The following is a 57,397-nucleotide window of genomic DNA, read 5'->3' as shown; positions in this document are numbered from 1 at the left end:
TTCGGCCCGGACGGGAATGTGTAATCAACGGATGCGTCAAAGGCGCTTCCGAGCATCCCGACTTAAGGAGCCGGCATGGAGAGCAACACAGTCGTCTGGATCGTCGTTGCCATCGTCGCCGTACTGGTGATCGTGGGCTTGGCGTTCGCGGCCCGCAGTAGGCGCAACCAGCATCGGCACGTGGAGGCCGAGCGGATCCGCGAAGAGGTCGACGCGCACAGCGCGAAGGTGGACAAGCGTGAGGCCCTCGCCGAGGAAACCGCCGCGAAGGCGCGTGCCGCAGAAGCCGAAGCGCAGGCCAAGGCCGCCGAGGCCGCGCGCCTCAAGGGTCAGGCAGCGTCCCATCAGGACGCCGTCGCCATGTCGCGCGAAGAGCTCGAGGATCGCAGGCAGCACGCCGACGACCTCGACCCGAGGACGCCCAAGGTCGACGATCGTGATGTCGACAATCGCGATGACGTTGCGCGCGACCAAGCGGTTCGCGACCAGGCCGTGCGTGGAAACAACACCGACACCGGACAATACGAGCGCCGGTAACCAGCGCCGCTGATGTGAGTTGAGCCCGTGTCGCGCTCAGGGTAGGCGTATCCCTATGAGCGCGGCACTGCCTCAGCGGTGCTTACAGGTTGATCATCTTCGCCCGCCAGTCTGCCCGTCGATACGGCTGGGGTTGTGCAGGCACCCACCAGAATTACGTCCGGTCAGCCTGGCGACCGCCGGGAAATGACGATACGGACCACAAAGAATGTCGATGAGCAGACCGATCCCGACGGTGGTGCAAGCGTCCCCGCTTTGGTCCCTTCGTGCACAGTCGTCTGGATCTCGGCCGTCAGGTTCGCAGCGTCGCCGCTCCGACCCGGCGTTTCGCCGTACACCTGAAGGCGGGTGGCGTGTCCATCGAGGCGCTATGAACTGGCGGCTCAGCTGTTCGATGGCGATCAGACCGGCAGGGTTCCGCATGTCGTGGTCGGTTTCGACGAGAATGTATGGGGCAGCATGGTATTGGCCGCAAAGTGGAGTGGCTGGCCTGGCATTGTCGGCCGCCACTCGCTCTAGCTGCGGGATGGTGAGATTGCCGTGCCAACCAGCACAACCGGCAAGCCGATGACGATTATCGGGTGGCGCCGGATCTAGGCTGCGACCGCGCTCAGGCAATGCCGATGTGATAATAGGGTACGGCGCAACTTTCAATGCTCCTAGCGGAAAATGTTGTGGCTCTGCCGATTTCCCGACATATGCCCGCGGCGCCATGAAGCGTATCAGGACGTCAGGACGGTCCCGTTATCGTGAAACTGTGAGGGGTCGCATCTTTTCAGCTGTCTTCCAGGGTGATTCGCATCACCCATCTGCGTTTTGACATGGCTCCGCGGTCATTGACATCGCCGGCTGTCGTTCCGCCCGCATTGCACGTCTCGTGCAGCGCACGCGTTAGTCCAGATGTCGAGGCAAACGTGGCTGTGAGATATCGGAGTACCGACAGTGCATATCGCGATAATTGGAATAGGCTGCCGCTTTCCAGGTGGAGTTCAGGACGCGACGAGTTTCTGGGACTTTGTCATTGACGGGGGCTCGGGCATCGTGGATGTTCCACCCGATCGGTGGAGTCTTGCCAAGTACTACGACCCAGACCCGGACGCCCCTGGGCGGATGTATACCAAGTCGGCGGGCTTTCTGACTCAGTCGTTGCGACACTTTGATGCTGACTTCTTCGGGATCTCGCCACGTGAGGCCGAGGTACTCGATCCGCAGCAGCGGATGCTTCTCGAGGTGTCCTGGGAGGCACTCGATGATGCGGGGGTGGCCGGCCGAGTCGCCGGTCGCGACGTCGGGACGTTCATCGGCGGGTTCACCAATGACAGCATCGTCGGCCGCGTTGGGCCCCAGGTGCGAACTGAGATCAACAACCACACTGCAATGTCGTCGAGCCAGACTCTGCTGTCGAATCGACTGGCCTTCACGCTCGATCTGCATGGGGCAAGCCTGACGATCGACACCGCCTGCTCGTCGTCGTTGGTCGCAACGCATCTCGGCGTCCAGGCCGTCGCTGCCGGCGAGTGCGAAATGGCCTTGGTGGGTGGCGTCAGCGTGATGACACAGCCGGAAACGTTCATCTCGATGTGCAAGGGCCGCTTCCTCGCTGTGGACGGTCGTTGCAAGTCGTTCGATGCCGCCGCCGACGGCTACGGACGCGGCGAAGGCGTCGGGATCCTGGTGCTGAAAACACTCGACAGTGCCCACACCGACCGCGACCGGATCTATGGGGTGATCCGCGGCTCGGGGGTCAACCAGGACGGCCGAACGATGGCGTTGCCGGTGCCCAGCGCGCAGGCCCAGCGTCGCCTCGCCGAGCAGGTGTGCTTGACCGCCGGCATCGACCCGGGCCGCGTCGGCTATGTGGAGGCACACGGTACAGGCACGGCGATCGGCGATCCGATCGAGGCCGAAGCACTGGGCCAGGTTTACGGAGTTGGTTGCGACCGAACCGATTCCGTGGCGGTGGGGTCGGTGAAGAACAACTTCGGGCACACCGAGGCGGCGGCCGGCGTCGCGGGTATGATCAAGGCCGCGCTGACGGTGTATCACCGGCGGATCGCACCTCAGGCACATTTGAACCGACTCAATCCCCGCATTCCCTTCTCGGAGCTGCGGCTGCGGGTGCCGCTAGATGCCGAGCCCCTCCCAATCGCGCTTGGGCACCGGGGATTGGTTGCGGTGAATGGATTCGGATACGGCGGTACCAACGCACACGTCCTCATCGAGCAGCCGCCCGATCCTCGGGACGACTGCACGCCGAGGCGGGACCACCACGGCCCACTGCGAATTCCGATCTCAGCGCGAAACGATGACGCGCTGCGCGCACTGGCAGGTCGGTACGCTGACCTCCTGGCCGGCGACTCCGAGCGGTCCGAACTCATCACCGACGCAGCCTGGTCGCGTCGAGCGCATCACAAGCTGCGCACCATCGCCATCGGCGCAACGGTCGGCGAAGCAATCAACGAGCTGCGAGCCGTTGCCGACGGCACCGCTGCCCGTCGTGCCGAACGGGTCCTCACCGAAGGCAACCTCGACCCGGTGTTTGTGTTCAGCGGTATGGGCCCACAGTGGTGGGGTATGGCGCGCGAACTTCTTGCCGGCGAGCCAAATGTATTCGCACGCACCGCGCGCGAGATCGATGAGCGCTACGTGGCCGAATCCGGGCGGTCGATCATCGCCGAACTCCTCAGAAGCGAAGACGATTCCCGGATGGGTAGCACGGAGGTCGCTCAACCCGCGACTTTTCTGGTGCAATCGGCTCTGGTGTCCCACCTCGCCCAGTTCGGCGTCCGACCCGCCGCCGTCATCGGTCATAGTGTCGGCGAGGTCGCGGCGGCGTACGTCAGCGGCGCGGTGGATCTCGACGACGCAGTTCGGATCAGCCTGCACCGGTCGCGACTGCAAGCCACCACCGCAGGAACGGGAGGTATGGTCGCCATCGAGCGCTCGGCGCACCAAGCGCGTGAGTTGCTACGCGACTTCCCCCAGCTCGATATGGCCGCCGTCAATGGGCCATCAGCAGTAACCATCGCCGGGCCCAACAATGCGCTGAAGGATCTGTGCGAGCACCTTCAGGCCGCCGATGTACCCGCACGAATGTTGCGAGTCGAGGTGCCATATCACAGTCGGTTGATGGATCCGATTCTCGAGGACCTGCGCTTTGATCTGCGCACGATACAGGCAAAGCCCGCGACAACGCCGCTGTACTCGACGGTCACCGGCGCCCTGATGACGGGTCGGGTTGATGCCGCTTACTGGGCTGACAACGTCCGGAGGCCAGTGCAATTCGCCGATGGCGTCGCCGCTCTTCTGGACGCGGACTATCGCGTGTTCGTCGAAATAGGCCCACATCCTGTGCTCGGCGCGAATATTCAGCAGTGCATGGCCTCTGCCGGCGTCAGCGGAGCCGTCGTCGCGACGCTTACCCGCGACGGTGCTGATCAGCGGAACCTCGACGCTGCGCTCAGCCTGCTCTACGGCCACGGCAGCATCGAGACCATCTCGCCGGACACCGTCGTCGCGTCGCACGTGCAGTTGCCGGCCTATCCGTGGCAACGGAAAGAGCACTGGCACAACGAGCGGGGAACTACTGGCCTTCGTCCCGGCGCCCGGCCCGTCCCTGTGCTGCTCGGGGAGCGGACGGCCGCGACAGGCGACGAATGGGAAGTCGAACTGTCCGTGAGTGCGCTGCCGTGGCTGCACGACCACTCGGTATCGGGTTTGCGCGTGCTCCCGGGTGCGGCCTATCTCGACGCCGCCGTTAGTGCTGCGGTAACCCGCAGCGGCAGGGCCGCTGTGGCGCTGGAAGATGTGGTGTTCGTTGCGCCGCTTATCATCGGTGATCACGAGGTTCCGGTGCTGCGGGTATCAGTCGAGCCAAGTACTCGCCGATTCAGCATCCAATCCAAGGCGACAACGCGGACCGAGGACTGGACGGTGCATGCACGGGGACGTCTCGTCGAGGCCGACCTCACCCCCGAGACCGTCGATGTCACCGCTCCCGGTGCGGCAGTGATCATCGGTAGCGAGCTGTATGAGGAAATGCGTACCCGCCGCCTGGTGTACGGCACGTCTTTCCAACGCATCCGGCAGGTCGATGTCGCCCTCGCGGTGGCACAACCCGATACGGGAGCGCAATCGACACCGGATGTCGCCATCGCGACGCTGTCGACCGAACCCACACCGGAGGTCGACTTCGGGGACTCTTCGGGTCACACCATTCACCCGGCGGTCGTCGATGCGGCGCTGCACTGCGTCGCGGCGCTACCGCTCGCTGACCTGGCCTATGTACGTGCGACTTCTCCCGAAGACAGGCATGGCGCCGCGGTTCCCGTTGAGATAGGGGCGCTGCGGTATCACGGCTCGATTCCCGACGACCCGGTTGTGAAAGTGGTGGTACCACCGACTCGGCCGCTGGCAGCCGACATCTTCATCACCGATCAGCTCGGCGAGGTCGCGGTGTCGATGACGTCGGTGCGATTCCAACAAGTCGGCGTCGCCGAACGCATCGACAGCCGACTCGATGCGTGCTACTACGAGCCGCAATGGCACATTGTTGAGAGCGAACCGACGGCGACCGGGCTTGGCGCGATGACCAGAGCAGTGATCGTCATCGGCGATTCCGGGATCCGTCCCGACGTGGTCGGGCATCTGGCCGCGGGCGTAACCGACGGATCAGTGATCACCGTCGCCGACCCGACGGACGGGGACGCCTACCGGCTCGTCACCGCCCGGCTCCGTGAGCTTGCCGACAGTGCCGCCGGGCACATCCAGATAATCATCGTGTTTGGCTCCTCCGTCTCCGGCCCGCATAACGTGTTCGCGGCCAATCAGATTGCCCGACGTATGGCCGAGACCCTGTTTCGTCGACAGCATGTCCATCTCGAGGGAGGTCAACACGGTTGTGGTCACGTGCGAGGCGCTGTCAGTCCCCGGTGACAGCGCTGTGAACCTGGCCCACTCCGCCGTCGTCGGTGCGCGCCGCACCTTGCGTAATGAGCAGGATCTGGCGAGGTGGTCCTTGGTGGACCTGGATCGCCTGACGACGTTGGAGCGCGCCGTCGAGATCATCAATGCTCCACTCTGGCCAGCTGACGAGATCGCGGTCCGCAACGGCCAACCGTGGTCGATGAGGATTCGGCGGAGCCTACAGGAGCGACTCGCAGAGCTGGAAGTCGCGACACCACTGCACAATCCGGAGGCCAACTTCGGCGTCGAGGTATCACGGTATACGGGTTTTCCGAGCCTGTCGCTCCGTGAAGTGACGCGGGCGCAGCCCGGGGTCGGTGAGGTCGAGGTTCGGCTTGACGCCGTGGGGCTCAACTTCAAAGACAGTATGAAGGCGCTGGGGATCCTGGGCGAGCGTCAACTCAGCGAGACGTATTTCGGTACCACGCTGGGCATGGAGGGGTTGGGTTATGTCACCCGTGTCGGCGCAGGGGTCGCCGACGTCGTACCCGGCGAGCCGGTCGCCGTCGGAACCCGCGACATGCTGCGCCGGTATGTGAACATCAGGCTGGGCGAGGGCGCGAACATGGCCACCGGTGTGCTGGCTGACACCCCGGAGATTCTTGCGAATCTAGATCCGCTGCAATGTGGTTCGACCTTGCCCTATCTGACTGCGATCTATGGATTGCGGACGCTGGCGAAGGTGCAACCGCGGGAGGTCATCCTCATCCACGGGGCGGCGGGCGGGATGGGCTTGGCGGCGGTCCAGGTCGCCCGCAGCCTGGACGCCACGATCATCGCCACCGCCAGCACACCGGAACGGCGGGCGACAGCCATGGCGTTCGGTGCTCACCATGTGCTGGACTCACGGTCGATCGACTTTGTCCGTGAGGTCCGCGCGCTCACCGGCGGTGCCGGTGCCGATGTGGTGTACAACTCGGCACCGGGTGAGATTGCCCGCCAGAATCTGGTGGCAGCAGCGGAATTCGGTCGAATTGTTGAATTGGGCAAGGCGGATGTCTACTTCGGCGGCGTGTTGGACCTTACGTTGTTCGATAAAAATCTGGCGCTGTTCGCCGTCGACATGGACCGGATGCTCAAACACCGTCCAGAGGAGATGCGGGCATTGACCCGGGAAGCGATCATGGGCCTGGCGACGGGAACGTATCGGTACCTTCCGTACCAAGCGTTTCCCATCTCGGCGGTGAGCACCGCCTTCGAGACCGTCGCTCGCTCCACCCACATCGGTCGTGTCGTACTCGATATGCGGGAGGCGCGGCCACCGGTCAAACCACGGATGCGAACCGTCGCTGTCGATCCCGCTGCCATGTATCTGGTTACCGGGGGTTTCGGCGCATTCGGGATGGCCACGGCCCGCTGGCTGGTAGGCGAGGGAGCGCGGCACCTCACTCTTGTCGGCCGCACCGGTGCGGCCGAGGCGGTACGGCGAGAGCTCGTCGAATTCAGCGAGGCCGGCGTCGAGGTCATCGAAGAATGTGTCGACGTTGCGAACGGTGATGCGGTCGACAATCTTGTCTCGCGCATTCATTCGACGTCGTGCCCCCTCAAGGGAATCTTCCATGCCGCTGGTGTCGTCATCAATCATTCCATCCACGAGGTCACCCTGGAATCGCTGCTGGCCACCTTTGCGCCCAAAGTCGACGGAGTCCTGAACCTGCACAGCGCAACTCTGCGAAGCGGTGCACGCCTCGACCTCTTTGTCATCTATTCGTCGATCTCCGGCCTGGCTGGAACCGGCCGGCAGGTGGGGTATGCGGCGGCCAACGCCACGCTCGACACGATCGCCACCCACCTGCGTATGCAGGGCACCCCGACCACCGTCATCGATTGGGGTGGCATGGCGGGTGGAATGGCGGAGCCGGACGCGGCCGGTGGCCGCCTCCTCGAGCTGTTTGGCTATCAACTGATCGATATGGACCAAGGACTTCGGCTGATGAAACGAGTGATCGAACTGGACATTCCACAGGCCGTGATCGCCGACGTGAACTGGGCGCAATGGGCAGCCGTCCACGCCCCATCCACCCGTACTCCGCGTTTCGCCGAAATCGTTGCCAGTCCGGACACCAATCCGCCGGGCAGCGCCATCAAGGCTGAAATCTTGGCACTGCCAGCGGAGCAGCGCCCGCCGGTCATCACGATGCTGCTCGCAGAGGAGCTCTCAGCGGTTCTCCGCCTGCCGACCGAGGAGCTCGATTTGTACGCGCCGGTTACGGATCTCGGGCTGGACTCGTTGACGGCGATGGAACTCGGGGCCCGCGCTTCCAGAGCGTTGGGTGGAATGCAGTTGTCGGTGCTGGAGTTCAGCGGCGGACACAGTCTGAACAGCATTGGGGCGAAACTGGCGAATCGGCTGGCGCGAGAGTCCGGCAGTGACGCGGCGGCGAACCAAGAATCTGAACAGGCGAATGCGCAGTGAGTGACGAGCCCTGGAACGTCGCGAGGGACATGATTCGCCGATATCGCGGTCAGCTGGAGGGTTCCGCGGATACCGACGCCATACCCGATCTGGACGGCCAGCTTGCGAACTCGGTACCTGCTGCCACGGACTTCACCGATCACCCCGGCGTGGCGGTACCGGTGGCGGCATATCGAGAAGCGACGCAGCGGCTCGCCGAAATTGGCCTGACACACCCTTACCATCTCGCCCGGACCGGCCGAACAGCTACCACCGTTACCTATCCGGGACACGCACCCGCGATCAACTATGCACATTTCAACTACCTGGACCTGGCGGGCGATCCGCGGGTGCGCGACGCCGCGAAGCACGCGATCGACGAGTACGGAACCTCGGTGTCCGCCAGCCGAATGGTGTCGGGTGAGATTCCGCTGTACCAGGAGTTGGAACGACTCCTCGCAGGCACCTACGGTGTCGACACTGCGTTCATCACACCGTCCGGCTATCTCACCAATGCGGCTGTCATCGCATATCTGCTTGGCCCGGCGGACATCGCAGTGTGCGATTCGTATGTGCACAACAGCATCGTCGGTGGCACTCAGTGGGCGGGCTGTCGGCGCATCAACTTCAAACACAACAATCCCGAATCTCTCGAGACGACGCTGAGGATGTCCCGCCGCAGCGCCAAACGCGCGCTGGTGATCGTCGAAGGGCACTACAGCATGGACGGTGATACGCCCTGCCTGCCCGACATCATCTCGATCGCACGGCGGTACGACTGTTCGATCATGATCGACGAAGCACACTCGTTCGGCGTCCTGGGCGCGACCGGTCGTGGCGTCCGCGAATTGTTCGACCTGTCAGCCGACGATATCGACATCTGGATGGGCACCCTGTCCAAGGCGCTCGGCAGTGTAGGTGGATTCGTGGCCGGTAACCAGCTGCTTATCGACGGACTACGTTATGCCGCACCGGGATTGAGTCTGTACTCTACTGGGCCCGCTCCACCCGTGGTTGGCGCCGCGTTGCAAGCCCTGAAGGTAATGCTTGCCGAACCGGACCGCGTAGCGCGCCTGCAGGCCAACGCGGGGTATTTTCACCGGAAGGCCACCGAATGCGGATTTGATCTGGGACTCTCGGAGGGGACGCCCATCGTGCCCGTCGTCGTAGGCGACGACCTGCGTGCGGCATCCGTGTCCGTCGCCCTTTTCTATGCCGGTGTCAACGCCAACGCGCTCGCGCATCCGATCGTGCCGAAAGGTGCTGCCCGGATCCGGTTTTTTCTGAACTCCGAACACACACGTGAGCAGATCGACTCGACTATCACCACGTTACAAAATGCTTTTGCACTTCACGACCTCGGATCGTGAGTCGACTTTGCTTCTGCGCGCGCGAAAGTATTGAGTTCGGGTCTGCCGGCCCGTTAGCTGGCAACTCGTGTCCGTCTTTGTCGATATCGCACCGGACGAGCCGCAACTCGGCTCGCCGGCCTCCGTCACGCCCTCGGGTAGGTGGCGCGGACGGCTGACCCGCGCAGCGCTGCCGCTGTTGTCCCTCGTCGTCTTCTTCACCGTCTGGCAGCTGGTTGCCGCCAGCGGCATCTGGAACCAGACCTTCGTGCCCTACCCGAGCACGGTGTGGAGCGCCTTCCTCGATGTGTCAACCACCCACGACGGGGTCCGCGGCTACGCGGGTTACCTGCTCGCCGAACACCTCTACATGACGCTGCGCCGCGTGTTCGCGGGCGTGATCATCGGGGTGGCGTTCGGGGTCCTGTTGGGGCTGGTGATGGGATCCGTCGGCTGGGTGCGCAGCGTACTCGAACCATGGCTGACGTTCCTGCGCGCTTTACCGCCGCTCGCGTACTTCTTCCTGCTGGTGATCTGGCTGGGCATCGACGAGGCCCCGAAGATCACGCTTCTGGCGCTGGCCGCGTTGCCTCCCGCCGCGGTCGCCACCACCGCCGCCGTGGTCGCCGCTCCGGTCGGGCTGCAGGAGGCCGCACGCGCGCTGGGTGCGTCGCGCCGTGAGGTGATCCGCGACGTGGTGGTTCCGTCGGCTCTGCCTGAGACCTTCACCGGCATCCGGCTCGCGGTGGGAATGGCGTACTCGTCGGTGGTCGCCGCCGAACTGTTCAACGGGCTGCCGGGGATCGGTGGTCTGGTCAAGGATGCCAGCAACTACAACAACACCCCTGTCGTCCTGGTCGGGATCTTCGCCATCGGGATCTCCGGCCTGATCATCGACGGTCTGCTTCGCGCCGTGGAACGGCGCGCTGTCCCTTGGAGAGGAAAGATATGAAGCTCAAGGCGTTCATCGAAACTGTAGCGGTGGTTTCAGTGGTCTCGTCGGCAGCGCTGGCATTCGCGGGTTGCTCCGTCGACCGGTCGGCGAGTCAGGGCGACAAGCCGACCATTCGTATTGGCTACCAGAGCTTTCCGAGCGGTGATCTGATCGTGAAGAACAGCCGGTGGCTGGAGGACGCGCTGCCGGACTACAACATCAAGTGGACGAAGTTCGACTCGGGCGCCGATGTCAACACCGCGTTCATCGCCAAGGAGCTGGACTTCGGTGCGCTCGGTTCCAGCCCGGTCGCGCGCGGACTGTCCGCGCCGCTGAACATCCCCTACAAGGTCGCCTTCGTCCTCGACGTCGCGGGTGACAACGAAGCGCTGGTGGCGCGCGACGGCAGTGGCGTCAACACGATCGCCGATCTGAGAGGCAAGCGGGTCGGCACACCGTTCGCGTCAACCGCGCACTACAGCCTGCTGGCCGCGCTGTCCCAGAACGGCTTGTCCGCCAACGATGTTCGACTGGTCGACCTGCAGCCGCAGGCCATCCTGGCGGCGTGGGACCGTGGCGACATCGACGCCGCCTACAGCTGGCTGCCCAGCCTCGACGACCTGCGCAAGACGGGTAAGGACCTGATCACCAGCAGGCAGCTGGCCGAGGACGGCAAGCCGACCCTGGACCTGGGGGCGGTGTCTGACGATTTCGCCAACGCGCATCCCGGCGTCGTCGACACCTGGCGCCAGCAGGAAGCGCGCGCCTTGTCGCTGATCCACGAGGATCCAGCGGCGGCGGCGAAGGCCATCGGCGCCGAGATCGGACTGTCGCCGGATGATGTGACCGGGCAACTGAAGCAGGGCGCGTACTTGACTCCCGAACAGGTCGCGTCGCCGGAATGGCTTGGCTCCGACGGCAAGCCGGGCAACATCGCGACCAACCTGCAGAGCGCATCGGAGTTCCTCGCTGAGCAGAAGCAGATCCCGTCGGCGGCGCCGTTGCAGACGCTCCAGGATGCGATCTACACCAAGGGGTTGCCCAGTGTCCTCTCCCAATGACGTCAAAGATGCGACCGCACAAGACAACAGCGGCGCCATCCGGATCAGCGGGGTATCCCACCGGTACGGCCGCGGCAACAGTGAGGTCACCGCGCTCGGGCCCGTCGACCTGACCGTCGACCCCGGGTCGTTTCTGGTGCTGGTCGGCGCATCCGGGTGCGGCAAGAGCACTCTGCTGCGCCTGCTGGCCGGTTTCGAAGCCCCGAGCGAGGGCTCGGTCGACGTGGCGGGCGGACGCCCGCAACCGGGGGTGACGGCGGGTGTGGTGTTCCAGCAACCGCGGCTGTTCCCGTGGCGCACGGTCGGCGGCAACGTCGACCTCGCGCTGAAGTATGCCGAGGTGCCGCGCGAGCGGCGTGCGGCACGCAAGGAGCAGTTGCTGCAGCGGGTCGGCCTCGAGGGGACGGCCGACCGCAAGATCTGGGAGATCAGCGGTGGCCAGCAGCAGCGGGTGGCGATCGCCAGGGCGCTGGCCGCCGAGACGCCGCTGTTCCTGCTCGACGAACCGTTCGCGGCGCTCGACGCGCTCACCCGCGAGCGACTTCAGGAAGACGTCCATCAGGTCAGCGCGGAATCGGGTCGGACGACGGTGTTCGTCACCCATAGCGCCGACGAGGCGGCCTTCCTCGGCTCGCGGATCGTGGTGCTGACCCGGCGCCCGGGCCAGGTCGCGCTGGACCTGCCGGTCGATATGCCCCGGACAGGCATCGACCCCGACCAACTGCGTCGCTCACCGGAGTACACCGAATTACGGGCGGAAGTAGGCCGGGCCGTCAAGGCCGCGGCGGCATGAGGTCGCGCCCCAGGCGCACAAGGGATTTAGACCGGCGGATAGGCGGGCGGCGGGTAGACGCCACGCAGGATCCATGCGAACCAGTTCACGCCGTACTCGAGTTCGTCGCTCGCGTCATAGTCCGGATTCGGATCCATGTCTCCACCTCTCGGGTACGGCCGCTCTCGCGTGAAGTCTAGACCCGGCGTGGCTGCGGCGACAGTGCGACAGCCTAAACTGTCCAACCAGTTGATTGATGCCCCGGCGGGTGCCCGGGCCTGCCTATAGTGAGTCGCCATGCCAACATCGGAAGCCCTCGGTTCGAACGGGATGTCCCGTCGCGAGGAGTTGTTGGCCGTCGCCACCAAGTTGTTTGCCGCGCGCGGTTACCACGGCACCCGGATGGACGACGTCGCCGACGCCGTCGGTCTGAACAAGGCGACGGTCTACCACTATTACGCCAGCAAGTCGTTGATCCTCTACGACATCTACAAGGGCGCCGCGGACTTCACCGTCGACGCGCTGCACGACGACCCGTCGGCGTCCGCGCGCGAGACCATCTACCACTTCACCCGGCGCCTGCTCGTCGGCATCGCCAGCGATATCGAGCGGGCCGCGGTGTATTTCCAGGAGGGCCCCTACATCTCGGAGTGGTTCACCGAGGACCAGGTCGCCTACATCCGGGAAAAGGAGACCCAGGTCTATGAGCACGTCCGCGATGTCATCGACCGGGGCATCGCCAGCGGCGAGTTCTACGAGTGCGATTCCCACGTGCTGGCGCTGGGCTACATCGGGATGACGCTCGGCTCCTACCGGTGGCTGCGCCCGCACGGCCGGCGCACCGCGCAGGAGATCGCGGTCGAGTTCAGCACCGCGCTGCTGCGTGGCCTGATCCGCGACGAAACGGTGCGCGTGGCGTCTCCACTCGGCGTCGACATGGAGCACGACGCGAACGCGGCACCGTCGGGCTAGAAGCCGAAACGGTAGAGACGGTCGTAGTCACGGACGACGACCCCTCCGACCCCGCCGAAACTGCGGCCAGATCGCCGCAACGGCGGATTTCGCGATCTCACAGCAGTCTCGGCGAAGATGGGGGTGTGAAATCCACCCTGCTGTCGAGACGCGACCTCGACTTTCTGCTCTACGAATGGCTGCGGGTCGAGGAGTTGACCAAGCGGCAACGATTCGCCGAGCACTCGCGTGACACCTTCGACGGCCTACTCGATCTGTGCGAGCACCTGGCCACGCAGTACTTTGCGCCCCACAACAAGAAGAGCGATGCGAACGAGCCGACCTTCGACGGGCAGACGGTGACCGTCATCCCCGAGGTGAAGGCGGCGCTCGACGCGTTCGCACAGGCCGATCTCGTGGGCATGGTGATGGAGTCAGCGGTCGGCGGTGCCCAATTGCCGATGACGGTGGCCCAGGCCGGCTTCGCCTGGTTCTCGGCGGCCAATGTCAGCACCGCGGGCTACCTGATGCTGACCATTGCCAACGCCAACCTGCTGGCCAAGTTCGGAACCCAGGAGCAGGTGGACGCCTTCGTCAAGCCGATGCTGGCGGGCCGGTTCTCCGGGACCATGGCGCTTTCCGAGACGGGGGCAGGTTCGTCGCTGGCCGACATCACCACCCGCGCCGAGCCGCAGGACGACGGCAGCTACCGGCTGTTCGGATCAAAGATGTGGATCTCCGGTGCGGAGCACGAGATGAACGAGAACATCGTCAACCTCGTGCTCGCGAAGATCCCCGGCGGTCCGGCGGGAACCAAGGGCATCTCGCTGTTCATCGTGCCCAAGTTCGTGGTCGGGTCCGGTGGCGCTGACGGCCCGGTCGGCGAGCGGAACGACGTGGTGCTGGCCGGCCTCAACCACAAGATGGGGCAGCGGGGCATCACCAACACCGTGCTCAACTTCGGCGAGGGCGCGTTCCGTCCGGGTGGGCAGGCGGGTGCGGTGGGCTACCTCGTCGGCGAACCACACCGCGGCATCACCTACATGTTCCACATGATGAACGAGGCGCGCCTCGGCGTCGGGATGGGCGCCGTTTCGCTGGGCTACACCGGTTACCTGAAGTCGCTGGAGTACGCGCGGGAACGCGCGCAGGGCCGACCCGTGACGGCCAAGGACCCCTCGGCACCGCAGATCCCGATCATCGAGCATGCCGACGTCAAGCGAATGCTGTTGGCGCAGAAGGCTTATGTCGAAGGTGGCCTCGCACTGGCGCTGTACTGCGCCAAACTCGTCGACCTCGGTGACAGCCAGGACCTGTTGGACATCCTGACCCCGGTGGGCAAGAGCTGGCCGTCGCAGTGGTGCCTGGAGGCCAATAACCTCGCCATCCAGGTGCACGGCGGATACGGCTATACCCGCGAATACGACGTCGAGCAGCACTACCGCGACAACCGGCTCAACCCGATCCACGAGGGCACGCACGGTATTCAAAGCCTGGATCTTTTGGGCCGCAAGGTGACTCAACGCAACGGGGCCAGCCTGGCGGCGTTCGGCAAGGCGGTCTCCGAGACCGTTCAGGCCGCACACGACGCAGGCGGTGAAGCGCGCGAGCTGGCCGCCCAGCTGGACGGGTCCGTGCAGCGCCTGGCGGCCGTCACCGCCGCGATGTTCGGCTCCGGCGACGTGGAGGCCGCGATGGCCAACAGCGTCGTCTACCTGGAGGCCTTCGGCCACATCGTGATCGCCTGGATGTGGCTGGAACAACTGCTCGCCTGCAATGGCCGGTCCGGTGACTTCTACGACGGCAAGCGCCAGGCGGCCCGCTATTTCTTCCGCTACGAGTTGCCGAAGACGGCACCGCAAATGGATCTGCTGGAACGCATCGACCGCACCACGCTGGATATGCGCGACTCCTGGTTCTAATACCGAAACGGCATCGACCCATGCCATATCAGGCTTGGACAGGTATCGCCAGTGCTCCTATTTTAAGAGTGACCGCCGCCACAGCGGCGCAACTCGCACCACTCGGGAGACACAGGAGTCACAGGTGTTCACGTTCATGCCCACCGCCATACGTCGCACCCGCCTCCGCGCCGGCCTCGCGGCGTGCGCCGCCACCGCGCTCGCCCTGACCGCCTGCAGCGGAGTCCAGACCAGCACCGGCTCCGGTAGCGGCAATGGCTATCCGTCGGGAACCGTGGAGATGTACGTCGGTGCGTCGGCCGGCGGCTCGAGCGACCTGATCAGCCGTGCGGTGTCCAAGGGTCTCAGCGATGATTTGAAAGCGTCCTTCCCGGTGATCAACCGCGAGGGTGCGAACGGCGCGCTGGCCGCCGCCGAGGTGGCCAAGGCGAAGCCGGACGGTTCGGTGATCGCAATTCAGAACGCGTCGCTGTTCACCATCACCCCGCTGGCCGTCAACGCGGACGAAGTCACCAAGGTCGACGACTTCGACGTCGTCTACGGGGTGTCCCGAGACGACTACGTGCTCGTCACCAACCCGGCCAGCGGCTACAAGACGCTCAAGGACCTCGAGAACGCCAACCGCGTCGTCCGCTACGGCACCACCGGCGTCGGGACCGGCGCCCAACTGGCGGCCGCGTTGCTGTTCAAGACCGCCAACGTCGAATCGCAGGCCGTCCCCTTCGACGGCGGCGCGCCCGCCCTGGCCGCCCTGCTCGGCAACCAGATCGACGTGGCCTCGCTGCAGGTCGGCGAGGCGATCGAAAACATCCAGGCCGGCAAGCTTCTTCCGCTGTCGGTCTTCGGCCCGGAACGAATCGACTACCTGCCCAACGTCCCGACCGCCAAGGAACAGGGCCTCGACGTCGAGGTCACCCAGTACCGTTTCATGACCACTCCGAAGGGAACGCCACAGGAGGTCAAGGACAAGATCGTCGAGGGCATGAAGGCAACCTTCGAGACCGAGGACTACAAGGCGTTCAACAAGCAGAACAGCCTCACACCGTTGGAGGAGCCGGGCGACCAGGTGCTGCAGCGGCTTCAGGCCGACCAGAAGCGCTATGCCGATCTGGTCAAGCAGTACGGAATCAATCTGCGTGACGAGGGCTGAGCCCATGGCCCCCAATGACGCTCAGGAAACCCATCCGCATACCCGCGACATCCTCGCCGAGATCGAGGCCGAGGTCGCCCATGAGCTGGAGGAGGACCGCCCGCCCGCGGGTGGGCCCGCCTACCAGACCGTGGGCGCCCTGGTCGGTATCGCGATCGGCGTCGGCGGTGGGATGCTGTCCTACGGCTATGGCCTCGGTTCCTTCGAAAAGCCCGGTCCGGGACTGTGGCCGTTCATCGTCAGCGTCGTCATCGCCGCGCTGTCGGCGGTGTTGCTCGTCCTCGGACGGGGGCTGGCCGATGCCGAGGCGTTCACGCGCAGTAGCACCCTGCCGCTGATCGGCGCGATCACCTTCATCGCCTTCGGTTTCCTGATGCCGGTGACCGGCTTCGAGATACCGGCGCTGGTGCTGAGTGTGATCTGGCTGCGCTTCCTCGGCGGCGAGAGTTGGCGCAACACGGCCGTGATCAGCGTGGTCACCGTGGCCGTCTTCTACTTCCTGTTCCTCTACGGGTTGCGGATCCCGCTGCCCCACCTCATCGCCTTCTGAGGCCACCCCGAACAAGGCCACCGAACCATGGACTTCACCGCATTTCTGGACGGATTCGCGCTCGTCGTCGAACCGAAGAACCTGCTCTACTGCCTCGTCGGCGTGCTGATCGGCATGATCATCGGCGTGCTGCCGGGGCTGGGCCCGGCGGCCACCATCGCAATCCTGCTGCCGATCACATACACCATCGACCCGGTGTCGGCGATCATCATGCTCGCCGGCATCTACTACGGCGCCCAGTACGGCGGCACCATCACGTCGGTGCTCTTGCGCCTGCCCGGTGAGGCGTCCTCGGTGGTGACGGTGTTCGACGGCTTCGCCATGGCCAAGCAGGGCAGGGCGGGAACCGCGCTGGGCATCGCCGCGATCGGTTCGTTTGTGGGCGCGACCATTTCGATCATCGGGCTGACGCTGCTCGCCCCTGTCGTGGCCAGCGTCGCGCTGGACTTCGGCCCGCCCGAATACGCCGCGCTCGCGCTGCTGGGTGTGTTGTTAGTGGCGACGATCGGCAGTGGAAACAAGCTCAAGGCGCTGATCGCCGGTGCGGTGGGACTGCTGTTGGCCACCGTCGGCCGCGACAGCTTCAGCGGCGCTTCGCGTTTCACGTTCGAGAACCTGTCGCTCGCTGACGGTATCGACTTCGTCGTGGTGGCGATGGGATTGTTCGGCGTCGGTGAGATCCTGTACAACCTCGAGCAGCGTCACGGAAAGCGGCACGTGCCTGCCGAAGTGGGCAACGTATGGCCGTCCCGCAAGGATCTCCGGCAGTCGGCCGGCGCCATCGGCCGCGGTTCGATCATCGGCTTCGTGCTCGGCGTGCTGCCCGGTGGCGGCGCGGTGCTCTCCTCGATCGTCGCCTACGCGACCGAGAAGCGCCGATCCAAGACACCCGAGCGGTTCGGCCGCGGCGCGGTGGAGGGCGTCGCGGCGCCCGAGACCGCCAACAACGCGGCGGCGACGTCGTCGTTCATCCCGCTGCTGACGATCGGCCTGCCCGCCAACGCCACGATGGCGATGCTGTTCGGCGCGCTGCTGATCCTTGGCGTCTCACCGGGGCCGCAGCTGGTCGACGAACATCCCGATGTCTTCTGGGGCGTCATCAACTCGATGTACATCGGCAACCTGATCCTGCTGATCCTCAGTATTCCGTTGGTGGGCTTGTTCGTTCGCATCCTGCGGGTCCGGCCGGCGATCCTGGCCCCCATCACGGCGCTCATCACGATCCTCGGTGTCTACACGATCAACAATTCGACGTTCGACATCTTCTTGATGGTGGCGTTCGGCATCATCGGCTACCTGATGAAGAAGGCCGGCTTCGACCCTGGGCCGATGGTGCTGGCCTTCGTCCTCGGTTCGATCATCGAGTCGAGTTCGCGCCGGTCGCTGCTGATGTTCGGTGGAGACCCGACGGGTTTCGTCACCCGACCGATCTCGGGCACCATCCTCGCGGTCTTCGTCGCCCTGGCGTTGCTGCCCGCGGTGCGGATCCTGATCAAGCGCCGCAAGTCAACGCCGGTCGCCGTCCAGCCGAAGGCGGGTGTTGCCGAGGTGGACACGCATCGCGGCCCTGGCGATGTCGGGGTCACCGGCGATGACGCCGGCGGCGACACTGTCGTGCTCCCGTCGGACCCGGTCGACGTGAGCGGTGTCGGTGAGCGAGTACGCGTCGCCGAGTCGGGTGCGCGGCAGCAGGATCATCATCGGTCCGAGTGAGTCGACCAGACCGAGGTAAAAGCGGTTACCGCTGGCGGCTGCGACGGCGCGGTGGAACCGGAAGTCCGCCTCGACGGCGTCCTCGGGGGCGGCCGTGACGAACGCCTCGAGCGCGGTTCTGATGGAGTCGGCCCCCGCGTCGTCGATGCGGGCGGCGGCCAACGCGGCGGCCTCGGTCTCGATCCCGACCCGGAAGTCGATCATGTCGAGCACGTCATGATGGGTGCGGATCGTCGCGGACTCGACCGTGAACGACGTGGGCTCGGGCATCGCGAGCACGAATGAGCCGCGGCCCTGGAAGGTTTCGACGAGGCCCTCCGCCCGAAGCCGGGTGACCGCCTCTCTGATCACTGTCCGGGAGACGCCGTACTCGTCGATGAGTTCGGCTTCCGAGGGCAGCTTGTGCCCGGCGGACAGATCGCCGCCGAGGATCTTGTCCTTCAGCCCCGCGACCACCCGCTGCGCCAGTGTGGTCGTCATCCGAACTCGGCGCTCTCCTTCGTCAAGCTGCGCATCTGGTCGCTCAGCGTGAAGCCGAGTCCCGGCCGGTCGGGCACCCAGATGCGGCCGTCGCTAATTTCCATGCGCTCGTCGAACAACGGGTTCAGCCACTCGAAGTGCTCGACCCATGGCTCGGTCGGATACGTCGCGGCGAGGTGCAGATGGATCTCCATCGCATAGTGCGGCGCCAGGGCGAGTCCCGCGTGCGCGGCCAGCGTCGCGAAGCGCAGGAATGGCGTGATCCCGCCGATCCGCGGCGCGTCGGGCTGGACGATGCCGCGGTAGCCCGCGTCGAGCAGCGCCATGTGCTCACCGACCGAGGTGAGCATCTCACCGGTGGCGATCGGGGTGTCGAAGGTACGGCTCAGGTCGGCGTGGCCGACGGCGTCCCAGGCGTCCAGCGGCTCCTCGATCCAGACCAGGTCGAATACCTCGAGTTCCCGGCACATGCGGCGTGCCCTGGCGCGGTCCCACTGCTGGTTGGCATCGACCATGAACGGGGTGTCTCCGAGGTGCGCCCGAATCGAGGCGACGCGATCCAGGTCGGTCCGCCAGTCGGGCTGCCCGACCTTGATCTTGATGCCCCCGATGCCGGATTCGCGCGATGCGGTGGCCTTCTCCTTGATCTCCTCGACGGAGGCCTGCAGGAAACCTCCCGAGGTGTTGTAGACCGGGCACGAGTCACGATGTGCACCAATCAGTTTCGCCAAGGGCAGGCCCGCGCGGCGGGCCTTGAGGTCCCACAGGGCGACGTCGAGCGCCGCGATCGCCTGCGTCGCCACACCCGCGCGTCCGACCGAGGCGCCGGCCCAGAGCAGGGACTGGTAGATCCGGTCGATATCGGAGGGATCCTGGCCGAGCGCGACCTCTGCGACCTCTGCGAGGTGGGCGTATTGAGCCCGGCCGCCTGCGCGCTTGGAGTAGCTGAAGCCCATCCCATGCTGGCCCTCGTCGGTGACCACCTCGACGAACAAGAGCACCGTCTCGGTCAGCGGCTTCTGGCGTCCGGTGAGCACTTTGGCATCACTGACGGGAGTCTCGAGGGGCAGGACGACCTGGGACAGCGTGAGATGACGAATCCGGTCTGGCATGAAAGTAGTATAATGAGTGGCCAACTCATCATACAAGCATTTACACGGTTTGACCCCGCTTCAAAGGGAGGTCGCCGCCGGTCAAAGCTGATGACCGTACTGGGAGACTGCTGCCATGACCGCCAGCGGGCAATCGCTCACCAGTGACTTTCCGGTGCACTGGCCGGTGCACACCCGGTGGACGGACAACGACATGTTCGGCCACCTCAACAATGCGGTGTACTACCAGCTGTTCGACACCGCGATCAACGGGTGGATCAACACCACCGTCGGCATCGATCCGCTGACCGCCCCGTGGATCGGGGTGGTCGCGGAGTCCGGCTGCCGGTATTTCTCCGAATTGCAGTTTCCCGACCCGCTGGTGGTGGGTTTGGCGGTGGCCCGGCTGGGCAACAGCAGCGTCACCTATCGCCTCAGCGTGTTCCAGGCGGGCGGCGCAGACGACGCCGCCCGGCCGGTCGCTGCCGTCGGCCACTGGGTGCACGTGTACGTCGACCGCGTGGGTCGCAGGCCGGTTTCCATCCCCGAGGAGATCCGCACCCTGCTGGAACAGGCCCGCACCGGTTAGTCGATATGCTCGCCGGGTGCCGCTGGTAAGCAAGACCGTCGAGGTGGCCGCCTCGGCCGAGTCGATCATGGCGATCGTCGCCGACTTCGAGTCCTATCCGTTGTGGAACGAGGAGATCAAGGGTTGTTGGGTGCTGGCGCGATACGAGGACGGCAGGCCCAGCCAGCTCCGCCTCGACGTCGTGGTCCAGGGACAGGCGGGCACCTTCATCACCGCCGTCTACTACCCGGGTCAGAACGAGATCTACACCGTGCTGCAGCAGGGGGATCACTTCGACAAGCAGGAGCAGAAATTCTCGGTCGTGCCGATCGGGTCGACCTCGCTGCTGACCGTGGACCTCGAGGTCGAGACGAAGCTGCCGTTCCCCAAGCCGATGGTGAAGAAGGCCATCGGCGACACGCTCGAGTACCTGGCCGACAACCTCAAGAAAAGGGCCGAGCAGCTGGCCGCCAGCCCCTGACGGTCACGCGCCAAGCGAGTCCCAGAACGCGTCGATGTCCTCGGCCGCGATCAGTGCCGCTTCGGAGCGCAATGCCAGCACCCGGTCGCAAATGCGGATTTCCGTCGCGCGCGGCATCCCCCGGGTGCGTACCGCCCGCGTGCCAGCCGGCGCACTCTGCCGTGGGCGATCTCCCAACGCAAGGCGTCCGACACCGCCTTCGATGCCCGCCCCGATATTGCGAAGTGGTGGTAGTGGAGAGCATCGATCAATTCAGGCACGGTCGCGGCCCCGTGCTGAAACAGCTGAAAGGTCAGCGCGTAGCGCAGTTCGAGCCCATATAGGCTGCGGCGTTTGCCAGGCATGGATGACATGGATGAACTGTGCCGGTGACCACCGACAACAGGCGGCAGGGACGGCAGCCGGGATGTTCACCTCTAAGCGACAATGTCGCTATGAGCGACAATGTCGCTCATAGTTGGACAGTTGACGCAGTGGGTCTGCGCGCTCAGCTCCAGAGCCCGATCTCGTCGAGCCGCCCGATCAGCCGGCGCGCGCCGTCGGTGAACTGGCCGTCGGTCAACCGGACCACCGTGTCGACATCCCTGCGGCGCAGCGCCGCGATCAGCTGCCGATGGCTGGCCACCGCCTCGGTACCCCACTGCTCATCGTCGGTGTAGATGTGTGGCGGCAGGTACCGCGCCACATGTAAGAGGAACCAGGACAACTTGATCCGCCCGGTGGCACGGTTGAAGGCACGGTGGAAGGCGAACTCGGCGCTGGCCACCTCCTCGGGGTCGCGGCGCCCGACCGCGGCGGCCAGTGCGTCGTTGAGGCGCTCCAACTCCACGATCTGCGGCTCGGTGATCCGCGCGGTCGCCGTCACCGCCAACTCCTTGGCCATCGTGGCCTGCAGCCAGAAGATGTCCTCGATGTCACCGCGGGTGAGCGGCACCACCACATGGCCGCGATGCGGTTCGAGCCGCACCATGCCCTCACCCCGCAGCGTGCGAAGCGCTTCGCGCACCGGGGTGATGCTGACTCCCAGTTGCGCGGCCGTTTCGTCCAGCCGGATGTACGTGTCCGGCCGCAACGTGCCGGTCATGATGTCGGTCCGCAGGCGTGCGGCGACCTCGTCGGAAAGCTGTTCGCGACGTCGGACCGGCCTCGTGTCCTGTCGAGGCCGCACTGGTGCGTTCACGCTGCCTCTCTCAAGTTTTCCGAGGCTTGGCGAGGCCTTGTCCCCGCGCCGCCGAGGCCATATTGTGACCGCTGCGAACCATGTTTGATCACATATAAACATCACGCAACCCCGCAAAATTTGCCTGAGCATGGAGCACCTGCCCGTTGACCGCACCGCCCCCGACCGAACAGCCGTATTTGGCACGCCGGCAGAACTGGTCGACGCAGCAGGCCGGCCACGCGCTGATGCAGCCCAGCGCCACGGCGCTGCGCTTCCTCGGACACAACACCACGTGGGGTGATCTCGAACGACGGGTCACCTCGCTGGCCGGTGCGCTGAGCCGACGCGGTGTGCTCGCCAACGTCGCCACCGCGGTACGCGACATCGATCCGACGCTGAAGACGGTCATCGTCACGGGCGTGAGCACCGACTCCGCCGATTCTCACGTCATCAAGGTCCGCTGCAGCTTCGGACGCTGTCGTGGGGTGCGGCGCCGGCGTCGGACAGCCTGCTACGCGATATGGGCGACACCTTCCCGGGCACGCAGATCTACGCCGCGTTCGGGCAGACCGAGATGTCGCCTGTGACGTTTATGTTGTTGGCGCAGGATGCAATTCGTAAACTGGGCTCGGTCACGCAGGTCATCCCGACATTGGCTGCCCGGGTCGTCGACGACGAGATGAACGATGTGCCGGTCGGTCCGGTCGGCGAGATCGTCTATCGGGCACCGACACTGATGGCCGGCTACTGGAACAACCCGGAGGCCACCGCCGAGGCATTCACGGGTGGTTGGTTGCACTCGGGTGATCTGGTCCATCAGGACGAAGAGGGTTACGTCTGGGGCCCCCCGCCATCGTCGAGGTGGCAGTGATCGGACGTGCCCGCGAGAAGTGGGGTGAGGTGCCCGTTGCGGCCGTGGCGGTGGCCGGAACCGGAATCTGCCCCGCAACCCGGCTGGCAAAGTCCCGAAAACCGAATTGCGGGCCCGACACGGCGGAGAAAACCAGATTGACGCGGACGAAAGTTCCGCTCCGCCAACGCTTTCTGCTGCGGCGCAAGACAATTAACGGTCAGGGGCGACTTTGCTAACGGTTACGGGCTCAATCCCGCCGATGCGGTGCAATGCGGCGATTTCATCGGGTACAGTCCTGTGGTCTGTCTTACTACCCGCGAGTAGGGAGACGGCGGCCACACACACGGGGTTGGGGCAAGGAGGGGGCGTGCGACAGGGTCTGCCGTTGCGCCGCGGACGCTGCGATTTCGTGGTGGGAGCCCGCCGGTGACGGCGTCGACAGGCGTCGTCGATTACGTTCGCAACCAGGTCAGGCCCGGCCTGACAGCCGTGGGCGGCTTTGTGCGCATGTGCGTGCTCACCTGGAAGGCGCTCTTCAAATCACCGTTTCAATGGCGTGAGTTCATCCTGCAGAGTTGGTTCCTCATGCGGGTCGCCTTCCTGCCGACCGTCGCCGTGTCGATCCCCCTGACGGTACTGCTGATCTTCACCCTCAACATCCTTCTCAAGGAGTTCGGTGCCGCCGACATCTCCGGGGCCGGGGCGGCCCTGGCCGCGGTGACCCAGCTCGGCCCATTGGTAACCGTGCTCGTGGTGGCCGGCGCCGGATCCACCGCCATCTGTGCGGATCTCGGCGCCCGCACCATTCGCGAGGAGATCGACGCGCTCGAGGTGCTCGGCATCGATCCGATCCACCGGCTGGTCGTGCCGCGCGTGATCGCATCGACCTTCGTCGCACTGCTTCTCAACGGCGCGGTGATCACCATCGGCCTGGTCGGCGGCTTCATCTTCGGCGTCTATCTGCAGAACGTCTCCGCGGGCGCCTACGTCTCGACGCTGACCCTGGTCACCGGGCTCCCCGAGGTTTTGATCTCGGTGGTCAAGGCCATGACCTTCGGACTGATCGCCGGTCTCGTCGGCTGTTATCGCGGCCTGACCGTCGCGGGCGGCGCCAAGGGTGTGGGCACCGCTGTCAACGAGACGCTGGTGCTGTGCGTGATCGCGCTCTTCGCCGTGAACGTGGTGCTGACCACGATCGGTGTCCGATTCGGAACGGGGCGCTGACATGTCGACCGGCGCCGTCCTGCGTTCACGGTTTCCGAGGGGCATCGCGCGCGCGGAGAAATTCGCCGGTGCGCCGGGCCGCGGGTTGGACGCCGTCGGCCACGTCGCGTGGTTCGTCGTCACCGCGGTCGGTTCGATCGGTCATGCGCTGCGCTACTACCGCAAGGAGACGCTGCGGCTGATCGCCGAGATCGGCATGGGCACTGGCGCGATGGCGGTCATCGGCGGCACGGTGGCCATCGTCGGTTTCGTCACGCTGTCGGGTTCGTCGCTGGTGGCCATCCAGGGTTTCGCCTCGCTGGGCAATATCGGTGTCGAGGCCTTCACCGGCTTCTTCGCCGCGCTGATCAACGTGCGCATCGCCGCGCCGGTGGTCGCGGGTCAGGCGCTGGCGGCCACCGTGGGCGCGGGCGCGACCGCCGAACTCGGCGCCATGCGGATCAGCGAGGAGATCGACGCGCTCGAAGTGATGGGCATCAAGTCGATCTCGTATCTGGTGTCCACCCGCATCATGGCCGGCTTCGTGGTGATCATCCCGCTCTACGCGATGGCGATCATCATGTCGTTCCTGTCGGCCCAGGTCACCACGACGTTCTTCTACGGCCAGTCGATCGGAACCTACGAGCACTACTTCCGCACCTTCCTGCGCGCCGACGACGTGATGTGGTCGTTCGTGCAGGCGATCATCATCTCGGTGATCGTCATGCTCAACCATTGCTACTACGGCTACTTCGCCAGCGGCGGCCCGGTCGGCGTCGGTGAGGCCGTCGGCCGGTCGATGCGCGCCTCGCTGGTTGCGATCGTCTGCGTGGTCCTGTTCGCATCGTTGGCGCTCTATGGCGTCGACCCGAACTTCAACCTCACGGTGTAGTCGATGACCGCGCCCCTGAACGAGCCGCGCACACCGCCGTACAAGATCGCCGGCCTGGTGCTGACCATCATCACGATCATCGCAATCGTGCTGGTCTACCTCCAGTTCCGTGGCGACTTCCTGCCGACCACGAAGCTGACGTTGATGTCCGCGCGCGCGGGCCTGTCGATGGATCCGGGGTCCAAGGTCACCTACAACGGCGTGGAGATCGGCCGGGTGGCCAGCGTCGACGAGGTCAACGTCGGCGACGAGCCCCAGGCCAAGATCATGCTCGACGTGAATCCCAAGTTCCTCGACCTGATCCCCAAGAACGTCAACGCCGATGTCAGCGCCACCACGGTCTTCGGCAACAAGTACATCTCCTTCACGTCGCCGAAAGACCCGTCAGCACAACGTATTACGTCCGCCGATGTGATCGACGTGTCGAAGGTGACCACCGAGTTCAACACGCTGTTCGAGACCATCGTCTCGGTCTCGCAGCAGGTGGATCCGATCAAGCTGAACCAGACGTTGAGTGCGACGGCCCAAGCCCTGGACGGTCTGGGCGACCGGTTCGGCCGGTCGATTGTGCAGGGCAACGACATCCTGGGTGACCTGAACCCACAGATGCCGCAGATCCGCCGCGACAACCAACTGCTGGCCGACCTCGGCGACACGTACGCGAACGCGGCGCCGGATCTGTTCGAAGGCCTGGATCACGCGGTCACCACCGCGCGCACGCTCAACGAGCAGCAGGGCAATATCGACCAGACATTGATGGCCGCAGTCGGTTTCGGCAACACCGGCGGTGACATCTTCGAACGCGGCGGCCCCTACCTGATCCGCGGCGCACAGGACCTGCTGCCCACCTCGGCGCTGCTCGACCAGTACAGCCCGGCGCTGTTCTGCACGATCCGCAACTTCCATGACGTCGAGCCCAAGATTGCGGCATCGCTTGGTGGCAACGGCTATTCGCTGCGGACCCACTCCGAGATCCTGTTCCCGGGCAACCCGTACGTGTATCCGGACAACCTGCCGCGGGTGAACGCCCACGGCGGACCCGAGGGAAGCCCGGGCTGCTGGCAGCCGATCACCCGTGACCTGTGGCCGGCGCCCTATCTGGTGATGGATACCGGTGCTTCGATCGCGCCGTACAACCACGTCGAGCTTGGTCAGCCACTCGCCATCGAGTACATCTGGGGGCGGCAGATCGGGGAGAACACGATCAACCCATGAAAATCACCGGTACCGCCATCAAGCTCGGCATCTTCTCTCTGGTGCTGCTGCTGTTCACCGCGATCATCATCGTGGTGTTCGGTCAAATGCGGTTCGACCGCACAACCGGGTATTCGGCCGTCTTCTCGAATGCCAGCGGTCTGCGGGCCGGCCAGTTCGTCCGTGCGTCCGGTGTCGAGGTCGGCAAGGTTTCCAAGGTCGAACTGATCGACAACGGGTCGAAGGTCAAGATCGACTTCGACGTGGACCGCTCACTCGAACTGTTCGACCAGACCTCGGCTTCCATTCGGTACCTCAACCTGATCGGTGACCGGTACATGGAACTCAAGCGCGGCGACAGCAACAAGCGTCTCGCCGCCGGCGGCACCATCCCGCTGGAACGCACCCAGCCTGCGCTCGATCTTGACGCGTTGATCGGCGGGTTTCGGCCGGTGTTCCGGGCACTGGATCCCGACAAGGTCAACAACATCGCCCAGTCGATCATCACGGTCTTCCAGGGCCAGGGTGGCACGATCAGCGACATCCTCGACCAGACCGCGTCGCTCACCTCGGCCCTGGCCGACCGTGACCAGGCGATCGGCGAGGTGATCAAGAACCTGAACACGGTGCTGGACACCACGGTCAAACACCAGCAGCAGTTCGACGACACCGTGAAGAACTTCGAGGTGCTCATCACCGGCCTGAAGAACCGCGAGGATCCGATCGCGTCGTCGGTGGCCAACATCAGCAACGCCGCGGGCACGGTGGCCGATCTGCTCGCCGACAACCGGCCGCTCCTGCAGAGCACGATCGGTCAGCTCGAGGCCACGCAGCAGCCGCTGGTCGACCAGAAGGACCAACTCAATGACCTGCTCGTCAGGTATCCGGCCGCGTTGAAGATCATCGGCCGCGCGGGCGGTGTTTACGGCGACTTCTTCAACTTCTATGCGTGCGATGTGACGTTGAAGCTCAACGGATTGCAGCCAGGTGGCCCGGTGCGCACGGTCAAGGTCTGGTCGCAGCCCTCGGGTAGGTGCACGCCGCAATGAGGACACTCGAGGGATCGAACCGCGTTCGCAACGGGTTGATGGGCATCATCATCCTGGTCGTCGTGATCGGGGTGGGACAGAGCTTCGCCAGCGTGCCGATGCTGTTCGCGAAGCCGACGTACTACGCCCAGTTCTCCGACACCGGCGGCCTCAACACCGGCGACAATGTGCGGATCGCCGGCGTCGATGTCGGACAGGTCAGGTCGATGGACATCGACGGCGACAAGGTGAGGATCGGCTTCTCACTCGACGGTACCCAGATCGGAACCGACAGCCGCGCGGCGATCCGCACCGACACGATCCTGGGCCGCCGCAACATCGAGATCGAACCGCGCGGAACGCAGGCGTTGCGGGCGAACGGAACCCTGCCGCTCGGTCAGACCACTACCCCGTACCAGATCTACGACGCGTTCTTCGATGTCACCAAGGCCGCGTCCGGGTGGGACACCCAGACGGTGAAGCGGTCGCTGAACGTGCTGTCGGAAACCATCGACCAGACCTCCCCGCACCTGAGCGCCGCGCTCGACGGCGTCGCCCGGTTCGCCGACACCATCGGCAAGCGCGACGGCGACATCAAGACACTGCTGGCCAACGCCAACAAGATCGCCGGTGTCCTCGGCAACCGCAGCGAGCAGATCAACCGCTTGTTCGTGAACGCCCAGTCACTGCTGGCCGCGGTGAACGAACGTAACTACGCGGTGAGCATGCTGCTGGAGCGGGTCTCGTCGTTCTCCGATCAGGTGAAAGGGTTCATCGACGACAACCCGAACCTCAACCACGTGCTGGAACAGCTGCGCACCGTCAGCGACATTCTGGTGCAACGGAAATACGACCTCGTCGATGTGCTCTCCACGTTGTCGAAGTTCACCGCATCTCTCGGTGAGGCCATCGCGTCCGGACCGTACTTCAAGGTCATGCTCGTCAACCTGTTGCCGTACTGGATCCTGCAGCCCTTCGTCGACTCCGCATTCAAGAAGCGCGGCATCGACCCCGAGAAGTTCTGGGGTGACGCGGGTCTGCCCTCGGCCCAGTTCCCCGATCCGAACGGCGCCCGGTTCCCTAACGGTGCTCCCGCGCCGTCGCCCGCGATCATCGAAGGAACCCCCGAAAATCCGGGCCCAGGGGTACTGAAGGGCTCGCCGTGCTCGTACACGCCGCCGCCCGATCTCCTGCCGCGCCCCGCCGACCCACTGCCGTGTTCACACCTGACCACCGGTCCGTTCGGCGGCCCGGATTACGGCCCGCCGAACGTGGCGACCTCACAACCGAACCCGAACGGGCCGGGGTTCACCCCGGGTGTGCCCAGTGCGGCCCTTCCGGGTCAGGTGTCGCCCGACATGCCGGGTGTGCCTGCCGAATTGGCTCCCGCTCCGCCGGGTGCGCGCACCGTGCCGTTGGGTCCGCAGCCCTCACCGCCGGACTTCACGCCCGGCATCGCACCACTGCCGCCGGCCCTCGACGGCCCCCCGCCCCCACCGGGCCCCGGTCCGGATGCGGGACCCGCAGGCACGCCGCCGCTCCCGGGGAACCCACCGTTCCTCCCGCCTGGGTCGCAAGGAGGGTAGGGCCTTGTCGACGATTTTCAACGTCCGAAACATCAAGATGCCGAGCATGTCTCGCGCATCGGTGATCATCGGTGCCCTCGTGGTGGTGCTGGCCGTGGTGGCTGGCGTCGTCGGCTGGAACCTTTACAAGAACCTGACGAACAACACCGTCGTCGCCTACTTCCCCGACACCCTTGCGCTCTATCCCGGGGACAAGGTCCAGATCATGGGCGTGCGGGTCGGCACGATCGACTCGATCGAGCCCGCCGGCGACAAGATGAAGGTGACGTTCCACTACGAGAACAAGTACAAGGTGCCGGCCAACGCCACCGCCTCGATCCTGAACCCGAGCCTGGTGGCGTCGCGCAACATCCAACTGGCGCCGCCCTATACGGGCGGACCGGTGATGGAGGACAACGCCGTCATCCCGATCGACCGCACGCAGGTGCCGGTGGAGTACGACCAGCTGCGCGACTCGCTGAACCGGATACTCACCGACCTCGGGCCGACACCGGAGCAGCCGAAGGGCCCGTTCGGCGACATCATCGAATCCGCGGCCACCGGGTTCGCCGGAAAAGGCGAGCAGCTCAACAAGACCCTCAACGGTCTGTCGGAGGCGCTGTACACGCTGAACCAGGGCCGCGGCGACTTCTTCAGCGTCGTGAAGAGCCTGGCGCTGTTCGTCAACGCGCTCTACAAGAGCGATCAGCAGTTCGTCGCGCTGAACAACGATCTTGCGACGTTCACCAACTCCTTCACCAACAGCGACCACGAGCTCGCCAATGCGCTCCAAGATCTCAACCAACTGCTCACCACCACGCGCAAATTCGTCGGCGAAAACGGCCAGGTGCTCAGCAAGGACATCAACAACCTGGCCGACGTGACCAATGCGATCCTGCAGCCCGAGCCCCGGGACGGCCTGGAAACCGCTCTGCACGTGTTCCCGAACCTCGCGGCGAACCTCGTCAACATCACGTCGCCGAACGCGGGCGGCATCGTCGGCCTGCCGGTGATCAACGGCTTCGCCAACCCGATGCAGCTCATCTGCAGCGCAATTCAAGCCGGTAGCCGATTGGGTTACCAGGACTCGGCCGAGCTGTGTGCGCAGTACCTCGGGCCGATCCTGGACGCGATCAAGTTCAACTACCTGCCGTTCGGCCTGAACCAGGTCAGCACCGCGATGACCCTGCCGAAGCAGATCGCCTACTCGGAGCCGCGGCTGCAGCCGCCGCCGGGGTACAAGGACACCACCGTTCCTGGCGTCTTCTCGCGCGACACGTTGTTCTCGCACGGCAACCACGAGCCCGGCTGGACCGTTGCCCCCGGCATGCAAGGAGTGGACGTGCAGCCGTTCACCGCGAACATGCTGACGCCCGAATCACTTTCCGAGCTGATGGGCGGACCGGACATCGTCGCTCCTCCTGCGCCGCCGGCGTTCGGTGTGCAGCCCAACGGCAAGCTGCCGGGTCCGCCCAACGCCTACAGCGAGAACACCCCGTTGCCGCCGCCGTGGTACGTGCAGCCTGCGCCGCCGCCGGGCCCCGCGCCCGGTGTGATCGCGGGCGACCCGCTGGGTGCGATCGCACCCGCCGCGCCGGCGCCCGGACCGGCTCCGGCCGCACCGCCGGGACCAGCGCTACCGGCTGAGGCAGGTGGGTGATGAGCCTCGTGGGCAACGAGCAGAAGGCAGGAATGGCCACGCGCAGATGGAGCCGGATCGCACGCCGCACCGGTGCGGCGGCCGCGGTCGCGTTGGTGCTGACGTCATGCGGGTCGTGGAAGGGCATCGCGAACGTTCCGTTGCCGGGTGGACCCGGCACCGGCTCGGACAAGTTGACGATCTACGTGCAGATGCCGGATACGTTGGCACTCAACGTCAACAGCCGGGTGCGGGTCGCCGACGTGTATGTCGGCCGGGTGCGCGCGATCGAACTGAAGAACTGGGTCGCGACGCTGACGCTGGATCTGGCACCGAATGTGAAGCTGCCCGAGAACGCGTTGGCCAAGATCGGCCAGACGAGCCTCCTGGGATCGCAGCACGTCGAGCTGGAGCCACCGCCGGATCCGTCCCCCGAGCCGATGCGCAACGGTGACACGATCCCGTTGAAGAACAGCTCCTCGTTCCCCACCACCGAACGGGTGCTGGCGAGCATCGCCACCATCCTCAGCGGCGGCGGAATCTCGAACCTGGAGGTGATTCAGACCGAGATCAACAACGTGCTCAACGGCCGGGCAGATCAGATTCGGGAGTTCCTGAACCGGTTGGACACGTTCACCGACGAACTGAACCAGCAGCGCCAAGACCTCACCCGTGCAATCGATTCCACGAACCGACTGCTGTCGATCGTCGCGCAACGGAACGACACACTGGATCGCGTGCTCACCGAATTCCCACCGCTGGTCAAGCATTTCGCCGACACCCGCGACCTGTTCGCCGACGCGGTGGAAGGGCTGGGCCGGATCAGCCTCGCCGCCGACAACGCCCTCGGCCCGACGAGCGACAACCTGCACACCAACCTGGTGAACCTGCAGCGTCCGCTCAAGCAGCTGGCCAAGTCGTCGCCGTACCTGCTCGGCGCCCTGAAGCTGATGTTCACCGCGCCGTTCTCGATCGAGAACATACCGAAGGTGGTCCGCGGCGACTACATCAACGTGTCGCTCAACGTCGACGCGACCCTGTCCGCGCTGGACAACGGGGCCCTGTCGGGCACCGGAGTCTCGGGCATGCTGCGCGCGCTCGAGCAGGCCTGGGGCCGTGACCCGAACACGATGATCCCGGACGTGCGGTTTACGCCGAACCCGCACGACGTCCCGGGCGGACCGCTGGTCGAGAGGGGTGAGTGAGCAGTGCTGACCCGTTTCATCAAGATTCAGCTGGTGTTGTTCACGATCCTGACCATCATCGCGATCGTCGTGCTGGGCTGGTACTACCTGCGGGTGCCCAGCCTGGTCGGCATCGGCACCTACGACCTGCATGCCAATCTGCCGCGCTCCGGTGGTCTCTACGCCACCTCGAACGTGACCTATCGCGGCACGCAGATCGGCAAGGTCACCGAGGTCAAGCCCACCGAAACGGGTGCAGAGGCAACGCTGCGAATCGACAGCCGCTACAGGGTCCCGGTCGATGCGGTTCCCAACGTGCACTCCGTCTCGGCCATCGGTGAGCAGTACCTGGACCTGGTGTCGACGGGTGACCCGGGCCAGTACTACAGCAACGGTCAAACGATCACGCAGCTGGGCACGGTGCCCAGCGAGGTCGGGCCGGCGCTGGACTCCGCAAACCAGGGACTCGCGGTGCTGCCCAAGGAGAAGATCGGGCAGCTGCTCGACGAGACCGCTCAAGCGGTGGGCGGATTGGGTCCGGCGCTGCAGCGGCTGGTCGATTCGACGACGAACGTCGCGCAGGGCTTCCAGGAGAACCTGCCGCAGATCAACGACATCATCGCGCACGCCGCGCCGATCCTGGACAGCCAGGTTCAGTCGGGCGACGCCATCGGCCAGTGGTCGAGGAACCTGAACATCCTGGCGTCCCAGTCCGCCGAACAGGACGCGGCGCTGCGGAGCGGGCTGCAGCAGGCGGCACCGACGCTCGACCAGGTTTCCGAGGTGTTCAGCGATGTGCGCGACGCGCTCCCGCAGACGCTGGCCAACCTCGAGGTGGTCATCGACATGCTCAAGCGCTACCACAAGGGTGTCGAGCAGGCGTTGGTGATCTTCCCGCAGGGGGGCGCCGAGTTGCAGGCGGGGGTCATCTTCCAGAATGAGGGTCTGCTGCACTTCGGCCTGTCGATCAACCAGCCGCCCCCATGCCTGACCGGCTTCCTCCCGGCGTCCGAGTGGCGGTCACCCGCTGACACCAGCACGGCGCCGCTTCCGACGGGCACCTACTGCAAGATCCCGAAGGACTTCCAGGGCAACGTGGTTCGTGGTGCGCGCAACTATCCGTGCGCCGACGTTCCCGGCAAACGCGCGGCCACCCCGCGCGAGTGCCACAGCGACGCTCCGTACGTGCCGCTGGGCACCAACCCCTGGTACGGCGACCCCAACCAGATCCTGTCGTGCCCGGCGCCGGGCGCGCGATGCGACCAGGGCGTCAACCCTGGCCGGGGCGTCATTCCGGCGCCGTCGATCAACAACGGGATGAACCCGCTCCCGGCCGGCCAGTTGCCTCCACCGCAGTCGTATGCGCCGATCAGCGACCCGCTCAGCCCGCCTGGCCAGGGCAACGTCTCGTGCAGTGGACAACAACCCAACCCGTGCATCTACACTCCGGCACAAGGGCCACCAGGTTCCACTGCGGCGTACAGCCCCAGCAGTGGTGAGGTGGTCGGACCTGACGGCGTGAAATACAACGTCAGCAACTCGAATAACCCAGGAGACGACGGATGGAAGGAGATGCTGGCGCCAGCCGGCTGAACCCCACCGATGCTGATGCAGCGCCTGACCATGCTCCCGCAAAGCCCGATGAGTCGCTAGCAGTATCTGCCGAAGAGACAACCGAAGAAGCCCCCACAACATCGGAGGAAGAGACAGCCACCGACAGCCGGCGCGAGTCCCGGCTCGGCCGCGGCTCGATGTCGACGATCTGCGCGGTGCTGGTGCTGTTGGCCGCGGGCGCCGGGGTCGGAGGATATTTGGCGCTGCGGTCCCATGACGAGAGCAAGGCCATTGCGCGCGCCGACGAGGCGGCGCTGGCGGCGGCGCGGGACTGTGTGACCGCGACCCAGGCCCCGAACACGGCGGCGATGATCGCCAGCCAGTCCAAGATCATCGAGTGCGCGACGGGCGATTTCGGTGTGCAGGCGCCGCTGTACAGCGGCGTCCTGGCCGAGGCCTACCAGGCCGCCAATGTCACGGTCCAGGTCTCTGACATGCGTACCGCCGTGGAGCGGCACAATGACGACGGGTCCATCGACGTGCTGGTCGCGGTGCGCGTGAAGGTGACCAACTCGGCGTCCGCCGATCAGCAGCAGGGTTATCGGTTGCGGGTGAAGATGGCGCCCGCCGACGGTACGTACAAGATCTCCAGGCTGGACCAGGTCACCTCGTGACCGCGCTACTCGACGCCAACCCGGACGCACCCGCCGACGAATCACCGCCGGCGCCGCCGTTGGCATCGTGGCGGGCCCGCGTCGGCGCGTTCGCCGTGGACGTGTTCATCGGTGCCGCGGTGATCGTCACGATGGCGTTGGCCGCGGTGCCGCAGGACGGCTGGCTGCGGTGGCTCTATGCCGGGGTGGCCGGGCTGGTCTTCTTGATGATGGCCGTGAACCGGCTGTTGCTCCCGACGCTCACCGGTTGGTCGGTGGGCCGCGCGCTGTTCGGCATCGCGGTGCGCCGCCGTGACGGCGGGCCCGTCGGCATTCTGCGGTTGGCGGTCCGCGATCTGGCGCACCTACTCGACACCGTCGCGGTGTTCACGGGATGGCTGTGGCCGCTGTGGGACCGGCACAACCGCACGTTCGCCGACCTGTTCGCTCGCACCGAGGTGCACCAGGTCGAGCCACCGCAGCGCGACGTGCGGCGGCCCGTGGGGTGGATGCTGGTGGCGGCGACGCTGCTGTGCGCCGCCGCGGTCGGCCTGAGTTATCTGGTGGTATACCGGCACGACCGCGCGGTGGATCAGGCACGCGCGCAGATCTCCGAGCAGGGGCCCCGCCTCGTCGAAAAGTTGCTGAGCTTCAGCGTCGACACGCTGCAGCAGGATTTCTCCACGGCCCAGTCGCTGACCACGGACGGTTACCGGCCACAGTTGGTCGCCCAGCAGCAGGCTGTGCAGAAGGCCGGCGCGACGACCAACGAATACTGGGCAGTGAGCAGCGCGGTGCTGTCGGTGTCGACCGAGCAGGCGTCCATGCTGCTGGCGATGCAGGGGCAGCGTGGCGTGGATCCCGCCACGATGAAGTTCATCACCGCGACCGTCCGGGTGGATTTCGACAGGACCGGTGACGGTCGGTGGCGCGTCGCCAATCTCACCGTGCTCAAGCGCCCCAACTTGAATCAGGCCGGCCAGTGAGCCCGCGCCGCAAACTCGAAGCCGACGAGCCGGATTTCTTCGAGGTGGTCACCAAGCCGCCGCGGCGGTGGGGTCTGCCGGTCGTCGCGGCACTGTCGGCATTGCTGATCGCGGCGGCGATCACAGCCGCCACGCTGATACTCATCCGCCACGAGACGGATCGGCGGGTCGCGATCAAGGACTCCGACGCGCTGGGTTACGTGCGCGAATTCATGACGATGTACACCACGCTGGATCCGTTCCACGCCAACGCCTATGGGGACCGGGTCCTCGCGCAGGGCACGGGGGACTTCGCCAAGATGTTCAAGGACAAGCAGAACGAGATCATGATCCAGGTCGCCCGCGCCGAGCCGACCACGGGCGATGTGGTCGATGCCGGGGTGCAGCGGTGGAACGACAACGGCAGCGTCGATGTCCTTGTCGCGACGAAGATCACCTCCAAATCACCGGATGGCAAGTCGACCATCGAAAGCGGAAACCGTTGGGTGGCAACGGCCGTCAAGGAAGGACAGCAGTGGAAGATCAGCCAGCTGGTTCAGGTGATCTGACCACGGACGCCGCAGGCACCGACGCCGCCGCAGACGCGGCGGCCGCGCGTCGGCGGCATCGGATGCCACTGCGCAAGCAGATGGCGGTCGGGCATGACGACGCGACCACACCGACCGCATCCGTCGAATCGGCCGCCGACACCCCCGAAATCGTCGAGACGACGGCCGAAGTGCCGGTGTCCGGCGCCGACGAGGCCGCATCCGCACCAGCGACGATCCGTCACCGGTGGCGGCTCTTCCGCCGCAAGGCCACGCCGTCCGAACCTGCCGACAGGACCTTCGACGAGGCCGCCGAAAAGGCCGAGGAGACACCAGAACCTGCGCCCGTGCCCCGCACCCCCGTGGGCAAGCGCGGCCGGACCACCAAGGCCGTCGACGAACAAGAATCTCAGGTCGAGCGCGAATCAGTTGAGGCGACGGTTGAATCCGAGACCGAGGACGCGGTCGAGGTGGACACCATCCTGGTCCCACACCGGCCGGCCGGAAGGCGTCTGAAATTTGCGGCGGCCGCCGCGGGCGTGCTCTTCATCGGCGCCGCGGCGTTCGCCGGGGCAACGGTGCAGCCGTATCTCGTCGACCGGGCACTCGTGCACACCAAGCTCGACATCGCCAGGACGGCGGCGAGGGCCATCACCACGTTGTGGTCCTACACCCCCGACGATATGGAATCGCTCGCGGACCGGTCGGCACGGTACCTGGGCGGTGACTTCGCCGTCGAATACCGTAAGTACATCGATGCGATCGTTGCGCCCAACAAGCAGGCACAGGTCACCAACACCACGCAGGTGATGGGGACGGCGGTCGAGAGGGTCACCCCGTCGGAGGCCACCGCGATCGTCTACACCAATTCGGTGGCCACCAGTCCGGTGAGCAAGAACATCCCGTCGCTGCGCTATCTCTCGTACCGGCTGACCATGCAGCGCCACGACGCCGACTGGTTGATCACCCGCATGTCCACGGTCACGTCGTTCGATCTGACTCCGCAACTGTAGAAGCGGGCAGCGGGCCATGGCCGTCGACTCCCCGGTTTCAGAGCGGTTGACCATCGCCTGCCTGCTGCTGCTGACCTTCGCCACCGGCATCGTCGATGCCATCAGTGTGCTGGTGCTCGGCCATGTGTTCGTCGCCAATATGACAGGCAACGTCATATTCCTCGGCTTCTGGTTCGCACCGCATTCCGGGGTGGACCTGACCGCCGCGGCGGTCGCGTTCCCCAGTTTCGTGGCGGGTGCGGTGATCGGTGGCCGGCTGGCTCGCCATCTGGATGGCACCGTTCGACGGTGGCCGACGGTGGCGCTCGGCACCGAGGTCATCGTGCTGGTGGCGCTTTCGATTCTGACCGGCACGGGTGTGCTCGACTACCACGACAACAGCAAGCTGTTCCTGATCGCGGGCCTGGCGGTGACATTCGGTCTTCAGAACGCGACCGCCCGTCAGTTCGGCATCCAGGAACTGTCGACCACCGTGCTCACGCAGACGATCGTGGGTATCGGCCTCGACAGCCGGCTCGCCGGCGGCAGCGGTGACCGTAGAAGGCTGCGCTACAGCGTGGTGCTCGTGATGTGTGCGGGAGCGATGGTCAGCGCGACCATGACCCGGTTCACCGTCGCGCCGGTGCTCGCACTCGCGGCCGTTGTCGTCGCGGCGAGCGCGGGTCTCTTCCTGGTCGGTACGCCCAAGCAGCAACCGGAAGCGTCGGGCTAGTCTCCCGGTATGCCATCCGTACTCGTCACCGGCGCCGGCAGAGGCATCGGCAAGTCGATTGTCGAACGACTCGCCGCCGCCGGATGGGACGTGATCGCCGGAGTCCGCACCGAACAGGACGCCGCCGCGGTCACCACACTGAACCCTCACCGGATCTCCTCGGTGATCCTGGATGTGACGGACGCCGGCCACATCACGGCTTTGAGTCGCGCGCTTCCGAACCGGCTGGACGCAATCGTGAACAACGCGGGAATCTCGGTGGGCGGGCCGATGGAGACGGTCGGCTCCGATGAGTGGCGAAAACAGTTGGAGGTCAACGTGATCGGTCAACTTGCCGTCACCCGCGCCGTGCTGCCCCTCCTGCGGAAGACGCGCGGGCGGATCGTGCTCATCTCCAGCGTGAACGGGAAGTTGTCGATGCCGATGCTCGGCGCATACGCCGCCAGCAAGTTCGCACTGGAGGCGGCGGCCGATGCGATGCGAATGGAACTGCGGCCGTGGCATATTCCGGTCATCGCGGTGGAGCCGTCGCAGACGGACACCGACATGTGGCGCACCGCTGGCACCATGGTCGAGGAAACCGAGGCGGCGCTCACACCGGAGCACCGCGCGCTGTACGCCCGGCACATCGCGGGAATGAAGAAGATGATTCCGGTGGCGCGGAAGCTGGCCGTTCCGGCCGAGAAGGTGGCGGCGGTCGTCGAGGAAGCGCTCACGGCCCGCAAGCCCCGCGCCCGTTACGTGGTGGGGCTCGGGCCCAGGCTGCAGGTGGCGCTGATGACGAACCTCCCCACCCGGGTGCGGGACCAGATTCTTCGCCGGGTGTCCGGCCAACCGTAGGATGGCGCACTTCGTCAAACACAACCCGAACTCACCCGCGGGCTTCTTCGCGTGTGAAGCGGCGGGGCTGCAATGGCTTTCGGCCGCGGATGGCGGTGTCCGGTGTGCACGGGTCATCGCGACGGATGAACACACCCTGACGCTGGAACGGCTCCAGTCGGCACGTCCCACGCGTCAGCACGCACACGAGTTCGGCCGGCGGCTGGCCTGTACTCACGACGCGGGCGCGTCCGCGTTCGGCGCTCCACCCGACGGCTGGACCGGGTCGGGCTTTTTCGGGCCGCTACAGCAGCCGTTACCGATGTCGCTGGTCGCGCATGACGTCTGGGGTGCTTTCTATGCCCGGGAACGACTGGCGCCGATGGCGGAGCGCGCGGCACCGCGCTTGAGCGGCGAAACCCAGCAAGCCGTCACCACCGCGATCTCGCGCTGCTGGGTGGGTGACTTCGACGACGACGACCGACCCGCGCGCATCCATGGTGACCTCTGGAGCGGCAACGTGATGTGGACACCCGACGGCGTGGTGTTGATCGATCCGGCCGCGCACGGTGGCCATCGCGAAACCGATCTGGCGATGCTTGCCCTGTTCGGGTGCCCGTACTTCGACGAGGTGGTCGAGGGCTATCAGGATCAGCGGGCGCTGCGGGACGGATGGCGCGAGCGGGTGGGGCTGCACCAGCTCTATCCGCTGCTGGCCCATGTGGCGCTGTTCGGCGGCGGCTACGAGGGCCAGACACGGCGCGCCGCACTGGAAGCCGTTGGCGCCAGCTAACGACGGGCGAAATATCCCGAGATGTCGGACCCCGACGGCGATGGTGACGTCATCGGTGAATTATGCCTCATCATCGCTATGTGGATAGCCTCGGTCAGATGCCGGAAATCGGCGTCAATGGTTGCTGGCGTCCACTCTGGCAATCTCCCGCTCTGGCAAACCGCCGATCGCGTCAATGTCTCCGCCGAGAACGAAACCGGCATCTGCGCTAGCGGCCACCACAGTCTTGTCGGAAAGGTGCCCTGAAGTCGCCCAAGTAATCTACGAGTACGTCAAATAAACATTTGCCGAAGCCTACGTCGACGTCGGCCAAAATCTGCCCAAAAGTCGGCTCCGCAAATTCGCTGCTCTGTTACCGTCCCTCGGGGGACGATGCAGACGGGGTCGAAAGGGTGAAGCTGGATGCCTGCTAAGCACCGCAAGTTGGGCAACACGACAAAGGCGGTTGTGGCGCTCGGGGCGGTCACCGCCACCGCGACGGCGATGACCATCGGTGTCGCGCCACCGCCGGCGCACCACCTTGCAACGCTGAACACCGACGTCGACCTGATGGCGGGCATCCGTCTGTTCCCGCAGCCCGAGCAGATCCCCGAGATCACCGGCGGACTGGCCAGGTTCGCTTATGACTTCAACCAGACGCTGGCGGAGGTCATCGAACGGGCGATCGTCGAGGGTGCGAATCTGAGCCCGCTGGCGGCTCTGCTCGGAATCGATCCTCTGCAGTTGGTCAGCAATCTGCTTACGCGGGTTCCGGCCAGCCTGCTTCCCCAACTGCTTGGCGCGGTTGACCTGAACATTCCGGTGGCAGACACGTTTGGTCGACCAGGTGGTCGCAGCTCTCGGGGTCCTCGGTCCTGCCGCCGGCCTACTCCTCGACCAAGTTCTGGGCCTTCTGCGACTGGGAGGTGACACGCCGCTCAACGAGTTGCTCAAGAACTTGCTGGGCATCGACCTGAGCAACGGGATCGATCTTTCCGAGCTCAACGTTCCGGGCGTCAACATCGTCACCGCGGGGTCGCCGTTCGCTCTGCTCAAGATGCTCGGGGGAGTGGATCTCGGGTGGACGCCCGCCCCGCCGAATGTCGTTGCGCAGGAAGTCAACAACACGCAGTACCTCAGGCTCGGCGCCGCGGGGGTCATCGAACTATTGACGACGAGACTGGACGCATTGGGCCTCGATCCACTCGGAAACTTGACTCAGGGACTACTGGACATCGTCGAGGCTCTGCCCGTCGACATTCCGAATGTCCTCGATCTCCGGATTCCGATTACGGTGGGATTCGGGGTTGGTGCGTTTTCTCTTGCGACGTCGTACAAACTGATTCTCGACCAGTTGAAGCTGCAACCCGGCGGCACCGCACCGGGGGCGATCGACGACCCGGTGCTCGGCGGCATCACGATATTGCCGATCGTGTTGCTCAACAACCTCGCTCGGCCCGACGGTGGCCTGGCGGCGCGTGCATATGCGCTCGCCCAACTGCTCGGCATCAATACCCTGAATCCGAATACGCACGCCGTGAACGATGGCGGGCTACCGGTTCTCGGCACCGGTCTGGGTCTCGGTAGCTCAGGTGTGATCCCCGTGCTGGTCGACGTCGGCGCCGAATACCAGCCCTTCTCGGACTTCGCCGCGTGGCCCAACGCGTTTACGCTGTTCAACAACCTCGCGGCGGGGACCGTCTTCTCGACGTACCTGTTGCGGGGTATCGACACGTCGCGACTCGACGCGCGATTGGCAGAACAGCTGGCCGGGGTTGCTGACAACCTCAAACTGACGAACCAGTTGGCGATCAACCTATATCTGACGGCGCCTGCCAACTCATTGCCACTTCTCGAGCCCGCCTATCTGATCGGCGATGCACTCAGCCTGATGTCTGGCGGGCTGCTGGCCGACAACCCGATCACGAGGTTGGCCAACGCATTAGCCCCTGCGCTGACCAGCCTGGTCAACGTGGGTTACACCGACGCCGTGCGCAATCCGGACGGAAGCTACACGCGGACGCTGACGGGCGCCAGCATCCCGACGCCGTTCTTCTCGTTCCCGAACGTGGACCCATGGCAGGTGCTCCCCGACGTCATCAATCAACTTGCGCGGGGATTCCAGAAGGAGTTCGCCAGCGGAAACCCCACGGCCCCACCGCCCAACGCCATCACCGGGCTCCTCAACCTGGTCAACAGTTTGTTGGCTACGGGGCCAGGCGGCCTCGGCGGGGCCTTGGGCGGGGTGGGGGGTGGGCTTGCAGGCAATCCGCTCGGTGGTCTTCTGGGGGGCCTGGGTGGTCTTGTTGGTGGACTGGGCGGCCTGCTCGGCGGCCTGCTGAACCCGCTGACCAACAAGGTGACGTCGCCGCCTCCGAATGCGCTGATGGCGGCCAACTCGAGAATGGTCACGCTGTCGACAAAGACTAAAGATGGAGACGCGCAGGACCTTTCGAAGGCCGGATCGCTCGACGAAAAGAAGGGCGACATGCAGCCAGGCGATGAGCAGGGCAAGCCCGGTGACGAACAGGGTCAGGCCGGCGGCGAGCAAGGCAATTCTGGCGGCGAGCAAGGCGGGGCCGGCGGGGAGCAAGGCAAGCCGGGCGATGAGGATGGCAAGCCGGGTGACGAGCAAGGAAGTGCCGGCGGCCACGAGGGCGATTCTGGTGGACAGCAGGGTCGTCCACGGCACGCGAAACCGGATAGCGACAACGAGTCGGGCACCGGAACGCAGGGCGGATCGACTCCGAGGCACGCCACGCACCATGACGGTCAGGGCCCGTCCGGTGCGACGCAGGGCAGGACACCGCGGCATGCCAAGCCCGACCACGGCAACGGCGCGGCGTCCGGAGGCGAGAACAACGGAACGCCGGGCGGCAGCACCGCCGGCGCCTCGGGCGCAGTGAGCGGGGCGGACAAGGCGGCTGCCTGACGGTCAGTTGAAGGCGAGCCAGCTGGGCAGCGCACGTTCGCCGGAGTCGCACAGCACCCGACGGGTGTCGCAGGATCCACGGGGCACGCCGGCGCCTGCCCACATTCCGCCGGTGTCGCGCCGCAGCACGATGGCCGACGAACCGCCGCCGTCCAGCAGGATCGCCGTATCGCTGCCGAGCCCGCGGAACAGATCCTGGATCTGATCCGGCGTGTAGCTTCCGCCCTGGAACACATACATCTCGTCCTTGGCCCTCGCGTACGCCAGCGCGGTCCGCGCCGCACTGGGACCACCGTCGTTCATCTGTCCGGTGTCACCCGGCGCCAGCAGCCCGAGCCCACTGACCGCCACGAACCGCACGCCCTTGTCCATCAGGCCCTGGATGACCGGCGCCGCGGCGGCGTAGTCGTCGGGAGCGTTTGGGCTGACGAGGAACGGCGCACCCGACACCGGCAGGACCATCGTCGTCAACGCCGTCCAGGTCTCGTCTCCGCCCGACAGCCCCTGCTTGCCGGCGTAGGCGATGGTGCCCGTGACCGCGGTGTTGGCCCGGCCCTGCCCGCCCGTGTTGTCGACGTACGCCCCCAGCGGCGAGCTGCATCCGGTCGACTTCCATGAGCCGCCCTTCTGCCCGCGAATGTCGAAGAAATTGGCGTTGATCGCGATCGTGGGCTGGCCGAGCGCCTGCCACGCCTGGGTCGGCGTGTATATCTCGGAGGCCTGCCACAGTCCTTCGCCGGTGCGGGCGCGGGGATCACGTTCGCAGCGGGCCTGATAGCCGCCATGCGAATCGACGAGCAGCCGCGGCGCCAGACGCGACGACGCGGCTTTGATGATCATCAGGTGTCCGCCACTGGCCCTCTCGTACCAACCGCCGTCCGCTTTCAGCATCGGCGCCGGTGCCCCGGCGCCGAAGTTGTACACGAGATATGACCCGCGGGTGTTCGCGATCGCAGTGGCCAAGAGCTCCCGCCCATCGGCGGCACGCGCCGCGGGTGCACTGGTTGCCACCATCGCAGCGCAGAACACCAGCGCCGCGGCGTGTGCCACGAGGCGCCGCATGTTTGCGGTCGAAGCCGACACGGTTTGCCCTTCGAGGACGTGTTCAGATCTAGACAACATTAATCACACCATTAACACAGTCAACTTGCGTCACAGCGACATCACGATCGGATTGCGGGCGAATCGCTTGTCCGACGGCCCATTTGCTACGTCGGCGCGTTCATCGCGGCTGGGTGAGATCGACGAGAATGGGTAAACCCCCGCCATGCCAACCGTGTCACGGACTTTCTCCGTCTCCGCGCCACCGGATCACGTCGTCGACTACCTCAAGGATTTCGCCAATGCTGAACAGTGGGATCCCGGGACGCAGAAGTGCACGCGTATCGATTCCGGACCGCTCGCCGAAGGTGCCTCCTGGCACAACGTGTCGAACATCTTCGGCGTCACGGCGGAACTGACCTACAAGCTGACGATGCTCAGCCGACGCAAGCTGGTGTTCGTCGGCAAGAACAAATCATCGACCTCGGTAGACACCATCACCGTCGACGCCGCGGGCGCCGGTTCGGTGCTCACCTATGAGGCCGACCTCGAAATGAACGGACTGGCCAAGCTTCTCAACCCGGTGATGAAACTGGCGTTCGAAAAGCTGGCGAACGACACCGAGAAGCAACTCACGACAGTTCTCAACAAGTTGGAAACCAAGGAGCAGAAATGATCGGCACCATCCTGAGCGCACTCGTCGTCGGCCTGATCGTCGGTGCGCTGGCCCGGCTCATCATGCCGGGAAAGCAGAGCATCGGCGTCATCATGACGATCGTGCTCGGAGCGCTCGGCTCGTTCGTGGGGACCTGGCTGACATATCAGCTCGGATACTCCAACTCCAACGGAGGATTCGAGATCATCCCGTTCCTCGTCGGAATCATCATCGCCATCGTGCTGATCGCCATCTACATCGGTATCACCGGTCGCCGCGGCACCACCGTCCGTTAGCCGGGCGGCGCCAGGCGATAGATGGCACCGGCGTAGTCGTCGGTGATGTAGACCGCGCCATCGAGACCGACCACGGCAGCCACCGGCCTGCCCCATCGGCTGCCGTCCTCCGCCTGAAATCCGCCGACGAGCGTCTCGCCGTTGCCGAGACCGCCACGGCGCCAGGGAAAGAAGGCCACCTCGGGGGCCCGCGGGGGTTGGCGATTCCATGAGCCGTGCACGCCGACCAACGCCCCGTCGGCGTATGGCGCGGGCAGCTGTCCGGCAGTGAAGCTCATCCCCAGCGGAGCGGCGTGGGCGCCGAGGCTTTGTTCGACCGGCGGGAGCGATGCACAGTCCAGCTTGCTTCCGTCGACGTTGGTCTGCACGTCGCGAATGAACCGCAGATAGGCCGGGCCACCATCGGGATGGCAGTAGGGCCAACCTAATTCGCGTTGCGGCGTCAGTCTCGCGACAGCCTCCGGCGGATGGTCGTTGACGTAGGCGGGATCGACCTCGCCCTGCGACCGTCCATCGGGGACGGCGACGTTGTCGCGATTGTTGACGGCGGTCCACACCGAGTCGTCGGGGGCCACGGCAAGTCCGGTGCCATTGCGCACGCCCGTGGCGAACGGTTCGGCCGGGCCGCCGCCGGGCGGGATCCTCATGATCGTCGCGCGCGGCGGGTTCGCGTCGCGATCCTCGGCGGAGATGTTGCCCGTCGATCCGATCGAGAAGTACACGGCGCCGTCCGGTGCGGCGACGATGCTCTTGAGCGCGTGGGCGTACGCGCCGCGCAGATCGGGGCTCTTGGCGTCGGGCAGACCACCGGCGATCGTGCGGCGATTGGTGGCGCTGCCGTCGGCGTAGTCGTAGGCGTCGATCTGGTCGCTCTCGGCGACATACAGCGTAGAACCGCGGAAAGCGAGTCCGTGTGGTTGATCGAGGCCGTCGAGGAGTCTCGACTGGCGCGGCTGGTCGGTTGTCGGTTCGAGTGACAACACCCGTCCGGCGCTGGGAACCGAGACCAGCAGCCGATTGTCCGGTGTCCAAAGAGCGAGCCGCGCCTTTGGCACCCGGGCCCACACCGCCATCGTCCAGCCGGACGGTATCAACGCCTGGTGCGGCTGGTCGAACGGGGCCTGTGCGAGCTCCGGTCCGGCTTCGACGGTGAAGGGGACCAGCGCGGATGCGACAGGCGCGCGCGTGGTCGCCGGCTGCGGTGAGGGCGGTGGCGACGAGCTCGGCGCTGGTGCGAGGCTGGCGGAGCAGGCTCCGAGCAGCACAACAACTGCTGCCATGGACCCAATTCGCTTATGCCGCAGCCAAACCCGCATGCATCTCCCATGCCAGTATCTCGGCGGGCTCAAGGGCGGTCACGCGCTGGCCGCCGGATGCGGTGAACCGGACCGCATCACCCTCGTGCAGTGCTCCCGCGCCTTCCAGTTCGACCGCGCCGGAGGGCACGAACAGATGCAGATACGGAGCCTGCGGCAGCTCGACGCTGTCGCCGGCCTGCAGGCGCGCACCGTGCAGCGCCGCGTACTTGTTCTTGATGGTGATGGCGGTCTGGTCACTGTGCTGGGGCATGCCGGAGGCGATCGTCACCAGTCCACCGCGCAACAGCTCGTCGTCGATCTCGAGCTGCTGATAGCCGGGGGTGATACCAGACTCGTCGGGGACGACCCACATCTGCACGAAATGCACTGGCTCGTCGTGGGATCCCGCGCCGGTGAGCCGCCACGAGTCGTTCTTCTCCGAGTGCAGGATGCCATGGCCCGCGGACATCCGCTGTGCCAGCCCCGGGTAGATCACCCCGGAATGGCCCGTGGAGTCCTGATGCACCAGTGACCCGCGCAGCACCCATGTCACGATCTCCATGTCCCGGTGCGGATGGGTGTCAAAACCCGTGCCCGACTTGACGATGTCGTCGTTGTTGACCAGCAGCAGCCCGTGATGGGTGTTGTCGGCGTCGTAGTGGCTGCCGAACGAGAACGAGTGCTTGGAGTCCAACCATGAGATGCGCGTTTTGGCGCGTTCATCGGCGCGCCGGACATCGACGGACGGCGTGGGCGTCGTTGGCGTGGTCATCTTCAGTCATCACTCCTCTGGAGTTATCGTCAGCCTAGGCGGCCGGCCTTGACTCGGACAACATAGATGATGTGTCATGTATTCCGTGTGGCTGACCGAAGAGCAACAGCAGGTGTGGCGGGGCTATCTGGCCATGGTGAGCGGGCTGCAGTCGGCGATGCACCGCCAGCTGCAACGGGACTGCGAGCTGTCGTTGTCGGACTACGACGTGCTCGTCGCCCTTTCGGAGGGCGGACCGCAACGCATCCATGAACTCGGTGATGCGCTGGCATGGGAGCAGAGCCGGACCTCCCATCAGCTGCGACGGATGCGAGGTCGTGGCCTCGTCGAGAGCCACGGCAGCAGCGACGACCGGCGTGGTGTGGTCGTCGACCTGAGCGACAGCGGACGTGCCGCCCTGGAGGCCGCGGCGCCGGGGCACGTGGAGTTGGTGCGCAGCGTGATGTTCGACGCCCTGTCCGCTGCGCAACTGCAGGCGTTCGGCGCCGTGATCGAGGCGGTGGTGGACCGGCTCGCTACCAGTCCGCCTCCCCGGACGCGATGACGCCGAGAATGCTCTTGCCGCCCAGTGCGGCAGGCCGATGGGGCTAGCGCCTCCACATTGGCAGCGCTTACAGCACGGAGGGCAGGCCGAAGCTCGCGAACAGCCCGTCCCCGGCGTGAAACGCCACCACATGCGAGACGCCGCCGGGGCGGATCTCCAACACGTGGAGCTGGAACTCCTCGTGCGCGCCGGTCTCACGGTTGAGCATGTAGAGCGCTGCGGCGGGTTGGCCATTGGCGATGGTCTGCACGAAACGCATATCGCCGGGCCCCTCGGCGGGGCAGTGCGTCTTGGAGAGCGCGACGATGTTCGCCGGACCCTGGTACCAGCCATCGAACGGCGGCATCTCGAAAACGGCGTCGGCGGTGAACAACTCGACCAGCCGGTCCATGTCATAGGACTCGAACGCCGCGATGTACTTCGCGAGCTGATCCTGCGCCTCCGGTGAGTCCGGCGCGGCGATCTCGTCGTCCTCGCTGGGGCTGACCGCGTCGAGTTGGGCCCGGGCGCGCTGCAGCAGGCTGTTGACCGCGGCGGTCGAGGCGCCGATCGCCTCACCCACCTCCGAGGCCTTCCACTGCAGAACCTCGCGGAGAACCAGCACGGCACGCTGGCGCGCCGACAGGTGCTGCAAGGCGGCCACGAAAGCCAACCGCACCGACTCCCGCGACTCCGCGATCACCGACGGGTCGGACGGGTCTTCCTTCGGCGCGTCCGGCAGCGGCTCGAGCCAGGTGATCTCGCGGTGTTCGGCGATGTCGCCGGTCGGGTCCGACGCCGGTGCGCCCAAACCGGTGGGCAGCGGGCGGCGTTTGCGGCCGTCGAGCGAGGTCAGGCACGTGTTCGTGGCGATCCGGTACAGCCAGGTGCGCACCGACGATTTGCCTTGGAAACCCTGGTAGGACTTCCAGGCCCGCAGGTACGTTTCCTGCACCAGATCCTCGGCGTCGTGCAACGAGCCGGTCATTCGGTAGCAGTGCGCCAGCAATTCGCGGCGGTAGCGCTGGGCGTCGGCGAGGAAAACGTCTGAGGCGGCTTCCTCATCACCTGATTCGAGACTGTGGGCGAGGACGGTCACCTCGCCGAGCTTACGCAGTCGGGGTGACAACCGTCACTCTCGTGACGGCGACCACTACATGTTCGCCCGCTACTCTCCCCTGATGGCCACAACCCGCAGCGAGCACAGCTTCGACGGTGTCGGCGGCATCCGCATCGTCTACGACGTGTGGACCCCAGCGGCCGATCCGCGCGGCGTCGTGGTGCTTTCCCACGGATACGCCGAGCACGCGCGCCGCTACGACCACGTCGCCGAGCGTTTCGGCGAGGCGGGTCTGGTCACCTACGCGCTGGACCATCGCGGCCACGGCCGCTCCGGCGGCAAGCGCGTCTACCTCAGGGACATCTCGGAGTACACCGGCGACTTCCACACCCTGGTCGGAATCGCCTCCGCCGCCTATCCCGAACTCACGCGCATCGTGCTGGGCCACAGCATGGGCGGCGGCATCGTGTTCGCCTACGGCGTCGAATATCCCGACCACTACGACGCGATGGTGCTGTCCGGTCCCGCCGTCGACGCGCAGGACGGCGTGTCACCCGTGATGATGGTGCTCGCCAAGACGCTGGGCAGGCTCGTTCCGGGCCTGCCCGTCGAGCACCTGCCCACCGACGCGGTGTCGCGCGATCCCGAGGTGGTGGCCGCCTACAACGCCGATCCGCTGGTGCACCACGGCAGGTTGCCCGCGGGCATCGCGCGTGCGTTGATCGGTGTCGGCGAGACCATGCCGCAGCGTGCGGGTGCGCTCGCCGCACCGCTGCTGGTGGTGCACGGCGAACAGGACAAGCTGATCCCCGTCAAGGGCAGCAGGCATCTCGTCGAATGCGTGGCGTCCGATGACGTACACCTGAAGGTCTATCCCGGGCTCTACCACGAGGTGTTCAACGAGCCCGAGAAGGAGTTGGTGCTCGACGACGTGACCTCGTGGATCCAGGCGAAGCTATGAAACCCTCGAAAATTGTTGCCGCCCTTCTACTGGCGGTCGCCGTGCTGGTGGGCTGTTCGTCCGGCGAGCAGGCACAGCCACCGCAGCCGCCGCAACCGAAAGGCTGGGTCGACGACGACATCAGCTTCGTCGCCGACGGCCTCACCATCCACGGCTCCTATCGCCACGACCACGACGCGCCACCCGGACCTGCGGCTCTGCTGATCTCCGAGAGCGGCAACACCGACCGCAACGGCGACAACGCGGTCGCCGGCCCCGTCGGCAACATGCGCCAGCTCGCCGAACTGCTGTCGGACCGGAAGATCGCCAGCCTGCGCTACGACAAGGTCGGCACGGGCAAGACCGGGCTCGGCCCCTACGCGGCGCGGCCCGCCGACGTCGGCAGCGCCGTCTACACCACCGGCGCGAAGGCCGCGGTGCGTTTCCTGGCGCAACAGGGCGGTACGGACAAGGCTCGCGTCTCCGTCTACGCACTCGGCGAGGGCACCATCCACGCCATGGCGCTGGCAACCGACACCGCCCCCGACGCCCCGAAGGTCCACTCGCTGGGCCTCTTCGAGCCGCTGTCCGGCCGCTACCTCGACATCATCACCGCCAAGGTGCGCGCCGACGGTGACCCCGCGACCCTGTCGGCCTGGCTGGCCGCCGTCGACGAGGTCCGCACCAAGGGCACCGCACCGGCGAAGCTGCCGCAGGGGCTGGGCGCGGTCCTCAACCCGGGCAACGTCAAGGCTGTGGTGGAAGCCGACGCGATCGATCCGCTGGCACTGGCCGCCAAAGTGCCTGCGGGCACCCCGGTCCTGCTGACCTGCTCGGACTCCGACGGCCAGGCCGGCTGCGCCGCCGAACAGCCACTCATCGCCGCGCTGCAGCACGCCGCGCTGACCGTCGTCGAACTCAAGGGCGTCAACCATGTGCTGCGCGACGACCCGACCGACAACGTGGCCAACTACGCCAAGACGGACCCACTTTCTCCACAACTGGTCACCGCGCTGGACGGCTTCGTCAGCAGGTGATGTCGCCGACGGGCTTTAATCTGGCGGCATGAGCGACGACAAGATGTTGGCACGTATCGCCGCGCTGCTGCGTCAGGCCGAAGGCACCGACAACGAGCACGAGGCCGAGGCGTTCATGGCGGCCGCCCAGCGACTGGCCACCGCGACGTCCATCGACCTCGCGGTGGCGCGATCGCACTCGGACAAGCGCACCAAGGCGCAGATCCCGACGCAGCGGACCATCACCATCGGCAACGCGGGAGCGCGGGGACTGCGCACCTATGTGCAACTGTTCGTGGTGATCGCCGCCGCCAACGACGTGAAGTGCGATGTCGCGTCGAACTCGACGTTCGTCTACGCCTACGGCTTCGCCGAGGACATCGACGCCAGCCATGCGCTGTACGCCGGTCTCTTGACGCAGATGGTGAAGGCCTCCGAGGCGTACATCGGGTCCGGCGCGCATCGGCCGACGCCGACCATCACCGCGCGGATCAACTTCCAGCTGGCCTTCGGCGGCAGGGTCGGCAAGCGGCTGACCGAGGCGCGCGAAGAGGCGCAGCGAGAAGCCACCAAGGGTGGTGACAGCCGTCCCGGCACGGCCATCGCATTGCGGGACAAGGACATCGAGCTGAAGGACTTCTACCGTCACACCTCCCAGGCGCGGGGTACCTGGCGGGCCAGCAGCGCCACGGCCGGGTACTCGTCGGCGGCGCGGCGCGCCGGTGATCGCGCCGGGCAACGGGCCCGCCTGGGCAACAGCCCCGAGCTGGCAGGCGCCCGCTCTGCGCTGAAGAAGTGACGCCCCGCGACACTCAGCGCGCGAAGGTCTACGCCGCCGAAGAGTTCGTCCGGACGCTGTTCGACCGGGCCGATGAACACGGCAACCGGACCGTCGAGTTCTTCGGCACCCAGCTGACGCTCCCGCCGGAAGGCCGGTTCGCGTCGGTGTCCGCGGCGCAGCGCTACGTCGACGATGTGCTCACCCATCCCGCCGTCCGTCGGCGGTGGCCCGCCGCTGCGCCGCTGACCGTTAGGCCCCGCCGCGGCGCCACGGCCGCCCACTATGAACGCGCCGACGGCGCAGCCACCGTCGCGGTGCCCGACCGGCGCAGCTCCTGGGCGCTGCGGGAGCTGGTCGTGCTGCACGAGATCGCCCACCACCTCACCGACGCCGAACCGCCCCACGGCAGCGAGTTCGTCGCCACCTTCTGCGAACTCGCCGAAGCCGTGATGGGACCCGAGGTGGCCCATGTGCTGCGAGTGGTATACGCGAAAGAAGGTGTGCGGTAGGGGGGTAACGTCAGGGTCGTGCCAGAGCCGGATCCCGAAGAGCTCGACCAGATGTTCAATCGCCTGCTGCGGACCGAGGACGACGTGCTGGCGGCGGCCCGCCACACGGGTGAAGAAGCGGGCATGCCGGCCATCGAGGTCTCCGCACAGCACGGAAAGCTGCTGTTCCTCCTCGCCACCGCCATCCGCGCGTCCCGCGTGCTGGAGATCGGCACCCTCGCCGGCTACAGCACCATCAACCTGGCGCGTGCGGTCGGCTCGGACGGCCGCGTCGTCTCGCTGGAGTACGAGCCCAGGCACGCCGAGGTCGCCCGCAAGAATCTCGTCCGCGCCGGTGTGGGTGATCGCGTCGAGGTGATCGTGGGAGCCGCGCTCGACTCGCTGCCACAACTCGCCGCCGCCGAAGAGACCTTCGACCTCATCTTCATCGACGCCGACAAGGAGAACAACATCGCCTACGTCGAGTGGGCGATCAAGCTCGGCAGGATGGGTGCGGTCATCGTCGTGGACAACATCGCGCGCTCGGGACGGGTGCTGAACCCCGCGCCCGACGATCGCCAGGCCCGCGCGGTGCGCGACATGTTCGAGATGATGGGGGAGAACCCCCGGCTGGAGGCGGCCGCCATCCAGACGGTCGGCACCAAGGGCTGGGACGGGTTCGCTGTCGCGGTGGTGACGTAGCGGGTCAGCGTGCGCCGACGTCGGCCGGACTCGTGTCCGCGATCAGCGCGTCGACCGGCGCGCTGCCGTGCACCCAACGTCTCCGCCGTGACGAGACGCCTGCCCGGCCGACGAATCCGACGAACACAGCACCCGCACTTCGGGCGCATCAATAGCTGCGACATACTCTTCGGTCGGCCGCCGATGACGGATCCGCCAGACACTTCGGCGTTTGGCGCGCGGTCCCGACGGGCACTGCAACCCCGATGGACTTCGGATTGCGGCAGGGGATGCTGACCGTGGAGCGCGACATGGCCGCTGCGCCCGCGCTGGTCTGGGACGTGCTGACGGACCTCGACGCCTGGCCCCGGTGGGGGCCGACGGTCCAACGCGCGGAGTTGTCGGAGGCCGACCAACTCGGTCGCGGCGAGCGCGGCAAGGTGTGGACCCCACTTGGGGTCGCGTTGCCGTTCACCATCACCGAATACGAAGCGGGCCGCCACTGGGCATGGCAGGTCGCGGGTATCCCGGCCACCCGTCACGGGGTGGAACCGAACGGGGACGGCTGTCGCGCCTGGATGGGCGTCCCGTGGTGGGCGCCGGCCTACCTGGCGGTGTGTGCGATCGCGCTGCAGCGCATCGACCGGATGACCAGCTAGCCGCAGACCGCGCCGTTGGCTGCCGAGCCGACCAGCTTGCGGTACTTCGCCAGCACACCCGTCGTGTACTTGGCGGCCGGTGGGTTGAATCCGCTACGGCGGGAATCGAACTCGTCGGAATCGACCAGAACGTCGAGGGTGCCCTTGCCGACGTCGAGACGAATCGGGTCGCCGTCCCGCAGGAACGCGATCGGGCCCGCGTCGACGGCCTCCGGTGCGATGTGTCCGACGCACAGGCCGGTGGTGCCACCGGAGAACCGTCCGTCGGTCATCAGCAGCACGTCCTTGCCCAGTCCGGCGCCCTTGATGGCGCCGGTGATGGCGAGCATCTCGCGCATCCCCGGGCCGCCCTTCGGCCCCTCGTAGCGGATCACGACGACATCGCCCGCGACGATGGTGCCGTCCTCCAGCGCGTCCATGGCGGCCCGCTCGCCGTCGAAAACCCTTGCGGTGCCGTCGAACACGTCGGAGTCGAAGCCCGCCGACTTGACCACGGCGCCTTCGGGAGCCAGCGAGCCGTGCAAGATCGTGATGCCGCCGGTCGGGTGGATCGGATTGCTCAACGCGCGCAGCACCTTGCCGTCGGGATCCGGCGGCGCGATGTGGGCGAGGTTCTCGGCCATGGTCTTGCCGGTGACGGTGAGGCAGTCACCATGCATGAGGCCGGCATCGAGCAGTGCCTTCATGACCACGGGCACGCCACCGATGTGGTCGACGTCGAACATCACGTGCTTGCCGAACGGTTTGACGTCGGCGAGGTGCGGCACCTTCGCGCCGACCCGGATGAAGTCGTCGAGGGTCAGCTTCACATCCGCCTCATGCGCGATGGCGAGCAGATGGAGCACTGCATTGGTCGACCCGCCGAAGGCCATGACCACCGCGATGGCGTTCTCGAACGCCTCCTTCGTCATGATGTCGCGAGCAGTGATGCCGCGCTTGAGCAGTTCGACGACGGCCTCGCCGCTCCTGCGTGCGAACCCGTCGCGGCGGCGGTCGGTGGCAGGCGGGGCCGCGCTGCCCGGCAGTGACATCCCGATCGCCTCGGCGGCACTGGCCATGGTGTTGGCGGTGTACATGCCGCCACACGCGCCTTCGCCGGGACAGATCGCCCGCTCGATGGCGTCGACGTCCTCGCGTGACATCAGCCCCCGCGCACACGCCCCGACGGCCTCGAACGCGTCGATGATCGTGACGTCCATCTCGGTGCCGTCGGACAACTTGGCGATGCCGGGCAGGATGGACCCGGCATAGAGGAACACGCTGGCCAGGTCGAGGCGGGCCGCGGCCATCAGCATGCCGGGCAACGACTTGTCGCAGCCGGCGAGGAGCACCGAGCCGTCGAGGCGTTCGGCCATCATCACGGTCTCGACGCTGTCGGCGATCACCTCACGCGACACCAGCGAGAAGTGCATGCCCTCATGGCCCATCGAGATGCCGTCGGACACCGAGATGGTGCCGAACTCCATCGGATATCCGCCTGCGGCGTGCACCCCGTCCTTGACCGCCTTGGCCAGCCGGTCCAGCGACAGGTTGCAGGGGGTGATCTCGTTCCACGAGGATCCGACGCCGATCTGCGACTTGACGAAATCTTCGTCGCCCATGCCTACCGCGCGCAGCATTCCTCGGGCTGCGGCCTTTTCCAGGCCGTCGGTGACGTCGCGACTGCGGGGCTTGATATCCGGGGCTGAGGGCATGGTTGTCAGTATGCCTTCGGCGTTTCGCCCGGCCAAACCGTTATCTATACCCCAGTGGGGTATCCGGTAGGCTGGTGGCATGTCGCCGATCGCCACCCGGATGGTCGCCGCGTTTGCCGCCGGTGCCGTCGCACTGTTGCTCTCGTCGTGCACCAGCCCGGCCGGATCTGCCGGATCTCCTGGAGACGGACACACCGACCACACACACACCGCGGATGCACCCGCCATCACCGGGGCGCCCGAGGGCTACAACGCCGACGATGTCGCGTTCGCGACCAACATGATTCCCCACCACCGGCAGGCCGTCGAGCTGTCCGGTCTGGTCGACTCCCGCTCCACCGACCCCGGGCTCGTCGGTCTGGCGCAGCAGATCGCCGCCGCCCAGCAACCGGAGATCGAGACGATGAAGGTGTTCCTCGTGCAGTGGAACGAGAACCCCGACACCAGCAGCGGGCATGCCGGCCACGGTGGCGCCATGCAGGGCATGGTCGATGACGCGACGATGGTGCGGTTGAACTCGCTGAGCGGCGCCGAATTCGACGAAGTGTGGCTGGAGTCGATGATCGGCCACCATCAGGGCGCCATCGAGATGGCCAAGGCGGAGATCGCCAACGGCGACAATGAGGACGCCAAGCGCCTCGCGCAGAGCATCGTCGACACGCAGCAGGCGGAGATCGGGCAGATGAACCAGATGCTGGGAGGAGGCTAGCGATGGCCGGAGACGGGCAGGAACCCGGCAGGCACGGGTATTCGCCGCAGAAGGAGGACTACGCGAAGCGGCTGCGCCGAATCGAGGGGCAGGTGCGCGGCATCGCCAAGATGATCGACGAGGACAAGTACTGCATCGACGTCCTCACCCAGATCAGCGCCGTCAACAGTGCGCTGCAGTCCGTCGCGCTGGGGTTGCTCGACGAACACCTCGGACACTGCGTCTCCCAGGCCGTCACCGAGGGCGGTGACCAGGCGGATGTCAAGCTGGCCGAGGCGTCCGCGGCGATCGCGCGCCTCGTCCGCTCCTAGAGTCGCCCAGCACTTCTTCGACTCGGGCCACCTTGGCCGTGAGCTGATCGGCGTGGCCCGGCCGGATGTCGGCCTTGAGCACCAGGCTGACCCGCGGTGCGGCGGCGCTGAGAGCTTCGACCGCCTGCTTGACCACCGCCATCACCTCGTCCCACTCGCCCTCGATGTTGGTGAACATCGCGTTGGTCTCGTTCGGCAGGCCCGAGGCGCGAACCACCCGGACGGCTTCGGCCACGGCTTCGCCGACACCGCCGGTGTCATCGCCGCCCGACGGGCTGACGCTGAAGGCAACGATCATCGATCGGCTCCCCGCTACTGCTTGCTGAACCCGGTCGGGCGCACGACCAGGATCACCCGGTCTGCCTTGTCGGGGGGAGCCTCGGTCAGCGGTCCGCTGTAGCGGTCGTTGAGCTTCACGTAGAAGGCGCCGGTCGGATCCGGGATGATCTCCTCGACGACGCCCCGGACCTCGAGAAAGCGGTACGGGTTGTCCGGGTCGATGATCGACATCGCCACCTTCGGATTGGCTTCGATGTTGCGGAACTTCTGCCGTTTGGTGGTGTGGGTGAAGCGCAGCAGCTCACCGTCCCAGGCGAACCACATGGCGTTCGCCTGGGGGCTGCCGTCGGGCCGCACGGTGGCGAGGTGCCCGAACAGCGGGCGATCCAACAGCGATTCATACCCCTCGGGAATGGCGACCATCACGATCCTCTCTCGGTTAGGCGGCAATCGACCAAAGGTCACAACGTGATCCGGCACGATTCCCATCCGGGGCGGATACGGTTGGGCACCCGCTATGACGATCGATACCACACCGCCGCCCGCCTACACGTGGACCCCACGCGTCGGTGTGCAGCTGACGGTGCTGGCGGCGGCCGCCTTCGTCTACGTCACCGCCGAGATGGTTCCGGTCGGCGCGCTGCCTGCCATCGCGGCCGACCTGCGCATCAGCGAGGCGCTCGTCGGCACGCTGCTCGCGAGCTACGCCCTGGTGGCGGCCGTCACGACGATTCCGCTGGTGCGGCTCACGGCCGCCTGGCCACGGCGCCGTACGCTGCTGGCGACCCTGGTGTGCTTGACTGCCGCGCAGCTCATTTCGGCGCTCGCGCCCAACTTCACGGTGCTCGCCTCCGGCCGCTTGTTGTGTGCGCTGTCCCACGGGCTGATGTGGTCGGTGATCGCGCCGATCGGTGCCCGATTGGTGCCCGTCACCCACGCGGGCCGCGCCACCACCGCGGTCTACGCCGGAACCAGCCTGGCGCTGGTGGTCGGGAACCCGCTGACGGCCGGCCTGAGCGAACTGTGGAGTTGGCGGTCGGCCGTCGTCGTGGTCGCCGTCGCCGCCGCGGCGGTCACCGGCGCCGCCTGGGTCACGCTTCCGGTGATGGCGACCTCACCCGGCGGCACCGAAGGATCCCGCCGGCGTGAACCCCATCACCTCAACGGCCGACTCGTGGCGCTGTCCGTGCTGACCCTGATCGGTGTCACCGGCCATTTCATCTCCTACACATTCATCGTGGTGATCATCCGCGAGGTGGTCGGCGTCCACGGCGTGCACCTGGCGTGGCTGTTGGTGGCCTTCGGGCTCGCCGGCCTTGTCACGATGGGCGTGTTGGCCCGTCCGCTGGATCAATGGCCCCGGGCCACCGTGGTGGGCTGCCTCGGCGTACTGGCGGCCGCGTTCGCCGCGTTGGCGTCGCTGGCGTTCGATCACCGCGCGGGTCTGATCACCCCGGCCGTCGGCATCGGCGCGATCGTGTGCTGGGGCGCGGCGTCCACCGCGCTGCCACCGATGCTTCAGGCTGCCGCGATGCGCACCGCGCCCCGCGATCCGGACGGGGCGTCGGGACTCTATGTCGCCGCCTTCCAGGTCGGCATCATGGCCGGTTCGTTGTCGGGTGGATTTCTGTACGAACGGGCCGGGCTGGGCGTGATGATCGCGGCGTCGACGGTGCTGATGATTCTCGCGCTGACCGGTGTTTCATGCTCACGGGGTTTGTTCGCGGTTCCTCAGAAAACCGACAGGAAGTAACGTTGCGCGCCGCGTTGCGATGAACACAGCAGTTCAGCGACTTGTGCCGAACTGTTGTCGGGGTTCCAAGCCGTACCTGAAGGCGGTAGCCGGCGCCGACGCGTGACACACTGGATCGAGAATTCGTGACTGGAGGTAGTCGTATGCGGCAGCGGATGAGGGGGAGGCTGGTCACCGCGATCCTCGCGGTTGGACTGGTCGCAGGAGTGCTGGCAAGCCCGTCTGCACTGGCGGATCCGGAGGTCGCGCCACCGCCGCCGGCCCCGATCGATCCCGCAGCGGCGCCCGCGCCCGCACCGGTCGATCCGTTCGCACCGCCGCCGGTGGCCGACCCGATCGGGTTCCCGGCACCACCGCCGCCCGCCGATCCGCTGGCCCCGCCGCCTGCCGATCCGTTCGTGCCGCCGCCGGCCAACCCGCTGGCCGCCGCGCAACCCACGGTGATCCCGGAGGGCACCCCCGCGGGTCAGAACCCGACGCCCTACACCGGCGAGCCGGTATTCGCGCCGCCGACGTTCAATCCGACGAACGGCTCCAAGGTCGGCGCCGCCAAGCCGATCTACATCAACTTCCAGCGACCGATCGCCGACCGGGCCATGGCCGAGCAGGCGATCCACATCTCGTCGGTCCCGCCGGTGCCGGGCCGGTTCTACTGGACCAGCGACACCCAGGTGCGCTGGCGGCCGCAGGATTTCTGGCCTGCAGGCACCGTCGTCAACATCGACGCAGGCGGCACCAAGTCGAGCTTCACCGTTCCCGAGCAGCTGGTGGCCACCATCGATGACGCGACGCACCAGATGACAGTCGTACGTAACGGCAAGGTGGAGAAGACCA

At 66.1% G+C, this 57,397-nt stretch carries 53 protein-coding genes and 4 pseudogenes; 45 read left to right on the top strand and 12 right to left on the bottom strand.

What is annotated here, in order from left to right; all coding sequences use genetic code 11:
- Positions 1-75 precede the first annotated feature (75 nt).
- From ACVWWN_RS02420 to ACVWWN_RS02390, 7 genes are all read left to right on the top strand, one after another.
- Complete coding sequence (locus ACVWWN_RS02420) at positions 76-537, top strand: hypothetical protein (RefSeq protein WP_457142463.1); 462 nt, start codon at positions 76-78, stop codon at positions 535-537.
- A gap of 942 nt (positions 538-1,479) precedes the next feature.
- Positions 1,480-5,472, top strand: coding sequence for a type I polyketide synthase (locus ACVWWN_RS02415; RefSeq protein WP_457142462.1), 3,993 nt, complete (start codon positions 1,480-1,482; stop codon positions 5,470-5,472).
- Entirely contained in the window at positions 5,408-7,918 is a 2,511-nt protein-coding gene (locus ACVWWN_RS02410; RefSeq protein ID WP_457142461.1) for an SDR family NAD(P)-dependent oxidoreductase, read from the top strand. The genes ACVWWN_RS02415 and ACVWWN_RS02410 overlap by 65 nt, the downstream gene beginning before the upstream one ends.
- Positions 7,915-9,267 (top strand): aminotransferase class I/II-fold pyridoxal phosphate-dependent enzyme, encoded by a 1,353-nt coding sequence (locus tag ACVWWN_RS02405; RefSeq protein WP_457142460.1) that lies wholly within the window; start codon positions 7,915-7,917, stop codon positions 9,265-9,267. Before ACVWWN_RS02410 ends, ACVWWN_RS02405 begins: the two co-directional genes overlap by 4 nt.
- 67 nt (positions 9,268-9,334) lie before the next feature.
- The gene (locus ACVWWN_RS02400) at positions 9,335-10,198 is read left to right on the top strand and encodes an ABC transporter permease (RefSeq protein WP_457142459.1); all 864 of its coding nucleotides are present in this window, start codon (positions 9,335-9,337) and stop codon (positions 10,196-10,198) included.
- On the top strand, positions 10,195-11,241 hold the full coding sequence (locus ACVWWN_RS02395) for a taurine ABC transporter substrate-binding protein (RefSeq protein ID WP_457142458.1): 1,047 nt from the start codon (positions 10,195-10,197) through the stop codon (positions 11,239-11,241). The genes ACVWWN_RS02400 and ACVWWN_RS02395 overlap by 4 nt, the downstream gene beginning before the upstream one ends.
- Positions 11,198-12,034 (top strand): ABC transporter ATP-binding protein, encoded by an 837-nt coding sequence (locus ACVWWN_RS02390; protein ID WP_457142457.1) that lies wholly within the window; start codon positions 11,198-11,200, stop codon positions 12,032-12,034. The genes ACVWWN_RS02395 and ACVWWN_RS02390 overlap by 44 nt, the downstream gene beginning before the upstream one ends.
- A gap of 26 nt (positions 12,035-12,060) precedes the next feature.
- Here the strand turns inward: ACVWWN_RS02390 and ACVWWN_RS02385 are convergent.
- Positions 12,061-12,168 (bottom strand): annotated as a pseudogene (locus tag ACVWWN_RS02385) (CAP domain-containing protein); the annotation flags it as partial.
- Between the two features lie 142 nt (positions 12,169-12,310).
- Between ACVWWN_RS02385 and ACVWWN_RS02380 the strand changes: the two are divergent.
- From ACVWWN_RS02380 to ACVWWN_RS02360, 5 genes are all read left to right on the top strand, one after another.
- The gene (locus ACVWWN_RS02380; protein WP_457142456.1) at positions 12,311-12,985 is read left to right on the top strand and encodes a TetR/AcrR family transcriptional regulator; all 675 of its coding nucleotides are present in this window, start codon (positions 12,311-12,313) and stop codon (positions 12,983-12,985) included.
- Positions 12,986-13,110: 125 nt separating this feature from the next.
- Positions 13,111-14,886, top strand: coding sequence for an acyl-CoA dehydrogenase (locus tag ACVWWN_RS02375; protein WP_457142455.1), 1,776 nt, complete (start codon positions 13,111-13,113; stop codon positions 14,884-14,886).
- Between the two features lie 124 nt (positions 14,887-15,010).
- Positions 15,011-16,036: a Bug family tripartite tricarboxylate transporter substrate binding protein gene (locus ACVWWN_RS02370; protein ID WP_457142454.1), complete on the top strand. Its 1,026-nt coding sequence runs from the start codon at positions 15,011-15,013 to the stop codon at positions 16,034-16,036.
- Positions 16,037-16,040: 4 nt separating this feature from the next.
- Complete coding sequence (locus ACVWWN_RS02365; protein WP_457142453.1) at positions 16,041-16,586, top strand: tripartite tricarboxylate transporter TctB family protein; 546 nt, start codon at positions 16,041-16,043, stop codon at positions 16,584-16,586.
- A 27-nt stretch (positions 16,587-16,613) separates the two neighbouring features.
- Positions 16,614-18,299, top strand: a complete 1,686-nt coding sequence (locus ACVWWN_RS02360; protein WP_457142452.1) for a tripartite tricarboxylate transporter permease — start codon at positions 16,614-16,616, stop codon at positions 18,297-18,299.
- On the opposite strand, the pseudogene ACVWWN_RS02355 reads toward ACVWWN_RS02360, so the two are convergent.
- Positions 18,189-18,779, bottom strand: a pseudogene (locus tag ACVWWN_RS02355) (FadR/GntR family transcriptional regulator); the annotation flags it as partial. The gene ACVWWN_RS02360 and the pseudogene ACVWWN_RS02355 overlap by 111 nt on opposite strands.
- Positions 18,776-19,891 (bottom strand): L-talarate/galactarate dehydratase, encoded by a 1,116-nt coding sequence (locus tag ACVWWN_RS02350; protein WP_457142451.1) that lies wholly within the window; start codon positions 19,889-19,891, stop codon positions 18,776-18,778. The pseudogene ACVWWN_RS02355 and the gene ACVWWN_RS02350, both read right to left, overlap by 4 nt.
- Positions 19,892-20,006: 115 nt before the next feature.
- On the opposite strand from ACVWWN_RS02350, the gene ACVWWN_RS02345 reads away from it, so the two are divergent.
- Together ACVWWN_RS02345 and ACVWWN_RS02340 are read left to right on the top strand one after the other, a co-directional pair.
- Complete coding sequence (locus ACVWWN_RS02345) at positions 20,007-20,459, top strand: acyl-CoA thioesterase (RefSeq protein WP_457142450.1); 453 nt, start codon at positions 20,007-20,009, stop codon at positions 20,457-20,459.
- Positions 20,460-20,475: 16 nt separating this feature from the next.
- On the top strand, positions 20,476-20,919 hold the full coding sequence (locus ACVWWN_RS02340; RefSeq protein WP_457142449.1) for an SRPBCC family protein: 444 nt from the start codon (positions 20,476-20,478) through the stop codon (positions 20,917-20,919).
- Between the two features lie 3 nt (positions 20,920-20,922).
- On the opposite strand, the pseudogene ACVWWN_RS02335 reads toward ACVWWN_RS02340, so the two are convergent.
- Together ACVWWN_RS02335 and ACVWWN_RS02330 are read right to left on the bottom strand one after the other, a co-directional pair.
- Positions 20,923-21,272 (bottom strand): annotated as a pseudogene (locus ACVWWN_RS02335) (hypothetical protein).
- Between the two features lie 134 nt (positions 21,273-21,406).
- The gene (locus tag ACVWWN_RS02330) at positions 21,407-22,099 is read right to left on the bottom strand and encodes a GntR family transcriptional regulator (RefSeq protein ID WP_457142448.1); all 693 of its coding nucleotides are present in this window, start codon (positions 22,097-22,099) and stop codon (positions 21,407-21,409) included.
- Between the two features lie 146 nt (positions 22,100-22,245).
- Here ACVWWN_RS02330 and ACVWWN_RS02325 point away from each other — a divergent pair.
- From ACVWWN_RS02325 to ACVWWN_RS02240, 18 genes and pseudogenes are all read left to right on the top strand, one after another.
- Positions 22,246-23,148, top strand: a pseudogene (locus ACVWWN_RS02325) (AMP-binding protein).
- Between the two features lie 293 nt (positions 23,149-23,441).
- Complete coding sequence (locus ACVWWN_RS02320; protein WP_457148970.1) at positions 23,442-24,158, top strand: MlaE family ABC transporter permease; 717 nt, start codon at positions 23,442-23,444, stop codon at positions 24,156-24,158.
- 1 nt (position 24,159) lies between these two features.
- The gene (locus ACVWWN_RS02315; protein WP_457142447.1) at positions 24,160-25,029 is read left to right on the top strand and encodes an MlaE family ABC transporter permease; all 870 of its coding nucleotides are present in this window, start codon (positions 24,160-24,162) and stop codon (positions 25,027-25,029) included.
- A 3-nt stretch (positions 25,030-25,032) separates the two neighbouring features.
- Entirely contained in the window at positions 25,033-26,244 is a 1,212-nt protein-coding gene (locus ACVWWN_RS02310; protein WP_457142446.1) for an MCE family protein, read from the top strand.
- A complete protein-coding gene (locus ACVWWN_RS02305) occupies positions 26,241-27,272 on the top strand; it encodes a virulence factor Mce family protein (RefSeq protein WP_457142445.1) in 1,032 nt (343 codons plus the stop codon). The genes ACVWWN_RS02310 and ACVWWN_RS02305 overlap by 4 nt, the downstream gene beginning before the upstream one ends.
- Positions 27,269-28,837 carry an MCE family protein gene (locus ACVWWN_RS02300; protein WP_457142444.1) on the top strand — a complete coding sequence of 523 codons (1,569 nt, stop codon included), beginning with the start codon at positions 27,269-27,271 and terminating at the stop codon, positions 28,835-28,837. Before ACVWWN_RS02305 ends, ACVWWN_RS02300 begins: the two co-directional genes overlap by 4 nt.
- A 4-nt stretch (positions 28,838-28,841) precedes the next feature.
- A complete protein-coding gene (locus ACVWWN_RS02295; protein ID WP_457142443.1) occupies positions 28,842-30,476 on the top strand; it encodes a virulence factor Mce family protein in 1,635 nt (544 codons plus the stop codon).
- A gap of 32 nt (positions 30,477-30,508) precedes the next feature.
- Positions 30,509-31,660, top strand: a complete 1,152-nt coding sequence (locus tag ACVWWN_RS02290; protein WP_457148969.1) for a virulence factor Mce family protein — start codon at positions 30,509-30,511, stop codon at positions 31,658-31,660.
- A gap of 3 nt (positions 31,661-31,663) precedes the next feature.
- Entirely contained in the window at positions 31,664-33,232 is a 1,569-nt protein-coding gene (locus ACVWWN_RS02285) for an MCE family protein (protein ID WP_457142442.1), read from the top strand.
- Positions 33,202-33,867 (top strand): hypothetical protein, encoded by a 666-nt coding sequence (locus ACVWWN_RS02280; protein ID WP_457142441.1) that lies wholly within the window; start codon positions 33,202-33,204, stop codon positions 33,865-33,867. Before ACVWWN_RS02285 ends, ACVWWN_RS02280 begins: the two co-directional genes overlap by 31 nt.
- Complete coding sequence (locus ACVWWN_RS02275; RefSeq protein ID WP_457142440.1) at positions 33,864-34,832, top strand: RDD family protein; 969 nt, start codon at positions 33,864-33,866, stop codon at positions 34,830-34,832. The genes ACVWWN_RS02280 and ACVWWN_RS02275 overlap by 4 nt, the downstream gene beginning before the upstream one ends.
- A complete protein-coding gene (locus ACVWWN_RS02270; RefSeq protein WP_457142439.1) occupies positions 34,829-35,380 on the top strand; it encodes a mammalian cell entry protein in 552 nt (183 codons plus the stop codon). Before ACVWWN_RS02275 ends, ACVWWN_RS02270 begins: the two co-directional genes overlap by 4 nt.
- Positions 35,347-36,372, top strand: a complete 1,026-nt coding sequence (locus tag ACVWWN_RS02265; RefSeq protein WP_457142438.1) for a mammalian cell entry protein — start codon at positions 35,347-35,349, stop codon at positions 36,370-36,372. Before ACVWWN_RS02270 ends, ACVWWN_RS02265 begins: the two co-directional genes overlap by 34 nt.
- A gap of 16 nt (positions 36,373-36,388) precedes the next feature.
- The gene (locus ACVWWN_RS02260) at positions 36,389-37,084 is read left to right on the top strand and encodes a YoaK family protein (protein ID WP_457142437.1); all 696 of its coding nucleotides are present in this window, start codon (positions 36,389-36,391) and stop codon (positions 37,082-37,084) included.
- Positions 37,085-37,093: 9 nt separating this feature from the next.
- Positions 37,094-37,924, top strand: coding sequence for an SDR family NAD(P)-dependent oxidoreductase (locus tag ACVWWN_RS02255; RefSeq protein ID WP_457142436.1), 831 nt, complete (start codon positions 37,094-37,096; stop codon positions 37,922-37,924).
- Between the two features lies 1 nt (position 37,925).
- Positions 37,926-38,696 (top strand): fructosamine kinase family protein, encoded by a 771-nt coding sequence (locus ACVWWN_RS02250; RefSeq protein ID WP_457142435.1) that lies wholly within the window; start codon positions 37,926-37,928, stop codon positions 38,694-38,696.
- Between the two features lie 402 nt (positions 38,697-39,098).
- Positions 39,099-39,605 carry a hypothetical protein gene (locus tag ACVWWN_RS02245; protein WP_457142434.1) on the top strand — a complete coding sequence of 169 codons (507 nt, stop codon included), beginning with the start codon at positions 39,099-39,101 and terminating at the stop codon, positions 39,603-39,605.
- A complete protein-coding gene (locus ACVWWN_RS02240; protein WP_457142433.1) occupies positions 39,523-41,607 on the top strand; it encodes a hypothetical protein in 2,085 nt (694 codons plus the stop codon). Before ACVWWN_RS02245 ends, ACVWWN_RS02240 begins: the two co-directional genes overlap by 83 nt.
- A gap of 3 nt (positions 41,608-41,610) precedes the next feature.
- Here the strand turns inward: ACVWWN_RS02240 and ACVWWN_RS02235 are convergent, their stop codons facing one another.
- The gene (locus ACVWWN_RS02235; protein ID WP_457142432.1) at positions 41,611-42,729 is read right to left on the bottom strand and encodes a phosphodiester glycosidase family protein; all 1,119 of its coding nucleotides are present in this window, start codon (positions 42,727-42,729) and stop codon (positions 41,611-41,613) included.
- A 145-nt stretch (positions 42,730-42,874) separates the two neighbouring features.
- Between ACVWWN_RS02235 and ACVWWN_RS02230 the strand changes: the two genes are divergently transcribed.
- Complete coding sequence (locus ACVWWN_RS02230) at positions 42,875-43,324, top strand: SRPBCC family protein (RefSeq protein ID WP_457142431.1); 450 nt, start codon at positions 42,875-42,877, stop codon at positions 43,322-43,324.
- Complete coding sequence (locus ACVWWN_RS02225; protein WP_457142430.1) at positions 43,321-43,599, top strand: GlsB/YeaQ/YmgE family stress response membrane protein; 279 nt, start codon at positions 43,321-43,323, stop codon at positions 43,597-43,599. The genes ACVWWN_RS02230 and ACVWWN_RS02225 overlap by 4 nt, the downstream gene beginning before the upstream one ends.
- Here the strand turns inward: ACVWWN_RS02225 and ACVWWN_RS02220 are convergent.
- Together ACVWWN_RS02220 and ACVWWN_RS02215 are read right to left on the bottom strand one after the other, a co-directional pair.
- A complete protein-coding gene (locus ACVWWN_RS02220; RefSeq protein WP_457142429.1) occupies positions 43,596-44,915 on the bottom strand; it encodes a PQQ-dependent sugar dehydrogenase in 1,320 nt (439 codons plus the stop codon). The two genes, ACVWWN_RS02225 and ACVWWN_RS02220, sit on opposite strands and share 4 nt — an antisense overlap.
- A complete protein-coding gene (locus ACVWWN_RS02215) occupies positions 44,893-45,669 on the bottom strand; it encodes a pirin family protein (protein ID WP_457142428.1) in 777 nt (258 codons plus the stop codon). The genes ACVWWN_RS02220 and ACVWWN_RS02215 overlap by 23 nt, the downstream gene beginning before the upstream one ends.
- Before the next feature lie 76 nt (positions 45,670-45,745).
- Here ACVWWN_RS02215 and ACVWWN_RS02210 point away from each other — a divergent pair, with 76 nt between their 5' ends.
- Positions 45,746-46,213: a MarR family winged helix-turn-helix transcriptional regulator gene (locus ACVWWN_RS02210; protein ID WP_457142427.1), complete on the top strand. Its 468-nt coding sequence runs from the start codon at positions 45,746-45,748 to the stop codon at positions 46,211-46,213.
- Positions 46,214-46,280: 67 nt separating this feature from the next.
- On the opposite strand, the gene ACVWWN_RS02205 is transcribed toward ACVWWN_RS02210, so the two are convergent.
- On the bottom strand, positions 46,281-47,321 hold the full coding sequence (locus tag ACVWWN_RS02205) for a sigma-70 family RNA polymerase sigma factor (RefSeq protein WP_457142426.1): 1,041 nt from the start codon (positions 47,319-47,321) through the stop codon (positions 46,281-46,283).
- 52 nt (positions 47,322-47,373) lie between these two features.
- Here ACVWWN_RS02205 and ACVWWN_RS02200 point away from each other — a divergent pair, with 52 nt between their 5' ends.
- The 6 genes from ACVWWN_RS02200 to ACVWWN_RS02175 all read left to right on the top strand — a co-directional run bounded on the left by ACVWWN_RS02200 (position 47,374) and on the right by ACVWWN_RS02175 (position 51,817).
- Positions 47,374-48,213, top strand: a complete 840-nt coding sequence (locus ACVWWN_RS02200; protein ID WP_457142425.1) for an alpha/beta hydrolase — start codon at positions 47,374-47,376, stop codon at positions 48,211-48,213.
- Positions 48,210-49,229 (top strand): hypothetical protein, encoded by a 1,020-nt coding sequence (locus tag ACVWWN_RS02195; RefSeq protein WP_457142424.1) that lies wholly within the window; start codon positions 48,210-48,212, stop codon positions 49,227-49,229. Before ACVWWN_RS02200 ends, ACVWWN_RS02195 begins: the two co-directional genes overlap by 4 nt.
- 28 nt (positions 49,230-49,257) lie before the next feature.
- Positions 49,258-50,007 carry a DUF2786 domain-containing protein gene (locus ACVWWN_RS02190; protein WP_457142423.1) on the top strand — a complete coding sequence of 250 codons (750 nt, stop codon included), beginning with the start codon at positions 49,258-49,260 and terminating at the stop codon, positions 50,005-50,007.
- Positions 50,004-50,498 (top strand): TIGR04338 family metallohydrolase, encoded by a 495-nt coding sequence (locus tag ACVWWN_RS02185; RefSeq protein ID WP_457142422.1) that lies wholly within the window; start codon positions 50,004-50,006, stop codon positions 50,496-50,498. Before ACVWWN_RS02190 ends, ACVWWN_RS02185 begins: the two co-directional genes overlap by 4 nt.
- A 51-nt stretch (positions 50,499-50,549) precedes the next feature.
- Positions 50,550-51,179: an O-methyltransferase gene (locus tag ACVWWN_RS02180; RefSeq protein ID WP_457148968.1), complete on the top strand. Its 630-nt coding sequence runs from the start codon at positions 50,550-50,552 to the stop codon at positions 51,177-51,179.
- Positions 51,180-51,424: 245 nt separating this feature from the next.
- A complete protein-coding gene (locus ACVWWN_RS02175) occupies positions 51,425-51,817 on the top strand; it encodes an SRPBCC family protein (RefSeq protein WP_457142421.1) in 393 nt (130 codons plus the stop codon).
- Here ACVWWN_RS02175 and ilvD read toward each other — a convergent pair.
- Positions 51,814-53,511: a dihydroxy-acid dehydratase gene (ilvD, locus tag ACVWWN_RS02170; protein ID WP_457142420.1), complete on the bottom strand. Its 1,698-nt coding sequence runs from the start codon at positions 53,509-53,511 to the stop codon at positions 51,814-51,816. The genes ACVWWN_RS02175 and ilvD overlap by 4 nt on opposite strands.
- A 79-nt stretch (positions 53,512-53,590) precedes the next feature.
- Between ilvD and ACVWWN_RS02165 the strand changes: the two genes are divergently transcribed.
- Both ACVWWN_RS02165 and ricR read left to right on the top strand, forming a co-directional pair.
- Positions 53,591-54,220 carry a DUF305 domain-containing protein gene (locus ACVWWN_RS02165; protein WP_457142419.1) on the top strand — a complete coding sequence of 210 codons (630 nt, stop codon included), beginning with the start codon at positions 53,591-53,593 and terminating at the stop codon, positions 54,218-54,220.
- Positions 54,221-54,222: 2 nt separating this feature from the next.
- Positions 54,223-54,531, top strand: a complete 309-nt coding sequence (ricR, locus tag ACVWWN_RS02160) for a copper-sensing transcriptional repressor RicR (protein ID WP_457142418.1) — start codon at positions 54,223-54,225, stop codon at positions 54,529-54,531.
- Here ricR and ACVWWN_RS02155 read toward each other — a convergent pair.
- On the bottom strand, positions 54,482-54,829 hold the full coding sequence (locus tag ACVWWN_RS02155; protein ID WP_457142417.1) for a thiamine-binding protein: 348 nt from the start codon (positions 54,827-54,829) through the stop codon (positions 54,482-54,484). The two genes, ricR and ACVWWN_RS02155, sit on opposite strands and share 50 nt — an antisense overlap.
- A 14-nt stretch (positions 54,830-54,843) precedes the next feature.
- Complete coding sequence (locus ACVWWN_RS02150; protein ID WP_457142416.1) at positions 54,844-55,233, bottom strand: PPOX class F420-dependent oxidoreductase; 390 nt, start codon at positions 55,231-55,233, stop codon at positions 54,844-54,846.
- 94 nt (positions 55,234-55,327) lie between these two features.
- On the opposite strand from ACVWWN_RS02150, the gene ACVWWN_RS02145 reads away from it, so the two are divergent.
- Positions 55,328-56,563 carry an MFS transporter gene (locus ACVWWN_RS02145; protein WP_457142415.1) on the top strand — a complete coding sequence of 412 codons (1,236 nt, stop codon included), beginning with the start codon at positions 55,328-55,330 and terminating at the stop codon, positions 56,561-56,563.
- Positions 56,564-56,706: 143 nt separating this feature from the next.
- The coding region (locus tag ACVWWN_RS02140; protein WP_457142414.1) for an Ig-like domain-containing protein at positions 56,707-57,397 on the top strand (691 nt) is incomplete at its 3' end.

This window comes from Mycobacterium sp. URHB0021 (assembly GCF_054057895.1).
The sequence above is the reverse complement of the archived record's forward strand: the minus strand, read 5'-3'. Positions and strand labels throughout refer to the sequence as shown.

Bases quoted from the DNA above. Each gene is read 5' to 3' on its own strand.
- ACVWWN_RS02365 (WP_457142453.1), top strand. From the start codon at position 16,041: ATGGCCCCCAATGACGCTCAGGAAACCCATCCGCATACCCGCGACATC.
- ACVWWN_RS02320 (WP_457148970.1), top strand. From the start codon at position 23,442: ATGTGCGTGCTCACCTGGAAGGCGCTCTTCAAATCACCGTTTCAATGG.
- ACVWWN_RS02175 (WP_457142421.1), top strand. From the start codon at position 51,425: ATGGACTTCGGATTGCGGCAGGGGATGCTGACCGTGGAGCGCGACATG.
- ACVWWN_RS02420 (WP_457142463.1), top strand. From the start codon at position 76: ATGGAGAGCAACACAGTCGTCTGGATCGTCGTTGCCATCGTCGCCGTA.
- ACVWWN_RS02390 (WP_457142457.1), top strand. From the start codon at position 11,198: ATGCGATCTACACCAAGGGGTTGCCCAGTGTCCTCTCCCAATGACGTC.
- ACVWWN_RS02165 (WP_457142419.1), top strand. From the start codon at position 53,591: ATGTCGCCGATCGCCACCCGGATGGTCGCCGCGTTTGCCGCCGGTGCC.
- ACVWWN_RS02290 (WP_457148969.1), top strand. From the start codon at position 30,509: ATGGCCACGCGCAGATGGAGCCGGATCGCACGCCGCACCGGTGCGGCG.
- ACVWWN_RS02260 (WP_457142437.1), top strand. From the start codon at position 36,389: ATGGCCGTCGACTCCCCGGTTTCAGAGCGGTTGACCATCGCCTGCCTG.
- ACVWWN_RS02200 (WP_457142425.1), top strand. From the start codon at position 47,374: ATGGCCACAACCCGCAGCGAGCACAGCTTCGACGGTGTCGGCGGCATC.
- ricR (WP_457142418.1), top strand. From the start codon at position 54,223: ATGGCCGGAGACGGGCAGGAACCCGGCAGGCACGGGTATTCGCCGCAG.
- ACVWWN_RS02410 (WP_457142461.1), top strand. From the start codon at position 5,408: ATGTCCATCTCGAGGGAGGTCAACACGGTTGTGGTCACGTGCGAGGCG.
- ACVWWN_RS02250 (WP_457142435.1), top strand. From the start codon at position 37,926: ATGGCGCACTTCGTCAAACACAACCCGAACTCACCCGCGGGCTTCTTC.
- ACVWWN_RS02180 (WP_457148968.1), top strand. From the start codon at position 50,550: ATGTTCAATCGCCTGCTGCGGACCGAGGACGACGTGCTGGCGGCGGCC.
- ACVWWN_RS02255 (WP_457142436.1), top strand. From the start codon at position 37,094: ATGCCATCCGTACTCGTCACCGGCGCCGGCAGAGGCATCGGCAAGTCG.
- ACVWWN_RS02155 (WP_457142417.1), bottom strand. From the start codon at position 54,829: ATGATCGTTGCCTTCAGCGTCAGCCCGTCGGGCGGCGATGACACCGGC.
- ACVWWN_RS02235 (WP_457142432.1), bottom strand. From the start codon at position 42,729: ATGTTGTCTAGATCTGAACACGTCCTCGAAGGGCAAACCGTGTCGGCT.
- ACVWWN_RS02195 (WP_457142424.1), top strand. From the start codon at position 48,210: ATGAAACCCTCGAAAATTGTTGCCGCCCTTCTACTGGCGGTCGCCGTG.
- ACVWWN_RS02280 (WP_457142441.1), top strand. From the start codon at position 33,202: ATGGAAGGAGATGCTGGCGCCAGCCGGCTGAACCCCACCGATGCTGAT.
- ACVWWN_RS02220 (WP_457142429.1), bottom strand. From the start codon at position 44,915: ATGCGGGTTTGGCTGCGGCATAAGCGAATTGGGTCCATGGCAGCAGTT.
- ACVWWN_RS02395 (WP_457142458.1), top strand. From the start codon at position 10,195: ATGAAGCTCAAGGCGTTCATCGAAACTGTAGCGGTGGTTTCAGTGGTC.
- ACVWWN_RS02380 (WP_457142456.1), top strand. From the start codon at position 12,311: ATGCCAACATCGGAAGCCCTCGGTTCGAACGGGATGTCCCGTCGCGAG.
- ACVWWN_RS02310 (WP_457142446.1), top strand. From the start codon at position 25,033: ATGACCGCGCCCCTGAACGAGCCGCGCACACCGCCGTACAAGATCGCC.
- ACVWWN_RS02210 (WP_457142427.1), top strand. From the start codon at position 45,746: ATGTATTCCGTGTGGCTGACCGAAGAGCAACAGCAGGTGTGGCGGGGC.
- ACVWWN_RS02190 (WP_457142423.1), top strand. From the start codon at position 49,258: ATGAGCGACGACAAGATGTTGGCACGTATCGCCGCGCTGCTGCGTCAG.
- ACVWWN_RS02225 (WP_457142430.1), top strand. From the start codon at position 43,321: ATGATCGGCACCATCCTGAGCGCACTCGTCGTCGGCCTGATCGTCGGT.
- ACVWWN_RS02305 (WP_457142445.1), top strand. From the start codon at position 26,241: ATGAAAATCACCGGTACCGCCATCAAGCTCGGCATCTTCTCTCTGGTG.
- ilvD (WP_457142420.1), bottom strand. From the start codon at position 53,511: ATGCCCTCAGCCCCGGATATCAAGCCCCGCAGTCGCGACGTCACCGAC.
- ACVWWN_RS02345 (WP_457142450.1), top strand. From the start codon at position 20,007: ATGACCGCCAGCGGGCAATCGCTCACCAGTGACTTTCCGGTGCACTGG.
- ACVWWN_RS02300 (WP_457142444.1), top strand. From the start codon at position 27,269: ATGAGGACACTCGAGGGATCGAACCGCGTTCGCAACGGGTTGATGGGC.
- ACVWWN_RS02245 (WP_457142434.1), top strand. From the start codon at position 39,099: ATGCCTGCTAAGCACCGCAAGTTGGGCAACACGACAAAGGCGGTTGTG.
- ACVWWN_RS02360 (WP_457142452.1), top strand. From the start codon at position 16,614: ATGGACTTCACCGCATTTCTGGACGGATTCGCGCTCGTCGTCGAACCG.
- ACVWWN_RS02215 (WP_457142428.1), bottom strand. From the start codon at position 45,669: ATGACCACGCCAACGACGCCCACGCCGTCCGTCGATGTCCGGCGCGCC.
- ACVWWN_RS02145 (WP_457142415.1), top strand. From the start codon at position 55,328: ATGACGATCGATACCACACCGCCGCCCGCCTACACGTGGACCCCACGC.
- ACVWWN_RS02315 (WP_457142447.1), top strand. From the start codon at position 24,160: ATGTCGACCGGCGCCGTCCTGCGTTCACGGTTTCCGAGGGGCATCGCG.
- ACVWWN_RS02230 (WP_457142431.1), top strand. From the start codon at position 42,875: ATGCCAACCGTGTCACGGACTTTCTCCGTCTCCGCGCCACCGGATCAC.
- ACVWWN_RS02150 (WP_457142416.1), bottom strand. From the start codon at position 55,233: ATGGTCGCCATTCCCGAGGGGTATGAATCGCTGTTGGATCGCCCGCTG.
- ACVWWN_RS02350 (WP_457142451.1), bottom strand. From the start codon at position 19,891: ATGCCAGACCGGATTCGTCATCTCACGCTGTCCCAGGTCGTCCTGCCC.